This window comes from Streptomyces sp. NPDC058373 (assembly GCF_042723275.1).
GTDB lineage: Bacteria > Actinomycetota > Actinomycetes > Streptomycetales > Streptomycetaceae > Streptomyces.
Map to the genome: position 1 here is coordinate 55,657 of NZ_JBHXJE010000018.1, position 49,663 is coordinate 105,319.

General features: G+C 71.0%; 43 protein-coding genes and 1 pseudogene (1 of these 44 cut by a window edge). 24 read left to right on the plus strand and 20 right to left on the minus strand.

The annotated features are described in order from the left end of the window. The 3 genes from ACFWMZ_RS13640 to ACFWMZ_RS13650 all read left to right on the plus strand — a co-directional run. Nucleotides 1-2,085, plus strand: partial view of a glycoside hydrolase family 3 N-terminal domain-containing protein gene (locus ACFWMZ_RS13640; RefSeq protein WP_383201554.1) — the 3' portion only. Its footprint begins 279 nt before the window's first position; the window shows 2,085 of its 2,364 coding nt (coding positions 280-2,364); its start codon lies beyond the left edge, outside the window; the stop codon is at nt 2,083-2,085. A 243-nt stretch (nt 2,086-2,328) separates the two neighbouring features. Beyond that, nucleotides 2,329-5,073, plus strand: coding sequence for a family 78 glycoside hydrolase catalytic domain (locus ACFWMZ_RS13645; RefSeq protein WP_383201557.1), 2,745 nt, complete (start codon nt 2,329-2,331; stop codon nt 5,071-5,073). A 157-nt stretch (nt 5,074-5,230) separates the two neighbouring features. Next, nucleotides 5,231-6,721 carry a family 43 glycosylhydrolase gene (locus ACFWMZ_RS13650; RefSeq protein ID WP_383171353.1) on the plus strand — a complete coding sequence of 497 codons (1,491 nt, stop codon included), beginning with the start codon at nt 5,231-5,233 and terminating at the stop codon, nt 6,719-6,721. Nucleotides 6,722-6,796: 75 nt separating this feature from the next. On the opposite strand, the gene ACFWMZ_RS13655 is transcribed toward ACFWMZ_RS13650, so the two are convergent. From ACFWMZ_RS13655 to ACFWMZ_RS13665, 3 genes are all read right to left on the minus strand, one after another. Further along, nucleotides 6,797-8,359 (minus strand): FAD-binding protein, encoded by a 1,563-nt coding sequence (locus ACFWMZ_RS13655; RefSeq protein WP_383201560.1) that lies wholly within the window; start codon nt 8,357-8,359, stop codon nt 6,797-6,799. Between the two features lie 230 nt (nt 8,360-8,589). Continuing rightward, a complete protein-coding gene (locus ACFWMZ_RS13660) occupies nt 8,590-9,783 on the minus strand; it encodes a flavin reductase (RefSeq protein WP_383201563.1) in 1,194 nt (397 codons plus the stop codon). A gap of 60 nt (nt 9,784-9,843) precedes the next feature. Next, a complete protein-coding gene (locus ACFWMZ_RS13665) occupies nt 9,844-11,151 on the minus strand; it encodes an LLM class flavin-dependent oxidoreductase (RefSeq protein ID WP_383171344.1) in 1,308 nt (435 codons plus the stop codon). A 121-nt stretch (nt 11,152-11,272) separates the two neighbouring features. On the opposite strand from ACFWMZ_RS13665, the gene ACFWMZ_RS13670 reads away from it, so the two are divergent. Both ACFWMZ_RS13670 and ACFWMZ_RS13675 read left to right on the plus strand, forming a co-directional pair. Then, entirely contained in the window at nt 11,273-12,076 is an 804-nt protein-coding gene (locus tag ACFWMZ_RS13670) for an SDR family oxidoreductase (protein WP_383201566.1), read from the plus strand. A gap of 26 nt (nt 12,077-12,102) precedes the next feature. Then, nucleotides 12,103-13,323, plus strand: a complete 1,221-nt coding sequence (locus tag ACFWMZ_RS13675; RefSeq protein WP_383171339.1) for an acetyl-CoA C-acetyltransferase — start codon at nt 12,103-12,105, stop codon at nt 13,321-13,323. On the opposite strand, the gene ACFWMZ_RS13680 is transcribed toward ACFWMZ_RS13675, so the two are convergent. Beyond that, on the minus strand, nt 13,316-14,986 hold the full coding sequence (locus ACFWMZ_RS13680) for an AMP-binding protein (protein ID WP_383201569.1): 1,671 nt from the start codon (nt 14,984-14,986) through the stop codon (nt 13,316-13,318). The genes ACFWMZ_RS13675 and ACFWMZ_RS13680 overlap by 8 nt on opposite strands. A 186-nt stretch (nt 14,987-15,172) precedes the next feature. On the opposite strand from ACFWMZ_RS13680, the gene ACFWMZ_RS13685 reads away from it, so the two are divergent. Beyond that, nucleotides 15,173-15,823, plus strand: a complete 651-nt coding sequence (locus ACFWMZ_RS13685; RefSeq protein WP_383171334.1) for a TetR/AcrR family transcriptional regulator — start codon at nt 15,173-15,175, stop codon at nt 15,821-15,823. Here ACFWMZ_RS13685 and ACFWMZ_RS13690 read toward each other — a convergent pair. Further along, the gene (locus ACFWMZ_RS13690; protein ID WP_383171331.1) at nt 15,813-16,571 is read right to left on the minus strand and encodes a CoA-transferase subunit beta; all 759 of its coding nucleotides are present in this window, start codon (nt 16,569-16,571) and stop codon (nt 15,813-15,815) included. The two genes, ACFWMZ_RS13685 and ACFWMZ_RS13690, sit on opposite strands and share 11 nt — an antisense overlap. Next, on the minus strand, nt 16,568-17,446 hold the full coding sequence (locus ACFWMZ_RS13695; protein WP_383171328.1) for a CoA transferase subunit A: 879 nt from the start codon (nt 17,444-17,446) through the stop codon (nt 16,568-16,570). The genes ACFWMZ_RS13690 and ACFWMZ_RS13695 overlap by 4 nt, the downstream gene beginning before the upstream one ends. A 141-nt stretch (nt 17,447-17,587) precedes the next feature. On the opposite strand from ACFWMZ_RS13695, the gene ACFWMZ_RS13700 reads away from it, so the two are divergent. Both ACFWMZ_RS13700 and ACFWMZ_RS13705 read left to right on the plus strand, forming a co-directional pair. After that, the gene (locus tag ACFWMZ_RS13700) at nt 17,588-18,349 is read left to right on the plus strand and encodes an SDR family NAD(P)-dependent oxidoreductase (RefSeq protein WP_383201572.1); all 762 of its coding nucleotides are present in this window, start codon (nt 17,588-17,590) and stop codon (nt 18,347-18,349) included. A 65-nt stretch (nt 18,350-18,414) separates the two neighbouring features. Further along, nucleotides 18,415-19,248 (plus strand): aldo/keto reductase, encoded by an 834-nt coding sequence (locus tag ACFWMZ_RS13705; protein ID WP_383201607.1) that lies wholly within the window; start codon nt 18,415-18,417, stop codon nt 19,246-19,248. Here ACFWMZ_RS13705 and ACFWMZ_RS13710 read toward each other — a convergent pair. From ACFWMZ_RS13710 to ACFWMZ_RS13730, 5 genes and pseudogenes are all read right to left on the minus strand, one after another. After that, entirely contained in the window at nt 19,224-21,500 is a 2,277-nt protein-coding gene (locus ACFWMZ_RS13710) for a glycoside hydrolase family 3 C-terminal domain-containing protein (protein ID WP_383201575.1), read from the minus strand. The genes ACFWMZ_RS13705 and ACFWMZ_RS13710 overlap by 25 nt on opposite strands. A gap of 69 nt (nt 21,501-21,569) precedes the next feature. Continuing rightward, nucleotides 21,570-21,695, minus strand: a pseudogene (locus ACFWMZ_RS13715) (hypothetical protein); the annotation flags it as partial. 216 nt (nt 21,696-21,911) lie between these two features. Then, nucleotides 21,912-22,538 (minus strand): TetR/AcrR family transcriptional regulator, encoded by a 627-nt coding sequence (locus ACFWMZ_RS13720; RefSeq protein ID WP_383171321.1) that lies wholly within the window; start codon nt 22,536-22,538, stop codon nt 21,912-21,914. A 24-nt stretch (nt 22,539-22,562) separates the two neighbouring features. Further along, nucleotides 22,563-23,180 (minus strand): hypothetical protein, encoded by a 618-nt coding sequence (locus tag ACFWMZ_RS13725; RefSeq protein ID WP_383201578.1) that lies wholly within the window; start codon nt 23,178-23,180, stop codon nt 22,563-22,565. A gap of 149 nt (nt 23,181-23,329) precedes the next feature. Further along, nucleotides 23,330-23,782, minus strand: a complete 453-nt coding sequence (locus tag ACFWMZ_RS13730) for a VOC family protein (RefSeq protein ID WP_383201581.1) — start codon at nt 23,780-23,782, stop codon at nt 23,330-23,332. Between the two features lie 168 nt (nt 23,783-23,950). Here ACFWMZ_RS13730 and ACFWMZ_RS13735 point away from each other — a divergent pair, with 168 nt between their 5' ends. Next, complete coding sequence (locus ACFWMZ_RS13735; protein WP_383201584.1) at nt 23,951-24,691, plus strand: SDR family NAD(P)-dependent oxidoreductase; 741 nt, start codon at nt 23,951-23,953, stop codon at nt 24,689-24,691. Nucleotides 24,692-24,720: 29 nt separating this feature from the next. Continuing rightward, complete coding sequence (locus ACFWMZ_RS13740; protein WP_383171309.1) at nt 24,721-25,287, plus strand: PaaI family thioesterase; 567 nt, start codon at nt 24,721-24,723, stop codon at nt 25,285-25,287. Nucleotides 25,288-25,308: 21 nt separating this feature from the next. Here ACFWMZ_RS13740 and ACFWMZ_RS13745 read toward each other — a convergent pair whose 3' ends face one another. Beyond that, nucleotides 25,309-26,439, minus strand: coding sequence for an acyl-CoA dehydrogenase family protein (locus tag ACFWMZ_RS13745; protein ID WP_383171307.1), 1,131 nt, complete (start codon nt 26,437-26,439; stop codon nt 25,309-25,311). Between the two features lie 46 nt (nt 26,440-26,485). Next, nucleotides 26,486-27,373, minus strand: coding sequence for an enoyl-CoA hydratase (locus ACFWMZ_RS13750; protein ID WP_383171304.1), 888 nt, complete (start codon nt 27,371-27,373; stop codon nt 26,486-26,488). 118 nt (nt 27,374-27,491) lie between these two features. Between ACFWMZ_RS13750 and ACFWMZ_RS13755 the strand changes: the two genes are divergently transcribed. From ACFWMZ_RS13755 to ACFWMZ_RS13780, 6 genes are all read left to right on the plus strand, one after another. Next, a complete protein-coding gene (locus tag ACFWMZ_RS13755; RefSeq protein WP_383171301.1) occupies nt 27,492-28,688 on the plus strand; it encodes an acyl-CoA dehydrogenase family protein in 1,197 nt (398 codons plus the stop codon). Next, entirely contained in the window at nt 28,685-29,488 is an 804-nt protein-coding gene (locus tag ACFWMZ_RS13760) for an SDR family oxidoreductase (RefSeq protein WP_383171299.1), read from the plus strand. Before ACFWMZ_RS13755 ends, ACFWMZ_RS13760 begins: the two co-directional genes overlap by 4 nt. Before the next feature lie 48 nt (nt 29,489-29,536). Then, nucleotides 29,537-30,688, plus strand: coding sequence for an acetyl-CoA C-acetyltransferase (locus tag ACFWMZ_RS13765; RefSeq protein ID WP_383171297.1), 1,152 nt, complete (start codon nt 29,537-29,539; stop codon nt 30,686-30,688). Nucleotides 30,689-30,957: 269 nt separating this feature from the next. Next, nucleotides 30,958-31,911 carry an alpha/beta hydrolase gene (locus tag ACFWMZ_RS13770; RefSeq protein ID WP_383201587.1) on the plus strand — a complete coding sequence of 318 codons (954 nt, stop codon included), beginning with the start codon at nt 30,958-30,960 and terminating at the stop codon, nt 31,909-31,911. A gap of 83 nt (nt 31,912-31,994) precedes the next feature. Beyond that, nucleotides 31,995-33,974 (plus strand): flavin-containing monooxygenase, encoded by a 1,980-nt coding sequence (locus ACFWMZ_RS13775; protein WP_383171292.1) that lies wholly within the window; start codon nt 31,995-31,997, stop codon nt 33,972-33,974. 90 nt (nt 33,975-34,064) lie between these two features. Further along, complete coding sequence (locus tag ACFWMZ_RS13780) at nt 34,065-34,811, plus strand: SDR family NAD(P)-dependent oxidoreductase (protein ID WP_383201590.1); 747 nt, start codon at nt 34,065-34,067, stop codon at nt 34,809-34,811. Between the two features lie 87 nt (nt 34,812-34,898). On the opposite strand, the gene ACFWMZ_RS13785 is transcribed toward ACFWMZ_RS13780, so the two are convergent. From ACFWMZ_RS13785 to ACFWMZ_RS13795, 3 genes are read right to left on the minus strand one after another with little or no spacing between them, the layout of a single operon-like run. Further along, nucleotides 34,899-35,822, minus strand: coding sequence for an aldo/keto reductase (locus ACFWMZ_RS13785; protein WP_383171287.1), 924 nt, complete (start codon nt 35,820-35,822; stop codon nt 34,899-34,901). A 33-nt stretch (nt 35,823-35,855) separates the two neighbouring features. Beyond that, complete coding sequence (locus tag ACFWMZ_RS13790; protein WP_383171285.1) at nt 35,856-36,572, minus strand: hypothetical protein; 717 nt, start codon at nt 36,570-36,572, stop codon at nt 35,856-35,858. Between the two features lie 47 nt (nt 36,573-36,619). Then, on the minus strand, nt 36,620-37,483 hold the full coding sequence (locus tag ACFWMZ_RS13795) for an SDR family NAD(P)-dependent oxidoreductase (RefSeq protein ID WP_383171282.1): 864 nt from the start codon (nt 37,481-37,483) through the stop codon (nt 36,620-36,622). A 308-nt stretch (nt 37,484-37,791) separates the two neighbouring features. Here ACFWMZ_RS13795 and ACFWMZ_RS13800 point away from each other — a divergent pair, with 308 nt between their 5' ends. The 6 genes from ACFWMZ_RS13800 to ACFWMZ_RS13825 all read left to right on the plus strand — a co-directional run bounded on the left by ACFWMZ_RS13800 (nt 37,792) and on the right by ACFWMZ_RS13825 (nt 43,775). Next, a complete protein-coding gene (locus ACFWMZ_RS13800) occupies nt 37,792-38,613 on the plus strand; it encodes a MaoC/PaaZ C-terminal domain-containing protein (protein ID WP_383171279.1) in 822 nt (273 codons plus the stop codon). A gap of 200 nt (nt 38,614-38,813) precedes the next feature. Then, nucleotides 38,814-39,899: an NAD(P)H-dependent flavin oxidoreductase gene (locus ACFWMZ_RS13805; protein ID WP_383171276.1), complete on the plus strand. Its 1,086-nt coding sequence runs from the start codon at nt 38,814-38,816 to the stop codon at nt 39,897-39,899. A gap of 50 nt (nt 39,900-39,949) precedes the next feature. After that, nucleotides 39,950-40,714 (plus strand): enoyl-CoA hydratase family protein, encoded by a 765-nt coding sequence (locus ACFWMZ_RS13810; RefSeq protein ID WP_383201593.1) that lies wholly within the window; start codon nt 39,950-39,952, stop codon nt 40,712-40,714. A 3-nt stretch (nt 40,715-40,717) separates the two neighbouring features. Continuing rightward, on the plus strand, nt 40,718-41,854 hold the full coding sequence (locus ACFWMZ_RS13815) for an acyl-CoA dehydrogenase family protein (protein ID WP_383201596.1): 1,137 nt from the start codon (nt 40,718-40,720) through the stop codon (nt 41,852-41,854). A gap of 9 nt (nt 41,855-41,863) precedes the next feature. Further along, nucleotides 41,864-42,892, plus strand: a complete 1,029-nt coding sequence (locus ACFWMZ_RS13820; protein ID WP_383201599.1) for an acyl-CoA dehydrogenase family protein — start codon at nt 41,864-41,866, stop codon at nt 42,890-42,892. A 1-nt stretch (nt 42,893) separates the two neighbouring features. Next, nucleotides 42,894-43,775: an SDR family oxidoreductase gene (locus tag ACFWMZ_RS13825; protein ID WP_383171264.1), complete on the plus strand. Its 882-nt coding sequence runs from the start codon at nt 42,894-42,896 to the stop codon at nt 43,773-43,775. Nucleotides 43,776-43,937: 162 nt separating this feature from the next. Here the strand turns inward: ACFWMZ_RS13825 and ACFWMZ_RS13830 are convergent, their stop codons facing one another. From ACFWMZ_RS13830 to ACFWMZ_RS13845, 4 genes are read right to left on the minus strand one after another with little or no spacing between them, the layout of a single operon-like run. Continuing rightward, nucleotides 43,938-44,438, minus strand: coding sequence for a flavin reductase family protein (locus ACFWMZ_RS13830; protein WP_383171261.1), 501 nt, complete (start codon nt 44,436-44,438; stop codon nt 43,938-43,940). Nucleotides 44,439-44,472: 34 nt separating this feature from the next. Beyond that, on the minus strand, nt 44,473-45,516 hold the full coding sequence (locus tag ACFWMZ_RS13835; protein WP_383201600.1) for a 2Fe-2S iron-sulfur cluster-binding protein: 1,044 nt from the start codon (nt 45,514-45,516) through the stop codon (nt 44,473-44,475). Continuing rightward, nucleotides 45,513-45,743, minus strand: a complete 231-nt coding sequence (locus ACFWMZ_RS13840; protein ID WP_383171255.1) for a hypothetical protein — start codon at nt 45,741-45,743, stop codon at nt 45,513-45,515. Before ACFWMZ_RS13840 ends, ACFWMZ_RS13835 begins: the two co-directional genes overlap by 4 nt. A gap of 47 nt (nt 45,744-45,790) precedes the next feature. After that, on the minus strand, nt 45,791-46,957 hold the full coding sequence (locus ACFWMZ_RS13845; protein ID WP_383201603.1) for a Rieske 2Fe-2S domain-containing protein: 1,167 nt from the start codon (nt 46,955-46,957) through the stop codon (nt 45,791-45,793). 304 nt (nt 46,958-47,261) lie between these two features. Here ACFWMZ_RS13845 and ACFWMZ_RS13850 point away from each other — a divergent pair, with 304 nt between their 5' ends. Both ACFWMZ_RS13850 and ACFWMZ_RS13855 read left to right on the plus strand, forming a co-directional pair. Beyond that, nucleotides 47,262-48,446, plus strand: coding sequence for an acyl-CoA dehydrogenase family protein (locus ACFWMZ_RS13850; protein WP_383171249.1), 1,185 nt, complete (start codon nt 47,262-47,264; stop codon nt 48,444-48,446). Between the two features lie 59 nt (nt 48,447-48,505). Beyond that, the gene (locus ACFWMZ_RS13855; protein ID WP_383171247.1) at nt 48,506-49,393 is read left to right on the plus strand and encodes a VOC family protein; all 888 of its coding nucleotides are present in this window, start codon (nt 48,506-48,508) and stop codon (nt 49,391-49,393) included. Nucleotides 49,394-49,663: the final 270 nt, after the last annotated feature.

Genomic DNA, 49,663 nt, shown 5'->3' on the forward strand with positions numbered 1-49,663 from the left:
GCCCCGTTCGGTATCGGCACACTCGTGCATGCCGAGGGGGTCAGCGGGTTCGTCCACCCGCAGGGCCACCAGTTCACGACTCCGTGGGGGCAGGCGGCGAGCTGGGACCCGGCGGTCAGCAGCACCGTCGGGCGGACCGCTGCGCGGCAGGCGCGGGAAGTCGGTATCCACCTGCTCTTCTCTCCCGTGCTCGACCTCGCCCGCGACATCCGGTGGGGGCGGGTCCACGAGACGTACGGCGAGGACGCGGAACTCGTCACGCGCATGGGAATCGGATTCATCCGCGGGGTGCAGGGCGACGACGCGGACAGCGGCATCCTCGCCACCGGCAAGCACTTCCTCGGCTACGCGAACTCGCTCGGCGCCCTCAACCAGGCGGCCACCCAGCTCGGCCGCCGCGAACTGACCGACGTGCACGCGGAGCCGTTCCGCCGGGCGATCGCCGAGGCCGGCCTCTCGGTGATCATGAACTCGTACAACGACATCGACGGAATACCGGCCGCCGCGAACCGTTGGCTGCTCACCGACCTCCTCCGCGACCAGCTGGGTTTCGACGGACTCGTCGTCAGCGACTACGACTCGCTCACCATGCTGCACAACACCTACCGGACCGCTCCCACGCCCGGGCACGCGGCAGGGCAGGCGCTCGACGCCGGCATCGACGTCGAGCTGCCGGGCAACGCCACGACGAGCGGCCTGCGTGCGCTCATCGAGGACGGCACCTTCCCGGAGGAGGCTCTCGACCGGGCCGTCATCAACGTCCTCGAAGTGAAGGCGCGCCTCGGGCTGGTCCCCGACATCCGGCGCGCGCGCCCCGCCAGGGCGGCGGAGGGCTTCGACCGCACGTCCGCCGACCGGCAAGCACGCGAGGTCGCCGGCGCGAGCGTCACCCTCCTCGCCAACGACGGCATTCTCCCCCTCGCCCCCGGCACCGCCAAGGTCGCCGTCGTCGGGCCCGCCGCCGACGAGCTCCGCGTCCACTTCGGCGCCTATTCGACCGTCTCCGAAGCCGAGATGGTGAAGGCGATCTCCCTCCTCGCCACCGGCGCGCTCCCCGGCCAGAGCGCCTCGCCGGACGTGTTTCCCGACCTCTTCCAGGTCCGGCTCCCCGGCATCGAGCCCGCCTTCGAGGAGAACGCCCGAACGCTCCACCCCGAGTCGGTGACCGTGGCCGACGCGGTCCGCGCCCTCGACCCGACCGTGCGATATCACGCGCTCGGCAGCCTCGAACAAGACGCTCCCGCCCTGGACCCGGCGGCGGTCGCCGCGTCCGTCGCCGACGCCGACGTGGTGATCGCGGTCGTCGGCGAGCGCACGGGCTGGGCCGGGAACAACACCGCGGGCGAGGGCCGCACGGCGTCGAACCCGACGCTGCCCGGCAACCAGACCGAACTGGTCGAGGCCCTCCGTGACGCCGGCAAGCGGGTCGTCACCGTGGTCGTCTCGGGCCGACCGCTGCTGCTGGAACCGGTGCACGAAGCATCCGCCGCGGTCCTGCTCGCACCGCTGCTCGGCCCGGTCGCCGGAGCTGTCATCGCCGACGTACTGTACGGAGTGACCGAGCCCGGCGGACGCGTCCCCTCCACCTTCCCGCGCCGCGTCGGACAGATCCCCATGTACCACGGACATCCCATCGGCTCCGGCCACGACCACCCCACGCTGCCGCGCCACGGCTACATCGACCTCACCGACAGCAGCCCGCTCTACCCCTTCGGCCACGGGCTCTCCTACACCACGTTCGATCTCACGCTCGAGGGCGTCACGGTCGAGGACGGGACCCTGAAGGTGGCAGCGCAGGCCCGCAACCTCGGCGAGCGGGACGGCTCGGCCGTCGTGCAGCTGTACGTGCGCGACGAAGGCGCCACGGTGGTCCGCCCGGTCCGGCAGCTCGTCGACTTCGCACGCGTCCCGCTCACCGGGTCCGCCACCGAGAAGGTGGAGTTCACCGTTCCGTTGGAGCGCCTCGCCTACACCTGGCCCGACGGCCGACGGGGAGTGGAGTCGGGCGAGATGACCGTACTCCTCGGACTCTCCAGCGCCGACATCCGCGGGGAGGCCACGGTTGAGGTCCCGGGCCTCGTCTGACCAGAAGATCCCGGGATGGCCCGTGCTTTGACCGGCGACTTCTTGCCGAGCGTGGAAAGCCGTACACCGGACCGCGGGAACAGCCTCAACCGCGGCCGGTGGTGTGCGGAGCAGGTCACCGCCACGCGCTGGCCGTCCGGTTCGGGTCATCCCGCCCGGCCGGTGTCTTCGGGAGGCACTCCCCTCCCGAAGACACCGGCCGCAGTACGTCGAGCGACCGACATCACAGCTAGGAGTGCGACCATGACGGGCAGCCCTCATGCGCTCACCACCAACTCCCGGTCCGCGCCCTTCGGGATCGGGACAGCGATACCCCGTTTCGCTTGGAGGACACCTGAAGGCACGGAACAGGACGCCTACCAGATCGAGGTCACCAGCGGCGCGGCCTTCACCGTCGCGGAAGACCGGGCAGCCACAGAACTCGTGTGGCAGTCCGGGATCATCAGCGGGGCAAAGCCGTTCGGTATCGCCTACGGCGGAGCTCCGCTGCTGGCACGCACCCGTTACCTGTGGCGTGTACGCGTGTTCCAGGACGGGCTCGCCTCGGACTGGAGCGAACCGGCCGCCTTCGAGACCGGTGTCCTCGCCCCTGACCACCTCACAGCGCGGTGGATCTCGGCGCCGCCGAAGGGCCCCGACGACCGGCGTGCGCTCTACTTCAAGAAGGAGATCTCGCTCCCGGCACCGGTTGTCCGAGGCCGCGCCTACACGAGCGCCCTTGGCTGGTACCGGCTCTTCGTCAACCGTGAGGACATCACCGGCCAGGAGCTCGTCCCGCGGTGGACGCCGTTCGACGAGCAGGTGGAGTACCAGGTCTACGACGTGACGGACGCGTTCGGCGAAGGAGCGAACGTGATCGGCATGGTGGTCGGCGACGGCCGGTACCGCGGTACGTTGGGCTACGGCATGCTGGATGCCCGGTACGGCGACCGGATCGGCGTCCTCGGCGAGATCGTGCTCGACCTCGCCGACGGGACCCGGCGGACCGTCACGACCGACGGGACGTGGAACGTCGGCCGTGGCCGGATCCGTACCGCAGACCCCGTGTTCGGCGAGCACGTCGACCTGCGGATCGAGGCCGGTGCATGGCTGGAGCCCGGTGCCACCCTGGAGGAGCAGACACAGGCGGTTCCGCTCCCGCCGCACGACCGCGTCCTCGTCGCGGAGGACGTCGAACGGGTCCGCGAGACCGGCCGCCGCGGTGGCAGCGTCCGCACCGCTCCCTCGGGAGCGCAGATCATCGACTTCGGCCAGAACTTCACCGGTGTGGCCGCCCTGACCTTGCGCGGCACACCGGGGAGCACCGTCACCGTCCGCTACGGGGAAGTGCTCTCCCCCGGCGGCGCTCTCGACACAGCCCACCTGATTCCGAAGAAGATGGGAAAGCGGAAGGAGCAGGCGGTGAAGGAGGAACGCTTCCAGCGTGACGTGGTGATCCTCGGCGAGACCGCCACCGAGTACTGCCCCTCGCTCACGGTGCGCGGGTTCCGCTACGTCTCCGTCGAGGGCGCCGACCCGCTCGGCCCGGACGACGCCATCGGCATCGTCATGTCGACCGACATCGAGCGGATCGCCCGCTTCGAGTCGTCCGATCCACGCCTGGAACAGTTGTGGAGCAACGCGATGTGGTCACTGCGGTCGAACTTCCTGGACACCCCGACCGACTGCCCGACCCGTGAGCGCAGCGGCTGGACCGGCGACATCCAGGTCTTCGGACCCACCGCCGCCCAACTCGTCGACTGTGGCGCCTATGTGCGCAGGTACCTGGCCAACCTGGCGGTCGAACAGTACGACGACGGCCGGGTGCCCCCGTTCATCCCGTCGGAGAGGTCGGCCGCCCTCGGCCGACACCCCATGGAGTACGTGGCCACGTCGACCGGCTGGGGCGACGTGAGCGTCATGCTGCCGTGGACGATGTACACGTACCTCGGCGACGAGCAGGTACTGCGCGCCCAGTACGACAGCGCCAGGAGGTGGGTCGACCACCTCGCCGCGCGGGCAGCCGGGCGCAAGGGGCCGGCCCGGAGGTTCGGCCGGCGGTACGGACGCCACGAGCGGTACATCGTGGACAGCGGCTTCCACTTGGGAGAATGGCTGCGTCCAGGCGAGGGCAGCACCTGGGCCAAGTCCTTCCTGTTCCCGCCCGCCGTGGTCGCCACCGCCTACTTCGCCCACTCCGCGGCACTGCTCGCCCGCATCGCACGGGTCCTCGGCCGGGAGGCGGACGCCGGGCACTACGAGGACCTCCACCGCAGAGCGACCGAGGCGTGGCGTGCCGCGTTCGTCCGCAAGCGCGGCGCCCGGATCGGTGAGGACAAGCAGGACGACTACGTACGTGCACTTGCTTTCGGTCTCCTTCCCGGCCATCAGCGGCAGGCCGCCGCCGACCGGCTCGTCGAACTCGTCGAAGCCGCCGGCGACCACCTGGGCACCGGTTTCCTGAGCACCCCCATGCTGCTCCCGGCCCTGGTCGAGGCCGGCCGGGCGGACGTAGCCCTGCGCCTGCTGTTCCAGACCACCTCGCCCTCCTGGCTCGCGCAGATCGAACAGGGCGCGACGACGATCTGGGAGCAGTGGGAGGGATACGACAAGGACGGCAACGCGCGCGACTCCCACAACCACTACGCCTTCGGCAGCGTCGTCCGCTTCCTCCACGAGTACGTCGCCGGACTCGCCCCCGCCGCACCCGGCTACCGGGAAATCCTCTTCGCGCCGGTCGTGGGCCACGGTCCGGGCGGCAGTGGCCCGCAGTCCGCGGGCGTCGAGATCGACACCCCGTACGGCATCGCGTCGAGCCGCTGGCACGCCTCGGACGGAGAGGTCCGGCTCGACATCCGGGTGCCTGCCGGGGCGACCGGCGTCGTCCGCCTCGGGGGCGAGGAGCGCCGGGTCCCGGCCGGCGAGCACACCTTCACGGCGCTGGTCGGCGAACTGGCGCGCACCGCCGCGTGCCCCGCGCCGTCCGCGCCGGAGAAGCCCGCTGCCTGATGCTGTCGAACCACGAGAGGAAGCGATCTCAAGACAGCTTTCGGGTTCTGACCGGCTCGGACGTCCGGCTCCTCGCCGGATCCGGCCGGTCGGCCGGCGACCTGCAGCAAGACCCCCGCCTTTTCCCTGAGCCCTGAGCCCTGAGAAGGGATGACAGATGATGAGCATCAACCCGATTCTGCCGGGCTTCTACCCGGACCCGTCCATCTGCCGTGTGAAGGACACCTATTATCTTGCGACCTCCAGTTTCGAGTACTTCCCTGGAGTCCCGATATTCCGCAGTTCCGACCTGCTCGAATGGGAACAGTGCGGTAACGCGCTCGACCGGCCCGAACAGCTCAGGGTCACCCGTGGTCCCGAGGCCGGCAGCACCGGCATCTACGCGCCGACGCTCCGCCATCACGACGGGGTCTTCTGGCTGGTGACCACCAACATGGCGGACTACGCCAAGGGACACATCATCGTGCGGACCACCGACCCCGCCAAGGGCTGGAGCGACCCTGTGCACACCCTGGGCACGGTCGGCATCGACCCCGATCTGACGTGGGACGAAGCGGGCAACTGCTACCTGAGCTGGGCACAGGGCGCGTCCGGAATCCAACAGGCAGCCGTGGATCCACTGACTGGCCGCCTGCTCTCCGAGCCGCGGCTGCTGTGGGGCGGAACGGGAATGGCGCATCCTGAGGCCCCGCACCTCTACCGTCGAGGCGGCTGGTGGTACCTCGTCATCGCCGAGGGCGGAACCGAACGCGGCCACTGCGTTTCGGTGGCGCGCTCACGCTCGGTCACCGGACCGTTCGAACCGCATCCGGCCAACCCGGTTCTCTCGCACCGCAGCACCGGTCACGCCGTGCAGAACACCGGTCACGCCGATCTCGTCGAACTTCCCGACGGGCGATGGGCCATGACCCACCTCGGTGTCCGGCCCCGCGGCAGCACCCCGCAGTTCCACGTCAACGGACGGGAGACCTTCCTGGCCGGTGTCGAATGGGCTGATGACTGGCCGGTGGTCATCGAGGACGCCTTCGAGGTGCCGCCGCAGCCCACCACGTTCTCCGACGACTTCGTCGCTCCCGGACTGCATCCCCGGTGGGTGTCGCCCGGCATCGCTCCGAGCACGTTCGTCCGCCACGACGACACCGCCGGCATCGTGCTCACCGGCGGTCGAACCCCCGAGTCCCGTGAAGCCGTGCACCTGCTCGCGGTGCGCACACGTGACGCCGAGTGGCAGGCCGAAGCGACCGTCCCGAAGGGTGACGTGGCACTGGTGGTACGTATCGATGACGGACACTGGGTAGCGGTCGAACGGACCGGCAACACGGTGACCGCTCGGGCCGTCATCGGCCCGTGTGACCAGAAGCTGGCCTCTGCCACCGTGCGGGACTCCGAGGTCCCGCTGGCCATCCGCGCCTCGGACACATCGGACCGCCTCAGCCTGCACAATGGACCGGACCGTCTCGAACTCGGCTTCCAGGAGGACGGCCGCTTCCACTCCCTCACGCATGTCGACGGCCGTTACGTCTCCACCGAGGTCGCCGGCGGCTTCACCGGTCGCGTGGTCGGCGTCGAAGCACTTGGCGCCGACGCACTGCTCACCCGCTTCTCCTACACCGCGCCGCTGCCGAGCGACCCCCAGCCGGGTACCTGACCCTGTCGATGCGGCGGCCCCGCGCATACATCGACGGGGCCGCTGGCTGGGGACCGCCCCTCTGCCTCGGATTCGTCAGCCGGCGATGTGGCGGGCCGCGACGTAGCCGAAGACCATCGCGGAGCCGATCGGGGCGCCGGGGCCCGGATAGTGTGTGCCCGCCGGGGACGCGATGGTGTTGCCGGTCGCGTACAGGCCCGGTATCGCGGTGCCGTCCGCGCGCAGAACGCGGGCCGAGGTGTCGACACGGAGGCCGCCCTTGGTGCCGAGGTCACCCAGGACGATCCTGACCGCGTGGAAGGGCCCGCGTTCGATCGGCACCAGGGCGGGGTTCGGGCCCGTGCCGTCGGCGAAGAAGGCGTCGTAGGGGTCCTCGCCGCGGTGGAAGTCCGCGTCCGTCCCCTCGGCGGCGTAACCGTTGAAGACCCGGACCGTATCTGCCAGGCCCTCGGCGTCGGCACCGATGGCCTCGGCGAGGCCGCCCAGCGTGTCCGCCGTGTGCCACAGACCTGCCCGGGTGAAGGACGCGTGGTCGACGGGCACCACGACGCTGCCCGGCAGCCCCTTCGCCCATCGTCCGTCGAAGACCCACCACACCGGACGCTCGGGGGCGTCGCCGCGCCCGGCCGCCAGCATGGCCCGGCCCATCCGGTCGTACGGCAGGCATTCGTTGGCGAAGCGCCGTCCGTCGGCGCCGACGAAGACTCCGCCCCGGAAGCCGAGGGCGAAGTTGGCGGAGCCGTCCGGGAAGAGCACGGACGGACACCACCAGGATTCGGTCAGCAGCCCGGTGTCCGCGCCGATCGCCCGGCCGGCGAGGACGGCGTCGCCCGTGTTGCCGTTGGGCGCGCCCATCGTCCATTCCGCCCCCGGGAGCCCCTGCCACTCACGGCGCAGTCGGTGGCTGGCTTCGAAACCGCCTGCCGCGAGCAGGACACCGCGCCGGGCACGGATGCGCACCTCTCGTCCGTCACCCGTCGACACGCACGCTCCCTGGACCGCGCCGTCCGGCCCCGTCGCCAGTTTCCCGAGGGCGGTGTCACGGCGGATCCGGGCGTGTGCGGTGGCACGCAGGGCTGACAGCAGAGCCGCGATCAGCGCCCGCCCATCGGTGAAGGGCCCCGACGGAGCGGGGGCGCCCAGGCGTTCCTCCGCGACCGGCGGGCGGATCGCGCCCAGCAGTTCGTCTCCGGGCGCGGCGGCAGGGAACGCCGCGGGGAACACACCGCGGCCGGCAGGGAAGCGGCCGGGGGCGTCGTAGTAGTCGGGGAACGGACGGTACTCGAACCGGATCGTGGGGTTCTTTTCCAGGAACGCGACCATCGGGCCCGCGTTGTCGACGTAGGCGTCCTGGAGGCCCCCGGGGGCGCTGTCACCGACGACGGCCCGGAAGTAGGTGCGGCCGAGCTCCGCCGAGTCCTCGATGCCGGCCCGTTCCTGGGCGGGATTGCCGGGCAGCCAGAGACAGGCGCCGGCGTAGGCCGTGGTGCCGCCGTAGAAGCGGGTCTTCTCGATCACCAGGGTGTCGAGCCCCGAGGCCGCGGCCGTAAAGGCGCCTGTGAGGCCCCCGCCTCCGGAGCCCACCACGAGGACGTCGCACTCCTCGTCCCATTCGGTGGTCGCTCTCTCGTCGCTCATGTCCGGTCTCCTCGATCGCGCGGGCAGGTGGGTGGACTGGTCGTGGCGGAGTCGGCTGTGGGTATATCTCCCACCGGGGGCCGGCCAGATGCTCCGACCCGGTGGAGCAATCAGGTCGAACGGCCGCCCCGGTCTTCGGTATCCCCGGGCACCGTCGTGCGGTGCCCGGACTCTGCCCTCTCGGTCACCGCGCCGCGGCGGGCCCCGCGTCCCCCTCGGCGCGCACACACTCACGCGACGCGCGTGGGGCTCCGCCCGCCGATCGTCTCGGTGACCGCGTCCGCCGCCTCGATCAGCCGCTCGCGCCACCGGGTGATCTGTGCGACGCTCACCTGCGGCGGCATCCCGAAGAGGACCAGCACCTGCACCACGGTGCCGTCGCGGCCGTGGACCGGCGCGGCGATGACGCGGACGTCGTGGAGGACTTCGGGGTCCAGCTCCTCCGGCTCGTACCGGTCCAGGACCTCGTCCAGCACCTGGCTCATCCGCCGGTCGAGCTCCGGTGTGCGCGCGGCGGCGGTGAAACCGTCGACCTCGGTCCACACCTCCTCGTGGCGGTGCGAGACGAGCCCCAGGGACCACTGACGCCGCCGCACCTGGTCCAGCATGCGCCGGCACGTCGCGCGGTCCTCCTCGGAGACGGGCCGGGGCAGCCGGGCGACCCACTCCTCGGCCGCCCGCTCCCCTTCGCCGCCGACGAACAGCGCTCCGTAAGGCGGTACGAGCGGGAGTCTGCGGCCGACGTGCGTGCGTACGGCGGTCTCCGGCGGGCCCGCCGCCGCCACGACGACGATCTCGTCCCCCGCCACCGACTGGGCGTAGCATTCCAGGCCGAACTCGTCCGCCAGCGCCCGCATGTGCTCCCGTGCGAGGTCCGCGAGCCGGATCTGGGCGGACAGGTCGTTCTCGTAGGGCGCGACAAGGCTGCGGGCCGTGAACCCTCCGTATCCGCCCTGGAAGAACAGCAGGGGCGCGGTCGGGTTCTGCACTCCGAGGGCCGTCACCCGCCCGAGTGCGATGTAGTGGTCCCCGGCCTCGAAGACCTGGTCGGCGGCGCAGTCGATCCACGCCACGGCGCCGGACAGGACAGGCGCTCCGGACGGGCCCGGTCGCCAGGCGACGCCATCGAACTTCTGCGCCTTCTTCGAGGCGAACCGCCGGCACAGCTCCTCCTGGTCGGCCGCCAGGACGTTCACGCAGAAGGAACGGGCGGACGAGAGGCGGGCGTAGGAGTTGGACCTCTTGTCGGGCAGGAACGCCACCAGGGGCGGGTCCAGTGAGACGGAGGTGAAGGAACCGACCACCATGCCCACGGGCTCCCCGTCAGGGGCGAGACCGGTCACCACGGCCACGCCGGTGGGGTAGTGCGCGAGGACCGTGCGGAAACTCTGGGGGTCGAAGGGCTGGGAAACGGCGAGGCTCATGATCCACGCTTCTTTCGTCGATCGACGGTGCGGGTGCTGGACGTTCGGCCGTGCCCGGCCTCAGCCGCTCAGGTGTTCGCGCAGTGTGGTGCCCGTGTACTCCTTGCGGAACAGGCCGCGGTCCTGGAGCCGTGGCACGACCTCGGCCACGAAGTCCTGGAGGCCGCCGGGGAGATCGGCGGGTATGACGTTGAATCCGTCGGCCGCGTGCGTCTCGAACCAGAGGGCCATGTCGTCGGCGACCTGGTCGGGCGTGCCCACGAGGCAGCGGTGGCCGATGCTGAGCCCGACACGCTGGATCATCTGGCGGATCGTCAGCTTCTCCGCGAGGGCGGTGCCGATGAGCAGCGCGGGCCGTGAGACACCGGCATGCGCCGGCAGTTGCTGCCGTATGTCGGGCACCGGCCCGTCCAGGTCGTAGTCGCGGAGGTCGATCCCGCCGAACGCCTGCCCCAGGAAGGTCAGCGTCGCTTCCGGGCTGATCAGCGAGCCCAGTTCCTGGGCGAGGTCCCTCGCCTCGGCCTCGGTGCGGCCGAGGATGGGGGTCAGGCCCGGCAGGATCTTGACGTCGAGTGGTGAGCGCCCCTTGGCCGCGGCGAGCTCTCGGACGGTACGTACCACGGTGCGGGAGGCTTCCAGGTCGTACTGGGTGGTGAAGACCATGTCGGCGAAGCGGGCTGCGAGGTTCAGACCGGTCGGGGAGGAGCCCGCCTGGGCGAGCAGCGGCCTGTCCTGGGGCGGCCGGGGGACGGTGAGCGGCCCTCGCACCTGGAAGTGCTTGCCGCGGTGGCCGATCTCGTGGACGCGGTCGGGGTCGGCGTAGACGCCGGTGGCCCGGTCGGCGACGATCGCGCCGGGCTCCCAGCTGTCCCACAGCTTGAGGACGACCTCGACGAACTCCTCGCCTCGCTCGTAGCGGGCCTCGTGTTCGGGCAGTTCGGCCGAGCCGTAGTTGCCGGAGGCGCCGGCGATCGCGGTCGTGACGATGTTCCATCCGGCTCGGCCGCCGCTGAGGTGGTCGAGCGTGGCGAACTGGCGGGCGACGGTGAACGGGTCGTTGTAGGTGGTGGAGCTGGTGCCGATGAGCCCGATGCGCGAGGTGACGGCCGAGAGGGCCGAGAGCACGGACACCGGGTCGGGCCGTTCCCCGACGTCGGCGTCGATGGAGTCGGGGAGCACGAGGGCGTCGGCGATGAAGACGGCGTCGAGGCGGCCCTCCTCGGCGATACGCGCGGTCTCGGCCCAGTGCTCCAGCGTGTGAAGCCGTTCGGGCGCGGTGCGCGGCGACTTCCAGACGGAGTGGGCCACGCCCAGCCCCTGGGCGAACACCGCCAGATGCATGGCGCGCTGCTGATTTCCGGATTCCATGGGGCGACTCCTCCAGGCGACACGGGGCACGTGACCCCCGTCGAGTGTAGCCAAGCACTTGCTTGGTGGATACGTCGCTCCAACCTAGCGTTTGGTTGGTGACCGTGGATACTGTGTCGGCATGCCGATCCAGTTGGACATGTCAGGCAAGGTCGTTCTGGTCACCGGAGGTACCAGGGGCGTGGGCGACGGCATCGTGGAGATGTTTCTGAGAGCGGGCGCCCAGGTGGAGACCTGCGGGCGGAGCGGGCCGACGGCCTCCCCTCTCGCCGAGGGCGAGGGAGCGCACTTCAGCCAGGTCGATGTGCGCGAACCCGACCAGGTCGAGCGGTGGGTCGAGGACATCGTGGCGCGGAGGGGCCGGGTCGACGTGGTGGTGAACAACGCGGGCGGTGCGCCGTTCGCCGACTTCGCAGCCGCCTCCGCCCGCTTCCACCGCAGGGTCACCGACCTCAACTTCCTGGCACCTGTCTTCGTCAGCCGCGCCGTCTTCCCGGTCATGGACGCCCAGGAGGGCGGCGGCGTCGTGCTCAACATCACCTCCATCAGCGCCCGGCGGCCCAGCCCCGGGTCGGCCGTCTACGGCGCGGCGAAGGCCGCCCTGGAGAGCCTGACGACCACGCTCGCCGTGGAGTGGGCCCCCCGGGTGCGGGTCAACGCGATCAGCTGCGGGCTCGTGGCGACCCCCGGAGCCACGGACCACTACGGCGACGCCGAGCAGACCGCACGGGTGGCCGCGACGATCCCGCGCGGAGTCTTCGCCCGGCCCGAGGACATCGGGGCTGCCTGCCTCATGCTCGCCTCCCCTCTCTCCGCCCACATCACCGGCGCCGTACTGAGCGTGGACGGCGGCGGCGAGTGGCCCGCCTTCCTCCAGCACTCGCCCAACACCGACCTGCTGGCCGCGAGAACACCTCGACGCTGAAGCCCGACAACCCAAGGAGCCTCCTCATGCCCGAAGCAGTCATCGTGTCCGCCGTCCGTTCCCCGGTCGGGCGGGCGCACAAAGGCTCGCTCAAGGATCTGCGTCCCGACGACATCGGCGCGCAGATCGTGCGAGCCGCACTCGCCGAAGTACCCGCGCTCGACCCGTCGGAGATAGCGGACCTCATGCTGGGCTGCGCCCAGCCGGCCGGCGAACAGGGCTACAACCTGGCCCGGATGACCGCCCTGCGGCTCGGCCTCGACACCCTCCCCGGCACCACGGTCCAGCGCTACTGCTCCTCCTCGCTCCAGACCACCCGTATGGCCTTCCACGCGATCCGGGCCGGTGAGGGCGACGCCTTCGTGTCGGCCGGCGTGGAGATGATCTCCCGGTTCGGCAGGGGCAAGGCCGACGGAATGCCGGAGACGCGCAACCCGGTGTACGAGCAGGCCGCGGAGCGCACAGCACGCCGGGCCGCCGGTGACGACGCCGCCTGGGCGGATCCCCGCTCCACCGGCGACCTGCCCGATGTCTACATCGGCATGGGCGACACGGCGGAGAACGTGGCCCGGCTGTGCGGTGTCTCACGGCGCGAGCAGGACGAGTTCGCGGTCCGCAGCCAGCGGCTGGCCGAGGCGGCCGACGCGCGCGGGTTCTGGAAGCGGGACATCACCCCGGTCACCCTGCCGGACGGCACCGTGGTCGCCGCCGACGACGGGCCCCGCAAGGCGATGACTCTGGAGAAGGTCTCCGCGCTGCAACCGGTGTTCCGGCCGGACGGCACCGTGACCGCGGCGAACTGCTGCCCTCTCAACGACGGCGCCGCGGCCCTGGTCGTCATGAGCGACCGGCGCGCGGCCGAGCTGGGGCTGACCCCGCTGGCCCGGATCGTGTCCACCGGGGTGTCGGCGCTCAGCCCGGAGATCATGGGGCTCGGTCCGGTGGCCGCCTCCCGCGAGGCCTTGGACCGGGCCGGTCTCTCCGTGGGGGACATCGACCTGTTCGAGTTCAACGAGGCGTTCGCCGCCCAGGTGATCCCCTCCGTACGGCAGCTGAAGGCCGACCCGGAGCGGGTCAACGTGAACGGTGGCGCGATCGCGCTGGGCCACCCCTTCGGCATGACGGGGGCACGGATCACCACGACGCTGATCCATGCCCTCCAGGAGCGGGACGGGCGGTTCGGTCTGGAGGCCATGTGCGTGGCCGGCGGTCAGGGCATGGCCATGGTGATCGAGCGGCTCAGCTGAGCCGCTGACGCAGGCTGGTCTTGAGGATCTTGCCGCTGGCGTTCCTCGGCAGGTCGGGCAGCACGATCACCCGCCGGGGCACCTTGAAGTTGGCCAGCCGCTCCTTGCAGTACGCGATGACGTCCCCCGCCGTGGGGTCCGCCGCCCCCCGGCGCGGGACGACGTAGGCGCAGGGCACGGACCCCAGCCGGGCGTCCGGGACCCCGACCACCGCGGCCTCGGCGATCTGCGGATGGTCGGCCAGAGCGTTCTCCACCTCCGCGGGGTACACGTTGAAACCTCCGACGATGATCACGTCCTTGATCCGGTCGGTGATCTTCAGGCAGCCGTGCTCGTCGAGCCGGCCGACGTCGCCGGTACGCAGCCACCCCTCGGCGTCCACGGCCGCCCGGGTCGCCTCCTCGTCCTCGAAGTAGCCGAGCATCACGTTGTCGCCGCGCAGCAGGATCTCGCCGTCCCCGCCGGTGGCCACGTCCTTGCCGTCCGGGCCGACGACCCTGATCTCGATCCCGGGCACGGCGGGGCCGGTCGTCCGCTCCACGTGGGCCGGGTCCTCGCCGGGCCGCGACCGGGTCGCCACGACGCACTCGGTCAGGCCGTACGCCTGTGCCACGGTGTCGAAGCCCAGCTCCTCGCGCATCCGCCGGAACAGCGACTCGGGGACGGTGGCGGCGCCCGCGGTCGCGAAGCGGAGGGAGGAGAGGTCGAACTCCCGCAGCCGGGGGTGGTCGAGGAGGGAGACGAAGAGCGTGGGCGCGCCGGGCAGCACCGAGATACGGGCCTCCTGTATCAGTTCCAGGAGGCGGTCGGCGTCGAACGTGGCCACCGGATGAATGGTGGCGCCGGCGGTAAGCGCGGCGATCACCCCGGTCTTGTAGCCGAAACCGTGGAAGAAGGGGTTGACGACCGCGTAACGGTCGGCGGAGCTGAGTGCCGCACCCTCGGCCCACACCAGCGCCGTTCCGATGGTCTGCCGGTGCGCGCTCATCACGCCTTTGGGCTGGCCCGTGGTGCCGGAGGTGAACATGATGTCGCTGAGGTCGTCAGGGCTGACCTCCCGTGCGATACGGGCACCTTCCTCCTCCGGCACCTTCTCCGCGCGGGAGACGAAGTCGTCCCAGGACAGCAGGCCGTCCGCGGACCGGTCCGCGCCGAGGTCCACCACCGTCCGCAGCCAGGGCAACCCGGGGACGGGACCGGTCCCTCCCGGCCCGGACTGCTGCACCGCTCCGTCCCGGCCCCCCGGCCCGTGCTCCTCGCCGACGCCGGCCCGCTCGGTCGCCGCGGTCCGCAGCATCGCGGCGAAATCGACGCCGAGGAAGCCGTTGGCGAGAACGAGCGCCGAGGCCCGGGACCGACGGAGGATCACCGCGGCCTCGTGGCCGCGGTAGCGGGTGTTCATGGGCACCACGGAAGCACCCGCGCTCTGCGCGCCGAGCAGGGCGAGCACGAACTCCAGCCGGTTGGGCGCCCAGACGGCGACCCGGTCACCGGGACGGACCCCCACGGCCAGGTAGGCCCGCGCCGTCCGCCGGACAAGCTCCGCCAGCTGCCGGTAGCCGACCGAGGCCGCGCCTTCGACGACGGCCGGATGGTCCCCGTACCGCTCCGCCGCAAGGGCGAGCAGCCGGGGAATGGTCAGGGGATTCGGGACCTCGTTCACGTACACCCTCCTGGGCAACCAACTGCTTGGTCAACGACTGGGGATATGCTGGGCAGTGCAGGGAGCGGGCCGGACACCCGCAAGCCGCCGTCCCGCTCAGCGGGACGGCCGGGCCGCGGTGTGTGGCACGATGCGGTCAAACGCTTGGTGGTCGGAGGCAGCGCCCCGACGGAGAGGACGAACGACATGGCGGTACGTCGCCCCGCCCGGACAGCAGCCCCCAACCGGGCCGCGGCCAGGAACGGCGGCTCCAGAAGCGGCGGCTCCGTGCGCCGGGCGGAGCTGTTGCAGATCGCCGCGGGTCTGTTCGCCTCCCGCGGCTTCACCCAGACGACCGTCCGGGACATCGCCGACGAGGCGGGCATCCTCTCCGGCAGCCTCTACCACCACTTCAGCTCCAAGGAGGAGATGCTCGACGAGATCCTGCGGGAGTTCCTCGGGCACCTCCTGGAGCGTTTCACGGAGATCGAGAAGGAGGCGGAGGGCCCCAAGGACGTCCTCGACCGGCTGATCGCGCATTCCTTCACCACCATCCACCAGACCCCGGAAGCCGTCGCCCTGTACCAGAACGAGGCGGACGCGCTGAGCGGTCTGCCCGGATTCGAGTACGTCGACCAGATGGGCAAGAAGATCGAGAGGATCTGGCTGAGGGCGCTCACGGCCGGCCAGAAGTCCGGGATCTTTCGCCGCGACGTCGATGTGAACCTGACCTACCGGTTCATCCGGGACACCGTGTGGTCCACGGTGCGGTGGTACCGCCCGCGCGGCCGGTTCCGCGCCGAGGCGGTCGCCGAGCAGTACCTCCGCGTCCTGTACGGCGGTCTCGTCACCGAGTGACGGGCACCTCTCGCTCGCGGAGCCGCCCGGGGTCGATCACCTCACGGATGAGCCGGAGTTCGGCCTCGTCCGGCGTGCGGGTCTCGGTGGCTCCGCCCATGTCCATCTCGAAGCCGGTGTTGCGCCGGACCTGCTCCTCGGTCACGCCCGGGTGGAGCGAGCGCACGCGCAGCAGCCCGTCGCTCCCGTAGTCGAGGACGGCCAGGTCGGTGATCACCACGCCCAGGTGGTGAAACCTCAGCCCCTTGCCCGCGCGGGCCCGGTCGTTGCCCACGCCGCACACCACGTCGACCTTCTCGACGAAGACCTTCGGCGTGTGCCGGGCCACCCAGTAGTCGGTGCGGTGGTTGACCGTGTTGCCCGGTGCCCCGCGCACGCCGATGAGCTGCCGGGAGGGTTGCCGCCAGTCGCCGATGAGGGAGATGTTCTGGTTACCGTACCGGTCGATCTGGCTGGCGCCCATCATGCTCTGGCGACGGCCGCTGGCGACGATGTCGAAGACCCGGCGATAGGGCACCCAGCTCTCGACGACTCCCCCGTCCGCGGCAGTGCGGCCGAGCGGCGGCGGCTCGCTCATGAAGAACGCCTCGCCGTCACTCAGCACCAGATCCGGGCTGGTCGTCAGCCGCGCGAGCCGCGCCCCGACCGCGGGTAGCACGCCGACCGCGTGCGCGAGCACCTCCCCGGCGTCGCGCCACGCGTCGGCACACGCCGCGGCACACACCTCGGCTCGGGTGATGTCCGTCATCGACCGTCCTCCTCTTCGTTGCGTGCGGCGTGGAACTCCGCCACCGCCTCGTGATACTCCCGCTCGTCGCCGTCCAGGAACCTCTTACGGAACTCCTCCCACGAGCCCGCCTCCCGCGCGGCCGACGCGTAATGGGCCTGGAACGCCTCGTCCCGGGCGTAGTCCGGCTCGCACGAGGTGGAGTGCGCACCACCCGGCACCTCGATCACACCGTCGGTGAAGAGACGGCTGATCAGCAGTGACTGCGCGGGTCCGCCGGCCGCCAGCTCCTCAGGGGCGACGATCCGCTCGGTGCTGACGTAGCAGCGTTCGGCGGCCATCGCGTACAGGTCGTCGAAGTACGGATCCGGCCCGAGGTACTGGGCGTTGCCCGCGGCGTCGGCGCGGTTGACGTGCACCAGGGCGACGTCGAGGTTCAGCGCCTTCATCGCGACGTACTCCTCTCCGTCGTAGGGAGAGGCGATCGTCACCAGGTCGGGGTTGATCGTCAGTACGTCGGAGCCAAGACCCGCCCGGGTCGGCAGGAAGGACAGCCGGCCCGCGGCGGCGCGCAGACCGGTGACGAACATGCCCTCGTCGTACTCGGCGGTCTCGATCTCACCCCGCTCGCGCGCCGCCCGGAAGTGCGGGTCGAGCGCGATGCTGTCCAGCGAGACGAAGGCGTAGACGAGCTTGCGGACCCGTCCCGCCGCGCAGAGCAGCCCGACGTCCGGGCCACCGAGGGTGACGACGGTGAGATCCCGTGCGTCACCGCGCAGGATCTCACGGACCAGCGCCATCGGTTTGCGCCGCGCCCCCCATCCGCCGATGCCGATCGTCATGCCCGACTCGATGGTCCCGGCGAATTCCTCCAGGGACATCGATTTGTCGCCCATGGACAGTTCCTCTCAGATGCGGACATCGAACAACTCGACAGTAAACCTAGCGCTTGGTTGGCTCCTAAGACAGGTCTACCTAGCAAGCAATTGTTAGGTTAGGTTGAGTCGGCCGACAACTCCTCGGGAACGGGTGGCTCCATGGCCGACAGCACACGACACGCGGTGGTGACAGGTGGCAGCAGCGGGATCGGCCTGGCCGTGGTCGACCTACTACTCGGCAGAGGGGTCGAGGTCACCGTCCTGGACGCGCAGCCGATACCCGACCGGTCGGCGTCCCCGAGAGGCGCCGCGCTGCGCGCGTTCTCCGTGGACGTGACGGACGAGACGGCCGTCCGGGACGCACTCGACACCGCCACCGAGCAGGCCGGCCGGTCGCCGAGCCTGCTGGTCACGAGCCACGGCGTCCGGGGTGGTTTCGTTCCGGCTCTCGAACTGGATCTCGCCGCCTACCGGCGTGTGCTGGACGTCCACGTGACAGGCACACTCGTGGCGGCCAGGTCGCTGGTGCGGTGCATGGAACAGGCGCCCGGCGGCCCCCCGGCGGACGGATCGATCGTGACCGTCTCCTCCACCACCGCCTTCGGCGGCTGGGTGAACCAAGCCGATTACGGGGTCGCCAAGGCGGCGGTCCGCCAGCTCACCCAGAACCTCGCCGTCGAGTGGGCCTCCCGGGGGATACGGGTCAACAGCGTCGCCCCGGGCCATACTTTGACGCCCATGGTGCAGGAGATGATCGACCAGGGCTATGACGTGAGCGCCACCGAGGCCCGTACGCCGCTCGGCCGGCTCTGCACCCCCGAGGAGATGGCCTCCGCCATCGTTTTCCTGCTCATGGACGCCACGTTCTCGACCGGTGTGTGCATGCCCGTCGACGGCGGCTGGACGGCGGTGGGCAAGTGAGCGACGCCACCCGAAAGGACCGGCTGGTCCGGCCCCTGGGCGACCTGGCGGTCTTCCCGGTGGGGATGGGCGCGATGACCCTGACCCAGGTCCCCGGCTACGACGAGGCCCGCGCGATCCGCACCGTCCACGCGGCGGTGGACGCGGGGGTGACGCTCTTCGACACCGCCGACGTCTACGGACCCGGGGCCGGGGCGGGCGTGAACGAGTCGATGCTCGCCAAGGCACTCGCCCGCTACCCGGGCCCGACCGACCAGGTGATCGTCTCGACCAAGGGCGGGCACCTGCGACCCGGTGACCAGATCTGGGAGACCGACGGCCGGCCCGAACACCTGCGCCGTGCCTGCGAGGCCTCCCTGCGCCGCCTCGGACTGGACACCCTGCCGTTGTACCTGCACCACCGGCCCGACCCCAAGATCCCGTACGCCGAGACCATGGGCGCACTCCACGACCTCCACGCAGCGGGCTTGATCCGCCGCGCCGGGATCTCCAACGCCGATACGGGGCAGATCCGACTGGCCCGCACCATCCTCGGTGAGGCGCTCGTGGCGGTGGAGAACGAGTACTCCCCCGGCTTCCGGTCCAGCGAGCCCGAAATGGCGCTCTGCGAGGAACTGGGACTGGCCTTCCTGTCCTGGGGGCCGTTCGGCGGCATGCACCAGGCGAAGGAGCTCGGGGCGAAGTACGGCGCGTTCGAGGCTGTCGCGCGGGAACGCGGCGTCAGCCCTCATCAGGTAGTGCTGGCCTGGCAGTTGCGCAAGTCCCCGGCGACCATCCCGATCCCTGGGGCCGGCCGGCCTGAGTCGGTACGGGACTCGGCGGCGGCGGCCGGACTGAGCCTCGACGCCGAGGAACTGGGGCGGCTGGAGACGGGTCAGGAACCCGAGGGCGGGGTGTGACTCAGCTCCATCAACTGCTCCAGGACGCCCTCCGGGAGCGGCACCGGCAGGAAGCCGAGGAACTGACGCATCGGCATGGAGTCGACCATGCGCATCGCGTCGGCACTGTCGTCGGCCGCGGCGGCCTGCTCCTCGGTGAGCCCAACACGTACCGCCTCGGTCAGGGCGGGGCCGACGGCCGGGTGACCGAACCACTCTCCGACGGTGGAGTCAAGGGTGATCGGCTTGGTCAGCCGGTCCCCGGCGAGGCCGAGAGGGACGGAGACGAGGACGTCGTGGGCGTTCTCGCAGAGCTGCACATGATAGGTACCGGCGACTACGGTCCAGCTGTCGAGGGTGATGTCCCAGTAGGCGAAGGCTCGCCGGTCCAGATCGAAGGTGACCGTAGTGGACTCGCCGGGGCCGAGTGCCACCTTGGCGAAGGCGCGCAGCTCCCGGGCAGGGCTGCTGACCGGCCGCTTCGGCGCGGCGACGTACACCTGGACGACGTGCTTGCCCACGCGGTCCCCTGTGTTAGTGACGGTGACGGTCGCCTGCGCGGTGTCCGGGCCGGTCTGAGTGACCTGGTAACCGCTCGCCTCGAACGCGGTGTAGCTCAGCCCGTGACCGAAGGGGTGGCGAACGGCGACGTCGGCGGTCTCGTAGTAGCGGTAGCCCACCATGACGCCCTCGCCGTAGCGGACGTGGCCCTGCTCGCCGGGGAAGTTGAGATACGACGGGGTGTCGGCAAGGCGGTGCGGGATCGTCTCGGCCAGACGGCCGGAGGGATTGACCCGGCCGGTCAGCACGTCGGCAATCGCGCCGCCGCCCGCCTGGCCCGGGAGCCACGCTTCGAGGACCGCGTCCACCTCGCCGTACCAGCTGTCCGCCAGGCGGACGACGCCCCCGTTGAGGAGAACCACCACGGTGCGTCGCGCGCCCTGCGCCACGGCCCTGAGCAACTCAGTCTGGTCTACGTGGAGTTCGAGATGTTCGCGGTCGAATCCTTCGGACTCGTCGGCCTCCCGCAGACCGACGAAGAGTATGGCGGTGTCCGCCTTCGCAGCGAGCGCGACGGCCTCTTCGCGCAGCCGTACCGCGTCTTCCTGCCCGGTGGTGTCGTAGCCCCGGGCACTATCGAAACGGGCGTCGGGGAGCAGCTCGCGCAACTCGTCGGCCGGGCTGTCGACGCGGGTGGCGTTGACATGGGAGCTGCCACCACCCTGGTAGCGCGGAGCGGTGGCGAACTCCCCGATCAGAGCAAATCGTCCTGCCGGTGCGAGCGGCAGGGTGCGGTCCTGGTTCTTGAGCAAGACCAGACAGTCGGCGGCGATCTCGCGGGCGAGCCGGTGCTGCGCCTCGTGGTCCACCGGCGTGGGGGTGGTCTCGGCGCGGGCCCGGCGGGCCAGCGCGCGCAGCCGGTCGACCGCGGTGTCGACGACGGACTCGTCCAGGGTGCCCGCGCGGACCGCCGCCGCAACCTCGGCGTCGGTTCCGCCACCGTTGCCCGGCATCTCCAGGTCGGTCCCGGCGGCCAGCGCCGCGACCCGATCGGCTACCGCACCCCAGTCGGAGACCACCAGGCCGTCGAAGCCCCACTCCTCGCGGAGGACCTCGGTGAGCAGCCGACGGTGCTCGGCCGCGTACACTCCGTTGATCTTGTTGTACGAGCACATCACGGTCTCCGGCGCGGACTCGGTGACGATGCGCTCGAAGGCCGGCAGGTAGATCTCGCGCAAGGTGCGCTCGTCGACGTCGGCGCTGACGCGCATCCGATCGGTCTCCTGATTGTTGGCCGCGAAGTGCTTCACCGAGGCACCGACGCCCTGGCTCTGCACACCCTGCACGTGGGCAGCCCCGAGCACCCCGCTGAGCAGGGGGTCCTCCGAGAAGTACTCGAAGTTACGGCCGCAGAGCGGCGAGCGCTTGATGTTGACACCGGGGCCGAGCAGTACGTCCACGCCTAGCGAACGGGCTTCGCGGCCCAGCGCTTCACCAAGGCGGCCTACCAACTCCGGGTCCCAGCTGGAGGCGAGGGCGGTGGCCGGTGGGAAGCAGGTGGCGGGCATGCTGTTGTTGATGCCGAGGTGGTCGCCCTCGCCGGACTGAAAACGCACGCCGTGCGGGCCGTCACTGAGGGTGAGCGAGGGGATGCCCGCCTCTTCGGCGGACTCCGTGGACCACAGGCCGCGGCCGGAGAGCAGGGAAGTCTTCGTGTCGAGGCTCAGTGTGGTGTCCGCGCCGGAGGAGCTGTCTACGGGTGCATGCGGCATGGTGGCGGAATCCTCAGTTCGGTCGGGGCGGTGGGGCAGGAAGAGCAGCGCGCAGTGGTCACCAGGCTGTCAGTGGAAGGCGTGGTCTCCCGCCTCGGCCGTGAACGCGCGCCTGCCGGGGAGCCGCACTTCCGCCTCGGCGCCGGACGGGATGGTCAGATCGAGGAAGAAGGGGCCGTTCTCGTGGCGCCAGGCGGACTGGACGCGGACGCTCGGCCGGCGAGCGAGTGGGCAGGCCGAGCCGTGTCACGACTTCGACGGTAGAACCTAAACCCGAATAAAGCTAGGGTTTGGCGTGTGGTGCTCGCCATCGCCGGAGCAGCCATACGGCATGCAGACTTCGGAAGGCACTGCATCCCCGTTCGCTGCACTGAGGCTCGGGGTGGACTGGACCACCCGTGCGGCGAGCCGTCAGCCATGGGCGTCGGAGGCGGGCGCGGACGGTTCTTCGCCCGCCGGAGGCCGGCACATCCGATTGAACACCTCGACTAGTTCCGCCATGTCCATGTCCGGGTTGAGCAGCCACTGCAGCTGCAGGCCGTCCGCGACCGCGATGAGAAGCCGCGACAACTGCTCGGGGGTGACGTCCTCGCGGACGTTCCCGCGCCGCCGCGCCTGCTCCATTCCGTCCTCGATCTGAGCACTCAGGGCATCGTAGCGCTGAGTGAAGAAGGCATGGGCGGGATGCTCCACGTCCGATGCGGCGGCCGACAGGGTCACGAACAGGTCGACCAGGCCAGGCTGCCGTGCGTTGTGGACGACGGCCCTGGCAACCGCCTCGCCGGGGGAGGCGGCGTCCCTGGTCGCCTCGGTGCCCGCGAGGTCCCGTTCGGCCAGGACCGCGAGCAGCAGCTCTTCGCGGGATTCGAAGTAGTGCAGTACACCTGCCTGTGACAGGCCGACCCGGTCGGCGATCTCCTTGAGCGAGGAGCCGCGCTCACCGCCTTCGCTGTAGACCTCCAGGGCCGCCCGCAGGATCTGCCGACGGCGCTCAAGGCCCTTGCGGTAGGGGCCTCGGGGCTTGCGTGATGTGCTCACCTGTTGACCGTACTTCACCTGTGGTCACGCGCAGGGTCCCGGGGCGTTGTGAGGTTCGTCGGGCGAGTTGACTCCGACGGGCCGCCATCCGGATATGCGGCTGTCCCTGTTCGCACGACGGCTGGTGGCCGGGACCGCCGCAGCAGGGCGTCGCGGGGCGGCCCCGGAGTTCTGCGGGTCAGGTGTCGGCACCCAGGGGGCGGCCACCGCCTCCATCTCATGTACCTGCTTCCGCTCGGAGACCAGAATGACCGCGCGCAGCCCGAGAGCGGAGGAGCCCGCGTCGAGCAGCACGACGTTCTTGACCGCCGAGATCGAGGTGGGGACAGGGGCCTTCCACGACAGTGCTGCTCTTGTTGAGCGCGACGCGGACGGGCTGGGCGATGATCGCTGTCGACACACCCGGCCGCTGAGGAAGGGGCCGGCGAGTGAGGCGAAAGCGATGCCGCCCCCGCATATTCCGCCGACCGCACGCATGCGCTGGGGCTGGTGCAGGTCGCGGACGGAAACGTAGGCGAGCGCCGCGATCGGTCCGTGGAGAACCCTGAGGTTTTCCCGCCTCACCGGCACTATGCCGATGCTGGTGGCCAGAGCGGCCATGAGGTCGCCGACCAGATCCAGCGGAATGACGACGATCACCACGTGGCGACAAGGCCGTTGACGACGTTTGGGCCCGTCGCCAGCCCCACCAGCCACGCAGCGCGAACCGAAGCTTCGGCGGATTCCCCGCCGCACGGCACTCGACGGGCACCCGCCCATCGGTCGAGCCAACAACCTATGGGTCAACGCCCTCAGGCCGCCGCGTCCGGGGTCTCGACGAGTTCGACGCGGGCCCGGTCCGGGTCGAGCACGTAGACGACCCGACAGCCCTCCAATGGGCCTTCTCCGGCCACGATGGGCTCCGAGAGGACGGTCAGGCCCTCCCCACGCATCCGGTCCAGGGTTTCGTCGAGCCCCCGGACGTCCACCGCGATGTGCACGGACCCCGCTCGGCCGTGGTCCGGGTCGGTCACTTCCTTCGAACCACCGACGTACTGCAGCAGTTCGATGAGCGTCGCCCCTTCGGCGAGGCGGACGAACGCCTGCCGGACCACCACACCCGGGTAGCCGGTCACGGCGTCGATCCTGGGGCCGCTGCGCTCCCAGGAACCCAGCGACGAGCCGCCGAGCAGCCGCACGTAGAAGTCGAGCGAGCGGTCAAGGTCGCTGACGGTGATTCCCACATGGTTGACGGAGTAGGCCACGGCGGTCTTCCTGTTCCTCGGGGCAACGACATAAACATGGTACCGATCAAGCGCTTGGTCATGCTCCACTCCTACAGAATCGGGCCACAGCCGCTTAGAGTCGCCCTAACAAGCAGTCGCTTGGCGGCTGTGGCACCGGTGGCGGCCACCGGCGGGAGGGAGCAGAGCATGGCCGAGCACATCCCCCATCTGCGGGACAAGGTCGCCCTGGTGACCGGGGCCGGGCAGGGCCAGGGCGCCGAACACGCCCGGACTCTGGCCCGGTTCGGCGCACGGGTCGTTCTCACCGATCTGGACGAGAGCGCGGCGCGGGCCGTCGCTGACAGGATCGGTGGCGAAGTGCTGGTCTGCCCGCTCGATGTGGGAAGCGCCGATGCCTGGGCCGTGGCGATGCGCCGGGCCGACGAGGCGTTCGGACGGGTCGACGTCCTCGTCAACAACGCGGGCGTCGCCGTCAAGGAGCCACTCACCGACCTCACCGAGGAGAACCTGGCGGCCACGCTGCGGGTCAACCTCGTCGGGCCCGTCCTGGGCATGAAGGCGGTCGTCCCCCTGATGCGTGGGCGCGGCGGATCCATCGTCAACATCGCCTCCACCGCCGGCCTGGTCGGCTACCCGGGCGGCCTCGCGTACGCCGCGTCCAAGTGGGCGCTGCGCGGAGCCAGCAGGTCGGCCGCGCGGGAGCTGGGGCCGCTCGGCATCCGGGTCAACTGCGTCTGCCCCGGTGCCATCGATACCCCGATGATCACGGAGGAGACACGATCGGGCGGCGGGGCGGTGGCGGGGCAGCCCATCCCCCGGGTCGGCACGGTCTCCGAGGTGGCTTCCGTGGTGGCCTTCCTCGCCGGCGACGCCGCCGGCTACTGCACGGGGCAGGACTTCGTCGTCGACGGCGGACAGACGTCGTAGAACAGGTCGTTGCAGAGGAGGAGCAGCCGGTGAGTCACCAGGAGCGGCAACGTCTGGTGGAGGCCACCCGGTCACTGGCCCACGCCGTGGCCGTGACGGAGGTCTCCGCCGAGGAACTGGCCGGGGTCGCCGAGACCCTCGCCTCCCTCACCCGGAAGCTGGAAAGGCAGTCGGGGACGCGATGCGTGCCGCTGCCCGTGGCGGAGACCGTGGGTGTACCTCGCGTGCTGCTCGACCGGTACAACCCGGTGCAGGTCCCGTTGGAGGTGTTCTTCCCGCAGGGTGGAGGGGCCGAGGCAACCGTCGTGATGAACGCCCTGCACGAGGGCCCCACGGACTCGGTCCACGGCGGCGTGAGCGCGCTACTGATGGACAATCTGCTGGGCATCCTCGTCCAGTCGACGGGGCTGCTCTGCGTCACGGGTTCCATGACCGTGCGCTATCTCGCCCGCACTCCCCTGCGCCGGCCGCTGCGGATGCGCGCCGAGGTCGCCGCCCGCTCCGGGCGCAAGGTCACCGTCACCGGCTGGATCGCCTGCGACGGCGTGCGCACCGTCGAGGCCGAGGCGGTGTTCGTCGAGGTGCCGCACCGTTGACGTACGGCACACAGGCCGCGGCTACCGGGGCGCCTCGCCGACGATGTGCCGGAACAGCCGACCCCGGTGCTCATGGGGCTGACCGAACAGCTGGGAGGTCGCGTGAGCCCTTTTGAACACCATCTGGGCATCGTGTTCCCAGGTGATCGCGATCCCGCCGTGCAGTTGGACCGCCTCGGCGGCCACGTCGTTGAGCGCTTCCGAGCACCACGCCTTCGCCAGGGCCGCCCGGGCGGGCAGTTCGGGGTCCCGCCGGGCGGCGGACCAGGCCGCGGCCCAGGACGCCGACCGGGCCGTCTCCACCGCGACCAGCATGTCGGCCATGCGGTGCTTCAGCGCCTGGAACGACCCGATGGGGCGGCCGAACTGAACACGCTCCTTGGAGTAGGCCACCGTCATGTCCAGGGCGCGCTGGGCGGCGCCGACCTGGAGCGCGGAGATCGCCACGGCCGCGACATCGTGCAGCGTTTCGAGCAGGCCCGCCGCGTCGAGCGCGAGGGGGGCGCCCGGTGCGCCGTCGAACTTCACCCGGGCCAGGCTCACCGTGGAGTCCACCGCCGGGGTGGGTGTCGAGCGGGCCCGGTCGTCGGCCGCGTCCACCTCGAAGAGGCCCACCCTCCCCGGCCCGGTCCTGGCGACGACAAGGAAGGTGTGGGCCGCCCCGCCGTCGAGGACCAGGGAAGCAGTTCCGGTCAGCGACCAGGTGCCACCGGCGCCCCCGGCCTCCGCGCGCACGTCGCTGCGGTCGGTCCGCCAGTGGCTGTCCTCACCGGCCCAGCAGACTGCCGCCACCCGGGTGCCCTCGGCGATGCCGGGAAGCAGCCGCTCGCACGCCGCCGCGTCCCCGCAGAGCAGCAGCGCCTGGGCGGCGAGCACGCCCGAGCCGAGCAGCGGTGATGGCGTGAGCGCCGCGCCCAGCCGCTCCAGCACGACGTGCGTCTCCACCAGGGAGAAGCCGGCGCCGCCGTACTCCTCGGGAATGGCCAGGCTCGCCACGCCCACCTGCTCGCACAGTGTGCGCCACAGGCCCTCGTCGTATCCAGGGGCCTTCTCCACGGCCCTGCGCACCGCGCCGCTGTCGCTGCGGCGGGCCAACAGGTGGAAGAGGGTCGAGGACAGTTCGTTCTGTTCTGCGGTCAGTGCGAAGGTCATCGGGTCGCCCTTGGGTGAGGTTCCTCGCTGTGATGCCGGCCGTGGTTCACGCGCCGCCCGCCGTCCGCCCGGATTCCCGCATCGCCCGCGCGTCCATGCCCGCCAGGGAGTCGGCGCCGACCTCCGCGTTGTGGGAGTGCGCGGCGTGGTGGAGGCCGAAGACGGAGTCCATGCCCGAACGCATGCCCTGCAGGTCCTCGGCCTGGTTGACCGCCTTCTTCGCCAGCGCCAGGCCGAAGCGGGGCATCGCGCTGATCCGCTCGGCCAGCGCGAACACGGTGGGCTCCAGTTCCTCGCGGGAGACGACGTGGTTGACCATGCCGAGCTGGTGGGCGCGGCGGGCGTCGAAGCGGTCCCCGGTGAACAGGAACTCCTTGGCGGCCCTCGGGCTCATCACCCAGGGGTGCGCGAAGAACTCGACGCCGGGAATGCCCATCCGCACGACCGGGTCGCTGAAGAACGCGTCCTCGGAGGCGACGATGAAGTCGCAGGACCAGGCCAGCATGAGGCCGCCCGCGATGCACGCGCCCTGCACCATCGCGATCACCGGCTTGGGGATCTCACGCCAGCGGCGGCACATTCCCAGGTAGACCTCGGACTCGCGGGCGATGCGGGAGTCGACACCGCGCTTGTCGGTGTGGTCCCACCAGATGACGGCCCTGCGCTCGAAGGTCTCGTCGATGTCGCGGCCCGGCGTGCCGATGTCGTGTCCGCCGCTGAAGTGCTCACCGCTGCCCGCCAGGACGACCACCTTCACCGAGTCGTCGTCGACGGCCCGGGTGAAGGCGGCGTCCAGGGCGTACGTCACCTTCGAGTTCTGCGCGTTGCGGTACCGGGGGCGGTTCACCGTGACCACGGCGACGGCGCCGCGCACCTCGTAGGTGACGACCTGATCCTCGGCTTCCTCGGCGGTACGGCTCTGCGCAACGGACATGCCTGCTCCTTCGGTGGCGCCCTGGACGTTGACCAAACAAGTGCTTGGTGGGGTAGTGTAGGCGAAACCTCACGTGCCGACCAGCACCGAACACCGACTGCCTCTTGTAGGGGGATTCGTGGATCTGGCCCACTCACCGCAGGACGAAGCCTTCCGCCAGGAGGTACGGGACTGGCTCGAAACGCATCTCTCCGGTGACTTCGCCGGCCTTCGCGGACGCGGCGGTTCGGGCCGCGAGCACGAGGCGTACGAGGAACGGCTCGCCTGGGACCGGCACCTGGCCGCCCACGGCTGGACCTGCATCGGCTGGCCGCAGGAGTACGGGGGCAGAGCGCTCTCCCTGTCCCGCCAGGTCGTCTTCCACGAGGAGTACGCGAGGGCCGACGGGCCCGCCCGGGTCAACCACCTGGGCGAGGAACTGCTCGGCCCCACTCTCATCGCGTTCGGCACCCAGGAACAGAAGGACCGTTTCCTGCCGCGGATCCGTCTCGTCGAGGAGCTGTGGTGCCAGGGCTACTCCGAGCCCGACGCGGGTTCGGACCTGGCGTCCGTCTCCACCCGGGCCCGTCTGGAGACCGCGGCTGATCCGGGGCAGCCGGACCGATGGGTGATCGACGGCCAGAAGGTGTGGACCTCACTGGCGCACCTGGCCGACTGGTGCTTCGTGATCGCCCGGACGGAACCGGGCTCCGTACGGCATGCCGGTCTCTCCTACCTGCTGGTGCCCATGCGGCAGGAGGGTGTCGACGTACGGCCCATCAACCAGCTCACCGGCACATCGGAGTTCAACGAGGTCTTCTTCGACGGTGCCCGGACCGACGCCTCCCTCGTCGTGGGCGCCCCCGGCGACGGCTGGAAGGTGGCCATGGCCACGCTCGGATTCGAACGCGGCGTCTCCACCCTGGGACAGCAGATCGGCTTCGCCCGCGAGCTGGAAACGGTGGTGGCACTGGCCCGGCGCACCGGCGCGATCGACGAACCCGCGATCCGGGACCGGATCACCCGAGCCCACATGGGACTCGAACTGATCAGGCTCAACGCACTGCGGATGCTGGCCGGTTCGGGCTCGCCGGGCCCCGAGGCGTCGATCGCGAAGCTCCTGTGGGGGACCTGGCACCGGAATCTGGGAGAGCTGGCCATGGAGGTGGCGGGCGCGGCCTCGCTGACCGCCCAGTCCGCGCCGTACGAACTCGACGCGTTCCAGAGGTTGTTCCTCTTCAGCCGGGCCGACACCCTCTACGGCGGCTCGAACGAGATTCAGCGCAACATCATCGCCGAGCGCGTGCTCGGCCTGCCGAAGGAGCCGAAGGCGTGAACACACGAAAAGCCGAGCAGGCCCCGCCCGAGTACGTGCCCGGACACGGACTGCTCACCGACCGGACCGTGGTGGTCACCGCCGCGGCCGGGGCCGGCATCGGCTCCGCGGTGGTGCGCCGCTGCCTGGAGGAGGGGGCACGGGCCGTGGTGCTCGGCGACGTCCACGAGGCCCGCCTCGCCGGGGCCGTGAAGGAGCTGGCCGAGGAGTTCGGTGACGACCGTGTGGCCTCGGCCGTCTGCGACGTGACCCGCGAGGAGCAGGTGAACGCCCTGCTGGACGCGGCGGAACCGTTCGGCGGGGTCGACGTGATGGTCAACAACGCGGGGCTCGGCGGCACCCGTTCCCTGCTGGAGATGACCGACGAGGAGTGGTCCCGGGTCCTGGACATCACCCTCACCGGCACCTTCCGCTGCCTCCGCGCCGCCGGCGGCCGGATGGCCCGTGCCGGGCGCAAGGGCGTGATCGTCAACAACGCTTCGGTGATCGGCTGGCGGGCCCAGGAAGGGCAGGCGCACTACGCGGCTGCCAAGGCCGGGGTGATGGCCCTGACCCGCAGCGCCGCAGCGGATCTCGCCCCCTTCGGGATCCGGGTCAACGCCGTGTCGCCGAGCCTGGCGCTGCACCCGTTCCTGGCGAAGGTCACCACCGAGGAGTTCCTCGACGAGCTGAAGGGCCGGGAGGCGTTCGGCCGGGCCGCGGAGCCGTGGGAGGTCGCCAACGTCATGGTCTTCCTGGCCAGCGGCTACTCCTCGTACATGACCGGCGAGGTCGTCTCGGTCAGCAGCCAGCACGCCTGAGAGTTCCGGAGCACTGAGAAAGCCCGAGCAGCGAGAAGGAGGAGGACCGTGGCCGAGGCCTACATCATCGACGCCGTCCGCACCCCCGTGGGACGGCGCGGCGGTTCCCTGTCCGCCATGCACTCCGCGGACCTGGCGGCCCATGCCATCAGCGCGCTGATACGGCGGTCGGGCGTCGACCCCGGCGCCGTGGACGACGTCGTGCTGGGCTGCAACGACACCATCGGTTCGCAGGCTGGCGACGTCGCCCGCACCGCGTGGCTGGTGGCCGGGCTGCCCGACCACGTCCCCGGCGTGACGATCGACCGGCAGTGCGGTTCCAGCCAGCAGGCGGTGCACTTCGCGGCGCAGGGCGTGATGTCCGGCACGGCCGACCTGATCGTCGCCGGCGGTGTGCAGAACATGTCCGTCATTCCGATCTCCGCCTCGATGGCGGTGGGCGAGCAGTACGGCTTCAGCACACCCTTCGCCGAGTCTCCGGGATGGGTGAAGCGTTACGGAACCCAGGAGATCTCGCAGTTCCGAGCGGCCGAGATGATCGCCCGGAAATGGCGGCTCTCCCGGCAGGAGATGGAAGCCTTCGCCCTGCGCAGCCACCGACGGGCACTGGCCGCCATCGAAGAGGGGCGGTTCAAGGACGAGATCGAACCGGTCGGGGAGTTCGGCACGGACGAATGCCCTCGCCGGGACACCTCACCGGAGAAGATGGCTTCTCTCACGCCCCTGCGGGAGGGCAGTCTGATCACCGCCGCGCTGGCCTCCCAGATCAGCGACGCCTCCTCGGCTGTTCTGGTCGCCTCGGAGCGGGCGGTACGCCAGCACGGCCTCTCTCCCCGCGCCCGCGTCCACCACCTGTCGGTCTACGCCGACGATCCGGTGTGGATGCTGACCGGACCCATCGCGGCCACCCGACGAGCCCTGGACCGGGCGGGGATGACGGTCGGCGACATCGACCTGTTCGAGGTGAACGAGGCTTTCGCCTCCGTCGTCCTGGCCTGGGCCGCCGAGATCGGCGCCGACCTGGACCGGGTCAACGTCAACGGCGGTGCCATCGCCCTGGGCCACCCCATCGGCGCGACCGGCACCCGGCTGATGACCACCCTCCTGAACGAACTGGAGCGCACCGGCGGGCGGTACGGGTTGCAGACCATGTGTGAGGGCGGCGGCCAGTCCAACGTCACCATCCTCGAACGGCTCTGAACACCACGCCTGCACCCTGGTGAACGCTTGCTCGGTTCACCGCCGACCGGCGGAGGCCCGCCCCGGGCGCGCGCACCGGCCGCCGTTCCGGTCAGTGGGAACCGCCGCCCGAAGCCGGCCGCGGCGGACCAGACTACGAAGCGGGCCCACTGGGCCGCCCGCTCCGAAGGGTGCGGCGTCGGAGTGGTGCCCACCGCGAGCCATGAGCGGGCCGGGCACGGAATGCCGCCGCGGTCCGCGTGCCCTGCCTTCCACCGAGGGGTTCGACGATGTCGCAGCACGTTCCCACGCCCGACCCCGACGCCGCCGCGCTGTACGAACTGCGGCGGGCGCAGCGCGGGGGAGGCATGCGCGAGACGGGGCTGCGGGCCGTCCGCGCCGCGTTGGAGGCGCTGCCGCATCCGGCCGCGGTGCCGGAGATGGCCAGGGTGGAGGACCGTGACATCGGCTGTGCGCACGGCGTGCTTCCGATCCGGGTCTACAGCCCGACCGTGGCGACCGAGTTGCCGGCGATCGTGTACTTCCACGGCGGCGGCATGGTGATGGGCAGCAATCACTCCTTCGAGCCGCTCGCGCGGGCAATCGCCGCGTACACCGGTCATCGCGTGTTCGCCGTCGACTACCACCTCGCCCCTGAGCACCCTCCGCCCGGGCAGATCGACGACGCCTACGCGGCCACCGAGTGGGTGGTCTCGCACGCCGCGGAGCTGGGCGTGCTGCCCGACCGGGTCACGGTCGCGGGCGACAGCGCGGGCGGCACGCTGGCGGCGCTGGTCGCGCTGCGCGCCCGTGACCTGGGCGGCCCCCGGCTGTTCTGTCAGATTCTGATGTACGGCGGTCTCGACCGCGACATGGCCGCCGACTCCGTCCGGGCGTTCGCCGACGCACCCGGACTGAGCCGCGACGACCTCTCCTATCTGCACGACCTCGCGCGCACAGGCGCACCGGAACCCGGCCCGGACGAGATCCCGGCCTACGCCGGAGATCTCGCCGGGCTCCCGCCCGCCATCATCGCGGTGGGCGAGATGGACCCGGTGCGCGACTGGTCCGAGCGCTACGCTGCCCGGCTGCGCGACGCCGGGGTGCAGACCACATTGACCCGGTACCCGGGAGTGGGCCACGGCTTTCTCATGCAGCTGTACCACCTGGCCCGCGGCCGGCAGGCCCTGGCCGAGATCTCGGGCCTGCTGCGGGCGAAGGTGGCACACCCCCTTCCCTGGTGAGGCCTGCGCGGGAGCCCGTGCGGTACGAGCGCAGCGCCCCGCCCTCCCCGAGCCCTCCAGCCACTTCACCGATGCGAGGATTCATGACGACGTCCGTGATCTCCGACGACCGCTCGACCCGGGTGGTGAACCCGGTGCCCGACGCCGACGCCGCACAACTGCGCGCCGCGATCGACGCCGCGGAGCCGGGCCCCCTGCTGATGACACTGGTGCACGCCACAGGAGACCGTGCGCTGCTGACCGAGTTCCGGGAACGGCTCGCCGCCGCCAAGGAGGCGGAACCCGACCACGACCTCGCGCCCGGCCAGTACCCGCGGGAGGTCGCCGACGAGGTGCGACGGCGCGCTCACGAGATCCTGCCACGCGGGTTGGATCCCGCCCTGCGGGACCCGGACGAGTCCCTGTTCCTGGAGATGGCCCGGGTGGCCACCGACGACGATGTCACCCCCGAGTACGAGCCCTACCTGCGTGAGCAGTCCGGGTTCGAGTACCTCCCCGGCTCCAGCGGGGACCACCGGCCGGTGCCCCCCGGCTTCCGGGTCGCGGTGATCGGCGCCGGGATGATCGGCATCAACGCGGCGGTGAAGCTCGCCGAGGCCGGATTCTCGTACCGGGTGTTCGAGGCGGGCGACGACATCGGGGGGACCTGGGCGCGCAACACCTACCCGGGCGCTGCCGTGGACACCCCGAGCCACTTCTACTCGTACTCCTTCGAACTCAACCCCGACTGGTCGAAGTTCTATCCGACCGGCCCGGAGTATCTGCGCTATCTGCACCACGTCGCGGACAAGTACGCGATCCGGGACAACATCGCCCTGTCCCACCGGGTACGCGGCTGCACCTGGGTGGAGGAGCGTCAGGTCTGGCGGGTCGAGGTGGCGGGACCCGGCGGCGCGGAGGTGTACGAGGCGAACGCGGTGATCACCGCGACCGGTGTCCTGAACAGTCCGTCCGTCCCCGAGGTGCCCGGACGGGAATCGTTCGCCGGCACCACGATGCACACCGCCGAATGGGACGATTCCGTCGAGCTGGACGGCAAACGCGTCGTCGTGCTGGGCACAGGATGCACGTCGGTGCAGGTGGTGGCGAGCCTCGCGGAGCGGGTCGCGCATCTGGACGTCGTCTTCCGCCAGCCGCACTGGATCGCCCCCGAGCGCGACGTGGTGAGCGAGGTCGTCGACGCCGCCCGGTGGGCCATGCGCCACCTGCCCTACTACCAGCAGTGGCACCGGCTGGTCACGCACTGGTTCACGGCGGACAAGAGCTACGCGATCCCCCGGATCGACGAGGAGTGGTACGCGAACCATGTCTCCTCCTCACCGGCGAACGATGCGCTGATGCAGGTCTGTCTCCGGTACCTGCACGAGCAGCTCGCCGATCGGCCCGACCTCGTGGAGATGCTCACCCCCGACTTCCCGCCGTTCGCCAAGCGCATCGTGAAAGACCCGGGGTTCCTGGCCGCGGCCCGGCGGGACGACGTCGCCCTGCACCGAGCGACCTTCGAGCGGATCGAACCGGACGGGGTGCGCCTGAGCAACGGCGAGTTCCTGCCGGCCGACGTGATCATCTGGGCCACCGGGTTCCGGCTGGAGTACCTGAGCTTCCTCGATGTCGTGGGACGCGATGGTGTCACCCTCTCGGAGTGCTGGGACGGCGGCCGGGATCCGCGCGCGCACCTGGGCGTCATGGTCCCCGGCTTCCCGAACTTCTTCGTCAGTGCCGGGCCCAACGCCGCCCCCAACCACGGCGGCGGGCACAACGTGACGAGCGAGGAGCACGTCCACTACGCCGTCGAGTGCCTGCGCCATCTGGTGGATCACGACTACACGGCGATGGAGCCGACGCCGGAAGCCACCCGGAAGTACAACGAGCGGGTCGACGCCGAGCTGGACCGGACCGTGTGGCAGCACCCAGGCACCGCCAACGGCTACTACCGCAACGCCGCCGGACGTGCCTGGGTGAGCTGTCCGTGGCGACTCGTCGACTACTGGTCGATGCTGCGCGAGCCGGACCCCGACGCTCTACTGCTGCACCGCGGCCCTTCGGCCCCGGGAGCGGACTGAGCCGGGACCGGTGGGGCCGGCGAGCTCCGGCCCCGCAGATGACATCGCTCGCCGGGGACGCCCTGCAGAAAGGAACGTAACGAGATGAGCATGTTCGACCTCACCGGCCATGTGGCCCTGGTGACCGGAGCCGGCCAGAACGCCGGGGCCGGGATTGCCCTCGCGCTGGCCGGACAAGGCGCCGCTGTAGCGGTCAACGACCTGCGCGCCGAGCGGGCGGAGGCCACGTGCGCCGAGATCGAGAAGGCGGGAGGGACGGCCGTACCGGTGCCGTTCGACGTCACCGACCTCGACGCCGTGCGGGCGGGCGTCGCGCGAGTCGGAGAGGCCCTGGACGGGCACGTCGACATCCTGGTGAACAACGCCGGGATCCCGGCCGACATGGGCTACGGCCCGTTCCGGGACATCGCGCCCGAGCGATGGCGAGGGCCGGTGGAGATCAACCTGTTCGGGGCGATGAACTGTGTGCACGGGGTCCTGCCCGGTATGCGTGAGGCGGGCTGGGGGCGCATCGTGCAGATCTCCTCGGGCGCCGGCCGGACCGGCCTCGCGATCGGGGTGTCGCTGTACGGGTCCGGCAAGAGCGGTGTCGAGAGCTTCATCCGGCACATTTCCCAGGAGGAGGCGGGCGCCGGCATCACAGCGAACTCGTTGGCGCTCGGTCTGATGCAGAGCGCGGGAGGACCGGGGATCGCCGACATCTCGGCGGGCATTCCGGTCGGGCGCCTCGGCCGGCCCGAGGACGTCGGGGCGGCCGTCGCCTACCTCGCCTCGCCCGAGGCGTCGTGGCTCACCGGCCAGACCATCGATCTGAACGGGGGAAGCGTCACCCGCTGAGGCCGACGGCCCCGGCGAGGGAGCCGGACAGCAGGGAGGGCGGGCGGTGGATTGGCCACCGCCCGCCCTCCCCCGCTGTACCGCCTGTCAGGGCATCGCGGCCAGGTCCTCCTCGGTCAGCCGCCACGCGCCGGCCGCGGCGTTCGCCGCCACCTGCTCCGGTGTGGTGGCGCCGGCGATCACCGAGGCGACACCGTCCTGTGCGGCGAGCCAGGCGATGGCCAGCTCCAGAAGGGTATGGCCGCGCTCCGCGGCGAACCGGGTCAGAAGCTCGATCCGGTCGAAGTTGGCGTCGTTCACGACCTTGTCCGCGAAGAAGGCCATGGTGTCGAAGCGCGAGCCGGGCGGGTACGCCTGTGCCCTTTGGTACTTACCGGTGAGCAGGCCCGAAGCCAGCGGGAAGTAGGGCACGAGCCCGGTCCTGCGGCCCCGGGCGGCAGGCACCAGTTCCTGCTCCGCCTCTCGCGAGAGCAGGTTCCACTCGAACTGGGTGCCGCAGAAGCGGGTGAGCGACGCCGCCGCGGCGGTGTCCGCCGCGCCCTCCAGCTGTGCGCCGGTCACGTTCGACGAGGCGATGTGCAGGATCTTGCCCTGCCGTACCAGCTCGTCGAGCGTCTCCAGTGCCTCCTCCACGGGCGCCTCGGGGTCCGGGTAGTGCTGGTAGTACAGGTCGATGCGGTCGGTCCGCAGCCGACGCAGGCTGCCCTCGCAGGCGTCGATGATCCGGCGGCGCAGCGCTCCAGGAGTGTAGGACTCCTCCTTGGGGCGCGGCAGGAACTTGGTCGCGAGCACGGCCTCGTCCCGGCGTCGGCCGAGTGCGGCGCCGATGTACTCCTCCGACTTGCCCTCGCCGTACATCTCGGCGGTGTCGAAGTGGGTGATGCCGGCGTCCAGTGCCGCACCGACCACGGCCGCGGTCGCTTCGGGGTCGAGTTTCATCCCGAAGTTGTTGCAGCCGAGGCCCACCACCGACAGTGCCGGTCCGTCCCCGCCGAGCGGACGCTTGTCCATAGTGCATGCTCCCTGTTGACGCTGGTGAAAGAGTTAGGAAATGGGTGAGTTGAAAGCGTTGCGTTCCCGGCCCGGTCCGGTGAAGACGAAGTCCAGCTCGACCACCGAGCCGAACAGGCTGAGTCCGGTGGCGAACAGGTCGGTGCGGATGTGCACCTGGGCCCCGTGCCGCCCGTAGGCGTACTCCTCGGTCCGTGAGAACACCTCGGAGGCCGCCATGCGCTCCTCGATCTCCCGGTCGCCCTCCTCGCCGCGGGCCTTGAGTACCTGAAGGCCCTGGACGCGGGGACCGAATTCCGGGTTGTTCGCGATCTCCGCGCGCAGTCCGGTCACCGCCGCTTCGAGGTCCTCCAGCCTGCTGTAGTGCAGGCCGAGGTGCAGGTACGACTCCGGCCACTTCTCCCGCTGGCCGAGAAAGGTCACCAGCGCCGGATGGGCGTCGTCGGTGCCGAGGCCGAGCCGCTCGGCGATGACGGCCTCCAGTTCGAGCTGCGCGGGCTTCAGCGCGAACAGGTAGACGATGTTGTCGGCACGGGCCGGGGTGTCCCGGTCCATCGCGATGACGTACAGCGGTTCGTCGGAGAACTGGTTGGGGAACTCCTGGACGCGGGCGCCGAGCAGTTCGAAGAACCGGGTCGCCAGGGCGCGCTCGCCCGGCCGGAAATGGAGGGCGAGATGGCCCAGGCTCGTACGCGGTACGGGCACGGTCCCCGCCGGGGTGCCCTCACGGACGGTGTTCGTCGACACCATGTCTCACTCATCTCCTCGTGGTGATGATATGCGGTGAGTTGTGCTCATCAGGGCCCCGGCGCGGCGAAGCGGCTGCGCGGGGCGGCCGGTGCGCGGCGCGCGGTCAGCTGGTCCGCGCGGTCCCGCATGGCGCCGAGCACGGATTCGGGCTGGGTGACGATGTAGAACTCGCCGTCCGCCGCCTGTTGCAGGATGGTCGCGGCGGCCTCCTCCGGGCTGATGGACCGCTCGCGCACCCGGAACATCGCCTCGCGCTCCTTGTCGGCGGCGGTGAGGTCGCCGCTGTCGACTCCACCCGCCTCGTCGAAGATGCGGGAGGACACGGCCCCGGGGAGGACGGCGCTGACCTGGATGTGGCCGGCGCCGACCAGCTCGACCTCCTGGCGCAGGCACTCGGTCATGGCGAGCACGGCGTGTTTGCTCATGATGTACGGCGTCTGCAACGGCCACGCCGTCACGGAGCCGATGGAGGCCAGGTTCAGCACCCACGCGCGTTCGGTCTGGGCGATGAGGCGGGGCATGAAGGCCCGCACACCGTGGAACACACCGTTGACGTTGATGGACACGAGCCGTTCCCAGTTGGCCACCGGGGTGTCCCACAAGTAGCCGAACTGCTGCACTCCCGCGTTGTTGACGAGCAGGCGCAGGGGCCCCGACTCCTGGGCCACGCGGTCCGCCAGGCCCTGCACCGCGTCGGCGTCCCGTACGTCCACGACGGCGGGGACGACGCGTCCTCCGTCGTCGGTGATGTCGGCGCAGGTGCGCTCCAGCCCGGCCGCGTCGACGTCGACGAGCACGACGCTCATCCCCAACGCGAGCGCGGCGTGCCGGGCGAGTCCCGCTCCGACGCCTGCGGCCGCGCCGGTGATCACCGCGGTGCCCCCGCCGAACACCTCCGCTGAGCCGGCCATCGCCTCTCCCCTCCGTAGATCTGACACATGTTCCGTCCGGCGGACGGGAGTCCGTCCGGCATCGACCAGGGCGGTCCACCGGTGTACCCGTCCGCCGCGACGGCGGTGGGAGCGCGGCTGTCGCCTTCGGCGTCCGCGAGCCTCTCTCCTACCGGACTCCCTACCGCGACCGCCGCAAGGAGGCTCCGGCGGATCTCACTGAGCGGGATTCTGTCAGCCGCGCCCGAACCCGCGGCGGCGTCCGTTGACTGCCGCACGCTCCGTTCCCTACCCTGCCAGACCAAGCGAGCGCTTGATTGGATGGTGCGATGGACCAGCAGAAACGTGAGCCCGCCGGACACTGGCGAGGCCTTGATCTCGGCAGCAGGACGGTCGGCTACGACGAACGCGACGCGATCCTCTACGCCCTCGCCGTGGGCGCCCGCCCCGTCGAGGACCTGGACCTGGTGTTCGAGCGCGACCTGCGTGTCCTGCCCACCTTCGCCCTGACACTCGCCCAGTGGGCGCCGGACGTGCTGGCGGACCGGGGCGCTTTCGGCGACACCCCCGCGCTCCACGGGGCACAACGGCTGACGATCCACCGGCCGCTGCCGCCGTCGGGGGAGGTGACCTGCGCGGCGACCGTCGCCGACGTGTGGGACAAGGGCGGAGCCGCCGTGTTCGACGTGGCGGTGGAAAGCGCCTACTTCCACGCCGTCTGGTCGATCTTCGCGCCCGATCGCGGCGGGTTCGGCGGCGAGCGGGGACCCGGCCGCCCGCCCGCGCCCGAGGGAGAACCCACCCACCGAGCGGAGTACGAGACGTTCCCCGCCCAGGCGGCCCTGTACCGGCTCGCCGGCGACCGCCATCTCATCCATATCGACCCCGCCGCCGCGGCGGCCATCGGGCAGCCACGGCCGATCCTGCACGGACTGTGCACCCTCGCGGGCACCGTACTGCGGGTCGCCGACGCCCTCGGCGCCCATCCCGCCGACCTGACAGAGCTGTACGGCCGGTTCGCCGCGCCGGTCCTGCCCGGCGAGGCGCTCGACGTCACGGCTTGGCGGGGCGGAGGCGGGGCCGACTTCGAAGTCACCCGGCAGGGAGACTCCGTACTGTCCGGCGGCCGCGTCCGCTTCGGCCGCACGTGAGGTGCACCCGGACTACGAAACCAATCAAGCGCTTGGTAGAGTTTCACCTTGCGGGCCCCGCGAAGGGGCTCGCCCGAGCGCATCGGCCGGACCGCGAACGCGCCGCGCGCCCGAAGGGCGCCGGGACTCTCGCCCGACACCCCGCCCCCCTGCCCGCCGGGACGCCGTCCCGCGCCGGCCGCGCGAGAAGGAGATCCGGCATGACCGCCCCCAACTCCTCTGTCCATCCCTCCCTGCGCACACCGCTGTGCGACCTGGTCGGCGTCCGGTATCCGATCGTCCAGACCGGGATGGGCTACGTCTCGGGTCCCGAACTCACCGCGGCCACCGCTGCGGCCGGCGGCCTGGGCATCCTGGCCAGCGCGACGCTCACTCTGGAGCAGACCCGCGACGCGATCCGCGTCATCCGCGAGCGCACCGATGCGCCGTTCGGCGTGAACATGCGCGGCGACGCGCCCGACCTCCTGGAGCGCGGCGATCTCCTGGTGCGCGAGGGTGTGCGCATCGCGTCCTTCGCCCTCGCGCCGAACGAACGCGTCATCCGCAAGCTGAAGGACTCCGGCCTGGTGGTCATCCCGTCCATCGGCGCCCGCCGCCACGCGGAGAAGGTCCAGGCGTGGGGAGTGGACGCGGTCGTGGTACAGGGCGGCGAAGGAGGCGGCCACACCGGTGGTGTACCCACCTCGATCCTGCTCCCGCAGGTCGTGGACGCGGTCGACATCCCGGTGATCGCCGCCGGCGGTTTCCGGGACGGCCGGGGCCTGGTGGCCGCGCTGGCCCAGGGCGCCGTGGGCATCGCGATGGGCACCCGTTTCCTGCTGACCAGCGACAGCACCGTACGGGAATCGGTCAAAGCCGAGTACCTCGAACGCTCCGTCACCGACACCGTCGTCACCCCGGTCCTGGACGGCATCCCCCAACGGGTGCTGCGCACTCCGCCGGTGGAGCGGCTGCTGAGGGAGCGGGCGCTGCCGCGCCTCGTACGCTCGCTGCGCCACGCGGTCGCCTTCCGGAAGGTCTCCGGCACGTCGTGGCCCGACATGGTCCGCGAGGGCGTCGCCATGCGCCGCAGCCACGACCTGGGCTGGTCCCAGGTCCTGATGGCGGCGAACACGCCGATGATGCTGCGCGCCAGCATGGTCGACGGCCGGACCGATCTGGGCACCCTCGCCTCGGGACAGGTCGCGGGCGTCATCGAGGACCTGCCCAGCTGCCAGGAGCTCATCGACCGCATCATCGCGGAGGCCCATGCGACCCTCACGCGCTTGACCGACAGCGGGCGATGACCGCGACCGACCGGCCCTCGCCACCACCCCCGTCACATCCAGGAGAACGTATGGGCACCGAAATCATCCGGACCACCGTCGACGAACTCGGTATCGCCGAGGTCGTCGTCGACTGCCCACCGGTCAACGCCCTGCCGGCCGCGGGCTGGTTCCGCCTGGCGGAGACGGTCGGGGAACTCGGCCGCGACCCGGCCGTGCGGGTGGTGGTACTGCGCGCCCTCGGCCGCGGCTTCAACGCCGGCGTGGACATCAAGGAGCTCCAGGCCGACAACGGCCACAGCGCCATCATCAACGTCAACCGCGGCTGCTTCGCCGCGTTCGCCGCGATCTACGACTGCGCGGTTCCGGTCGTCTCCGCGGTGCACGGGTTCTGCCTGGGGGGCGGCATCGGCGTCGTCGGCAACTCGGACATCGTCATCGCGGCCGAGGACGCGTACTTCGGGCTGCCCGAGGTGGACCGCGGCGCGCTGGGGGCCGCGACCCACCTCTCGCGACTGGTCCCCCAGCACAAGGCCCGCGCCATGATGTACACCTGCGCCACCGCGAGCGCGGCCGAACTGCACGCTTTCGGCTCCGTCCTGGACGTCGTGCCGGGCGACCGGCTGCGCGAGCGGGCCCGGGAGGTCGCGGGCGAGATCGCCGGAAAGAACACGGCGGTGATCCGTGCCGCCAAGGAGGCGTTCAGCGGCATCGACCTGTGGGACGTGAAGCGCAGCTACCGCTACGAGCAGGGGTTCACCTTCGAGGTCAACCTCTCCGGGGTCGCGCACGAGGTCCGGGACGCCTTCGGGCGGTCCGCCGACGGGGAGCGGTGAGCCATGGACCTCACCTGGAACCGCGCGGAAGAGGACTTCCGGCAGGAGGCACGACAGTGGCTCGCCCGCCATGTCCCGAGATTCCCGCTCCCGTCGGGTGACACCCGCGAGGGGTTCGCCGCCCATCTGGAGTGGGAGCGGACCCTGTTCGAGGCCCGCTGGTCGGTGGTGTCCTGGCCCGAGGAGTACGGCGGGCGGGACGCGTCGCTGTGGCAGTGGCTGGTCTTCGAGGACGAGTACCACCGGTCCGGGGCGCCCGCCAGGGTCACCCAGAACGGCATCTTTCTGCTGGCCCCCACCGTCTTCGCGTTCGGCACCGAGGAGCAGCGAAGGCGCGTGCTGCCCCGGATGGCCGCGGCCGAGGACCTGTGGGCGCAGGGCTGGTCGGAGCCCGGCGCGGGCAGTGACCTGGCCGCGACCCGGAGCCGGGCGGTCCGCGACGAGGAGGCCGGCGGCTGGCGGCTGACCGGCCAGAAGACCTGGACGACCCGTGGCGCGTTCTGCACACACCTGTTCGGCCTGTTCCGCACCGATCCGGACACCGAGCGCCACCGCGGCCTCACCTACTTCCTCGTCCCCCTGGACGCTCCCGGAGTCACGGTGCGCGGCTTCGAACGCCTCGACGGGGACGAGGGTTTCGCCGAGGTCTTCCTCGACGACGTGATGGTCCCCGACGCCGACGTGCTCGGCGAGGTCGGGGAGGGATGGCGGGTGGCCATGGCGACGACCGGCTCCGAGCGCGGGCTGACCCTGCGCTCTCCCGGCCGCTTCCTGCACGCCGCCGACCGGCTGCTGGACCTGGCGCGCACGCGCCCGGGCGGCCCCGGCGCCCACCGGGACCGGGTAGTTCAATCGTGGATCGAGGCCCAGGCGTACGACCTGTTCACCCTGGAGCAGGTCACCTCGATCGTGGAGGGGCGGCAGATCGGCGCGGAGTCCAGCCTGAACAAGCTGTTCTGGTCCCAGCTGGACATCGCCCTGAACGAGACGGCCGTCGATCTGCTGGGACCCGAGGCCGAGACCGACGGTCCGTGGAGCCGAAGCTTCCTCTTCTCCTTGGCGGGCCCCATCTACGCCGGGACCAACGAGATCCAGCGCAACATCGTCGCCGAGCGGCTGCTCGGCCTGCCGAGGAGGTGACCGCGGACCATGCGCTTCTCCATAGCCGAGGAGAACACAGCCCTCGCCGAAGCGGCCGGTGACGTACTGGCCAAGCAGGCCGGCGCCGAGCGGATCCGGGCCGGCTGGCCCGGCGGCCCGGCCGAAAGCGTCGACGCCGTGTGGCGCACGCTCGCCGGGGTCGGCGTCACCGCCACCCTCGTCCCCGAGAGCGGCGGCGGTCTCGGACTCGACGAGAACGCCCTGCCCCCGCTGATGGAGACGCTCGGCCGCAGCGGCCTCCCGGTCCCCGCCACGGAGACCGTGGCCGTCGGAGCCCCGCTGCTCGCCGCTGCCGGCGCACCCCACCTTCCCGCGGTACTGGACGGATCAGCGTTGCTCACGGTCTCGCTCTGCCCCGGCGCACCGGTCCCCTTCGCGGCCCGTGCGGAATTGATCGCCCTGTCCGGCGACGACGAGCTACGGCTGTACACGCGGGACGAGGTGGGTATCGAGCCGGTCGGCTCGGTGGACGGCTCACGCCGACTGGCCCGGGTCACCCCGCGGACCGGGGCCGGGCTGGTGCTGGCCGAAGGTCCCGTGGCGGCGGCAGAGGCACGTCGACGGGGTGTGCTGGCGACGTCCGCGCTGCTGGTCGGGCTCAGTGAGCGGATGCTCGAACTGACCGTGGACTACGTGCGGGAGCGACGCCAGTTCGGCGTCCCGGTGGGGTCGTTCCAGGCGGTCAAGCACGCTCTGGCCGACGTGACGCTGGCGGTGCGGTTCGCCCGGCCGGCGGTTCTCGCGGCGGGCTGGACGCAGGCCGTCGGGGACCCGCAGGCCGCCGTACGCACAGCGATGGCCAAGGTGCTCGCCTCGGACGCCGCCCGCATGGCGGCCCGGACGGCGATCCAGTGCCACGGCGCCATGGGCTACACCACCGAGTACGACCTCCACCTGTATGCCAAGCGGGCCTGGGCACTGGCCTCGGACTGGGGCGGCCCGTCGGAGCACCGGGAGTTCATCGCGCGGCGGCTCGGACTCACCGGAGTGGCCGACGACGTAAGCGAAGGAGCGTGACATGAGCGGAATCTGTCAGGACCGGGTCGTCATCGTGACCGGTGCGGCCCAGGGGTTGGGCCGTGAGCACGCCCTCGCTCTGGCCGCCGAGGGCGCCCGGGTCGTGGTCAACGATCTCGGCGGGACGGCGAAGGCCGTGGCCGCCGAGATCGACGCGGCCGGCGGCACCGCGGTCGCCGATCTCGGCGACGTCAGCGACTGGGGATACGCGGAGGAACTGATCGGCCGGACCGTCGCCGAGTTCGGCACCTTGGACGCCCTGGTGAACAACGCCGGACTCAACCGCGACCGCATGCTGGTCTCCATGACCGAAGCGGAGTGGGATCTGGTCCTCAAGGTCGACCTCAAAGGCCATGCGGCGCCGCTGCGGCATGCAGCGGCGTACTGGCGTGAGTGCGCGAAGCAGGGCCGCCCGGTGGACGCCCGGATCATCAACACCACTTCGGGCGCGGGGCTGATGGGCAGCGTCGGCCAGGGCAACTACGGTGCGGCGAAAGCGGGCATCGCCGCACTCACGGTCATCGCGGCAGCCGAGCTGGCCCGGTACGGCGTCACCGTGAACGCCATCGCCCCCTCCGCTCGTACGCCGATGACGGAGGCCGTCGGGGCATTCGCGGAGAAGATGCGCGTGCCCGAATCAGGCTTCGACGCCATGCACCCGGGCAATGTCTCACCGCTCGTGGTGTGGCTGGCCTCCACTGGGTCGGGTGAGGTCACCGGGCGGGTCTTCGAGAGCGAGGGCGGGGCGATCGGCCTCGCCGACGGCTGGCGGCACGGCCCGCAGCGCGTCCTCGAACGCCGCTGGTCCCCCGCCGAGATAGGGCCGGCGGTGAGCGAACTGCTCGCCGAGAGCCCGGAACCGGCCGAGGTCTACGGCGCCTGACCACGACGCACGGATGCGCGGCCCGGCAGAGCATGCCGGGCCGCGCTTTCAGGTACGCGGGTGCGGGGCCGAAGGGCGGTCAGGCCCCGGCCCCCGCGGCGTCCTCGCCGCGGGGGCGTGATCGGCGTCGGGCGGGGGCGTCGCCGACGCCGCGGGGCGTGCTCAGCGAGCGCTCGGCGTGAGCGCCGCAGGGGTGTCGTGTCCGCCCCGGAAGTAGAGCAGCGGACCGTCCGGCCGTTCGACGCGCAGTTCCTGCACCCGGCCCACGACGATGTCGTGGTCGCCGCCGCGATGCACTGCTTCGATCGTGCAGCCGAGCCACGCCAGAACTCCGTCCAGGACGATGGTCCCAGCCGGGGTGCGCCGCGAACCGACCGCGTCGAACTTGCGGCCGGACGGGCTGCCGAACGCCTCGCAGACCTCACGCTGGTCCTCGGCCAGGACGTTGACCCCGAAGCTGCCGGATCGGCGGATGCGCGGCCAGCTCGTGGAGGTGTGTCCCGGGCAGAACAGCACCAGGGGCGGATCGAGGGAGAGCGACGAGAACGCCTGGCAGGCCAGGCCGAGCCGCTCTTCACCGTCGAGGCCGGTGATCACCGTCACGCCGGTGGCGAACTGCCCCAGGACGGTGCGGAACATCCGTGCGTTCACACTGGGCAGCATCGGAACTCCTTCGGTGGGTGGTGAGCCGGGCGGCTCAGTCGTAGACGACCTCGACGTGGTCGGTGAGCGGTACCGCCTGGCAGGCCAGCGTGTATCCCTCAGCCAGGTCCTCCTCCTCCAGCACGGTGTTGCGCAGCAGCTTCACCTCGCCGTCGACGACCCGGCAGGCACAGGCGCTGCACGAGCCCTCGCGGCACGAGAAGGGGGCGTCGAGGTCCTGGGCGCGCAACAGGTCCAGCAGGGTGGTACGCGCCGGCCAGGGGAATGTCTTCCGTTCACCGTCGAGTTCGACGGTGACGGTGCCGGTGCCGGTGCCGGCGCCCGCTTCGTCGGCGGGCTCCGGCCCGGGGGCGGCGGACAGAACGGCGAACGGGTCGGATGCGAGCGACCGGTACTCCTCGGTCAGCACCCGCGCACGGTCCAGCCCCAGTGCGGTGAGGGCCGCGGCCGCCGCCGCCATGAAGGGCGCCGGTCCGCAGAGCAGAGCCGCGTCGGCGCCGGCGGCCCAGGGCCGGACCAGCGCGGCCAGCCTGGCCGCGTCGGGCAGGCCGTGGAGCGTCTCCAGCCAGTGGACCACCTGGATCCGGTCCGGGTGCTCCTCGACCAGGCGCCGCAGCTCGGCCGCGAAGATCACCGACCGCTCGTCGCGATTGGCGTACACCAGAAGGGCACTGCCTCCCTCACGGGCCCGCGCCCGCAGGATCGACATCGCCGGAGTGATCCCGCTGCCCGCGGCGAGGAGCAGCAGGTCGCGGTGGTCGGGCGCGGGGGTGAACCGGCCGGCCGGGAGGAGCGCCTCGACCGTGTCTCCGGGGCGCAGCCGGTCGCAGATCCAGTTCGAGGCGATGCCGCCGGGCACCCGCTTGACCGTCACGGTCGGGCGGGGGTCCCCCGGGGCGCTGGAGAGCGAGTAGCAGCGGGCCACCCAGCCCTCCTGCGCCGGGACACGGAGCGTCAGGAACTGGCCCGGCCGGTAGTCGAGTCGGCCGGCCTTTCCGGCGTCGAAGGAGACGGACACCGCGTCGTCCGTCTCCGGTGTCACCTCGGCCACGCGCAGCGTGAGGATCGGGTCGCTCACTGGTCGACCACCGCCAGTTCCCCTGATCGCACGGCCTGTTCGATCGTCGCGCGCAGCCGGGCGCAGGTGGGGATCACCGCGGTCCGGGGCCTGCCGTCGGCGGCGAGCACTTCGGCGAACTCCTCACATCCCTCGGCGCCGTCGGGCCACTGCACGGAGGTCTGCGCCAGGCTGCTCTTGCGTACCAGCACCGGCGTCGCGCAGCGTTCGCACGACAGGTGCTGCACCTGGGTCGCCCTTTCCGGGTCCGCGAGCGGTACCCGTCCGTTCGCGCTCATGCCGGGCGGAGCGGCACGCCGCCCTGGCGCTCCAGGTTGTCCTCGACCTCGCGGGACCAGAACTCCACGGCGCGTTCGGTGTCCAGCTCGAACTCGAACCGGTTGGTCATCTCGGAGGTGACGTCATCAGCGTCCACGTAGAACTGCTCGTACCAGCGCCTGAGCTGGTAGACCGGACCGTCCTCCTCGCAGAGCAGCGGATTGTCGATCCTGGTCTTGTTCCGCCAGATCTCGACATCCTGTACGAAGCCGGCCTCGACCCCCTTGGCGGTCGCCGCGGCGATGGCCTGGGCCGCCTCGTCCGTGTGGCCCGGCGCCTTCTTGACGATGCAGCCCCACTGGAGGAGGAAGCTCGTCGGGCTCACCGGGTAGTGGCAGTTGATGAGGATGGTCTCGGTGTCGATGAGGCCGTTGGAACCGTGCAGCCAGTCGATCATGTACGAGGGACCGAAGTACGTGGCCTCGGATCGGCTGACCCGTTTCTCCTCGCCCTCCGCCTTGGAGTAGGCCGTGCCGAAGCTGACGTCGTCGCGGCCGGTGGAGTGCATGTACTGGGTGGCGAGGTGCCCCTCGAACACGTTCTTGAAGTACACGGGGAACGAGTAGTGCACGTAGAAGAAGTGGGCCATGTCGACCACGTTGTCCACGATCTCGCGGCAGTTGGCGCCCTCGATGAGGACCGAGTTCCACGTCCAGTCCGACCACTCGTCGGAGAAGACGGCGTCGATCCGCGGGATCTCCAGCTCGGGGGGCGGGGGTTTCCCCTGGGGGTCGTGGTAGACGAACAGCTGACGGTTCTGTTCGAGGACGGGCCAGGACTTGGTGCGGGCACGCGGAGGGACCCGCCGTGAGTACGGGATGCTCGCACAGCGGCCGTTTCCGGCCCACCGCCAGTCGTGGAAGGGGCAGGCCACCTCGTCGCCCTTGACGGTGCCCTGGGTCAGGTCTCCGCCCATGTGCGGGCAGTACCCGTTGAGGACCTGGAGTTCTCCCGCCGTGTCGGCGAAGACGACGAGTTTGGTGCCGAACGCCTGGATGGCGTGCGGCTTACCGTCCCGGAACGTGTCGGCGAGGCCCAGGCAGTGCCAGCCCCGGGCGTACCGGACGGGGGGTGTCCCGGCTTCGATGACGCGGGCGCCATCGTCCGTCTCGACTGTTGCCATCGCTCCTCCATATGTGCGCGACAGGGGGCTGTCCGCCCAGGAGCGGCGTGTCGGCCCGGCGGCTCCGGAGGGCCGCTCCCGATCGTCATCGTGCGAAGCGGACGGCCGAGCCGGAAGGCCCGCTCCCGCTGACCGGGACGGACGGGCGGCTCTGCCTTCGTCGGAGGACCCGCCGCGCCGGCGCCCGGGCCGTCCCGGTCAGCGGGAGGGCCGGGCGCACACCGTGCCCCGAGCGGCCTAGCGTCGGGCCGACCGGCCGGCGAACGGCGAGGGCCGGGTTCGGGGCGAGCATTCGGAGGTTGTGATGGCGCACGAGGTGGTCCGCCGGGTCGAGGAGGCTTCGGCACTCCTGGCAGCAACGGCCCAGGAGACGGAGGGCCTGGGCAGGCTCTCCGACGAGAGTGTCAAGCTCGTCCGCGAGGCAGGAGTGATGCGGATGCTGCAACCGCGGGACTTCGGCGGGTACGCGGCCCATCCGCGGGACTTCGCGGAGGCGGTCATGGCCGTCGCCCGAAGCTGCGGGTCCACCGGCTGGGTGTGCGGCGTCGGCGGGGTGCACCCGTGGGAGATGGCGCTGATGGACCGCGAGCTCCAGTCCGAGGTGTGGGGGGACGACCCCGACACCTGGATCGCCTCCCCGTACGCGGCCCAGGGCGTCGCCACGCCGGTCGACGGCGGCTACACCCTGAAGGGGCACTGGAACTTCTCCTCCGGGACCGACCACTGCGACTGGGTCTTCCTCGGCGCGCTGGTCGGTGGCCCCGACGGCAAGCCGCTGCAACCGGTCAAGATGCTCCACGTGGTGCTGCCCCGCGCCGATTACACGATCGTGCCGGACTCCTGGGACGTGATCGGCCTGTGCGGTACCGGCAGCAAGGACGTCATCGTCGACGGCGCCTTCGTCCCCGCCTACCGCACCATCGACGCCGGAGGAGTCGCTGAGGGCGAGAAGGCGGCGGAACGCGTCGGCCGCTCGGACACCTTGTACAAGCTGCCGTTCTGGGCGATGTTCCCGCTGGGCATCACCTCTGCCGTGGTGGGGATCGCCGAGGGGGCGCTCGCCGCCCATCTCGACTACCAGCGCGAGCGGGTCACGGCCATGGGCACCCGGATCAAGGACGACCCGTACGTCATGTCGGCCGTCGCGGAGGCGTCCGCCGAGATCAGCGCCTCCCGCACCCAGCTTCTCGACGGCATCTGCCGGCTGTACGACAAGGCCGAGGCCGGGAAGCACATCACTTTCGAGGACCGGGCGGTCGTTCGGCGCAACCAGACCCGTTGCGCCTGGCGTGCGGTCGCCGCGGTCGATCAGATCTTCGCCCGCTCCGGCGGGAACGCCGTGCGTCGGCACAACGTCATGCAGCGCTTCTGGCGCGACGCCCACGTCGGCCTCCAGCACGCCATCCACACTCCTGGTTCGACCTACCACGCCGCCACGCTCACCTCGATGGGCATCGAGCCCGAGGGTTCACTGCGCGGCCTGATCTGAGCCTGCCCGCCGGACACCACGTACTGATCACCGCAACTGACCGGAAAGAGAGAAAGACGATGGGCGACATCAGCTCGCTGGGCTACGTCAGGATCCGGGCCACCGACATGGCGGCCTGGCGCACCTTCGCCTTCGAGACGGCCGGATTCGCCGAGGGGAGCGGTCCGGAGACGGAGGCGCTCTACCTGCGCATGGACGAGCGCGCCGGGCGGATCGTGATCCTGCCCGGCGAGGAGGACCGGGTCGAGGCGGTCGGCTGGGAGGTCCGCGACCACCTGGCGCTCGACCGGGTACGGCGAGCGGTCGAGGCGGCGGGCGTCCCGGCCAAATCCCTCTCCCAGGCGGAGTGCGACCTGCGCCGGGTGGAAACGGCGTTCGCCTTCGAGGCTCCCGGCGGCACACCCGTCGAGATCTTCCACGGGCCCGCCCTGGACCACAGCCCGCTCGCCACCCCGTACGGCAACCGCTTCGTCACCGGCGAGCTGGGCGCGGGCCACGTGGTCGTCCCGGTGGGTGACCTCGACGGCGCCTTCCGCTTCTACTCCGAAACGCTCGGCTTCCTCCCGCGCGGCGCGTTCCGGATGCCGACCCCGCCCGAGGCCAGGCCGGTCCGACTGCGCTTCCTCGGTGTCAACGCCCGCCACCACAGCCTGGCGCTGTTGCCCTCACCGGAACTCAAAGCCCCGGCTCTGGTGCACATCATGGTCGAATACGAGACCCTCGACGAGGTCGGTCAGGCGCTCGACCGGGTCCTGAAGGCCGGTTACCACCTGTCGTCCACGCTGGGGCGCCACACCAACGACAAGATGGTGTCCTTCTACGTGCGCACACCCGGCGGCTGGGACCTGGAGATCGGGTGGGCGGGCGCGCTGGTCCAGGAGGACTCCTACACCGCCGAGGAGATCACGGCCGACAGCTATTGGGGGCACAGCTGGGACTTCAGCTGACGTCGGCGCCCCGCCCCCGGCCCCTGGACAGGCGCGGTCTCCGTCCCGGGGGAAACCCACGGAATCCGGCGCTGAGGCAACCGTCCAGGCGCCGGCGGCCTCCGCTGCCCGGTAGCCGCAGCCCCTCAGGCGCACCCGTACGAGAAGGGGGAGCGGGGCGGGGCCCCCGCCCGCCCCCCCCCCCCCCAGGACGCCCCCCCCACCCCGGGGCCCCCCCCCCCGGCAACGGTAAAAAAAAAAAACAGGACCCACACGAAGAAGAGGGGATAT

Bases quoted from the DNA above. Each gene is read 5' to 3' on its own strand.
- ACFWMZ_RS13650 (WP_383171353.1), top strand. From the start codon at position 5,231: ATGATGAGCATCAACCCGATTCTGCCGGGCTTCTACCCGGACCCGTCC.
- ACFWMZ_RS13685 (WP_383171334.1), top strand. From the start codon at position 15,173: ATGGCGGTACGTCGCCCCGCCCGGACAGCAGCCCCCAACCGGGCCGCG.
- ACFWMZ_RS13705 (WP_383201607.1), top strand. From the start codon at position 18,415: ATGGGCGCGATGACCCTGACCCAGGTCCCCGGCTACGACGAGGCCCGC.
- ACFWMZ_RS13820 (WP_383201599.1), top strand. From the start codon at position 41,864: ATGCGCTTCTCCATAGCCGAGGAGAACACAGCCCTCGCCGAAGCGGCC.
- ACFWMZ_RS13660 (WP_383201563.1), bottom strand. From the start codon at position 9,783: ATGAGCCTCGCCGTTTCCCAGCCCTTCGACCCCCAGAGTTTCCGCACG.
- ACFWMZ_RS13735 (WP_383201584.1), top strand. From the start codon at position 23,951: ATGGCCGAGCACATCCCCCATCTGCGGGACAAGGTCGCCCTGGTGACC.
- ACFWMZ_RS13690 (WP_383171331.1), bottom strand. From the start codon at position 16,571: ATGACGGACATCACCCGAGCCGAGGTGTGTGCCGCGGCGTGTGCCGAC.
- ACFWMZ_RS13645 (WP_383201557.1), top strand. From the start codon at position 2,329: ATGACGGGCAGCCCTCATGCGCTCACCACCAACTCCCGGTCCGCGCCC.
- ACFWMZ_RS13775 (WP_383171292.1), top strand. From the start codon at position 31,995: ATGACGACGTCCGTGATCTCCGACGACCGCTCGACCCGGGTGGTGAAC.
- ACFWMZ_RS13800 (WP_383171279.1), top strand. From the start codon at position 37,792: ATGGACCAGCAGAAACGTGAGCCCGCCGGACACTGGCGAGGCCTTGAT.
- ACFWMZ_RS13825 (WP_383171264.1), top strand. From the start codon at position 42,894: ATGAGCGGAATCTGTCAGGACCGGGTCGTCATCGTGACCGGTGCGGCC.
- ACFWMZ_RS13655 (WP_383201560.1), bottom strand. From the start codon at position 8,359: ATGAGCGACGAGAGAGCGACCACCGAATGGGACGAGGAGTGCGACGTC.
- ACFWMZ_RS13795 (WP_383171282.1), bottom strand. From the start codon at position 37,483: ATGGCCGGCTCAGCGGAGGTGTTCGGCGGGGGCACCGCGGTGATCACC.
- ACFWMZ_RS13790 (WP_383171285.1), bottom strand. From the start codon at position 36,572: ATGGTGTCGACGAACACCGTCCGTGAGGGCACCCCGGCGGGGACCGTG.
- ACFWMZ_RS13850 (WP_383171249.1), top strand. From the start codon at position 47,262: ATGGCGCACGAGGTGGTCCGCCGGGTCGAGGAGGCTTCGGCACTCCTG.
- ACFWMZ_RS13780 (WP_383201590.1), top strand. From the start codon at position 34,065: ATGTTCGACCTCACCGGCCATGTGGCCCTGGTGACCGGAGCCGGCCAG.
- ACFWMZ_RS13845 (WP_383201603.1), bottom strand. From the start codon at position 46,957: ATGGCAACAGTCGAGACGGACGATGGCGCCCGCGTCATCGAAGCCGGG.
- ACFWMZ_RS13810 (WP_383201593.1), top strand. From the start codon at position 39,950: ATGGGCACCGAAATCATCCGGACCACCGTCGACGAACTCGGTATCGCC.
- ACFWMZ_RS13745 (WP_383171307.1), bottom strand. From the start codon at position 26,439: ATGACCTTCGCACTGACCGCAGAACAGAACGAACTGTCCTCGACCCTC.
- ACFWMZ_RS13710 (WP_383201575.1), bottom strand. From the start codon at position 21,500: ATGCCGCATGCACCCGTAGACAGCTCCTCCGGCGCGGACACCACACTG.
- ACFWMZ_RS13670 (WP_383201566.1), top strand. From the start codon at position 11,273: ATGCCGATCCAGTTGGACATGTCAGGCAAGGTCGTTCTGGTCACCGGA.
- ACFWMZ_RS13665 (WP_383171344.1), bottom strand. From the start codon at position 11,151: ATGGAATCCGGAAATCAGCAGCGCGCCATGCATCTGGCGGTGTTCGCC.
- ACFWMZ_RS13695 (WP_383171328.1), bottom strand. From the start codon at position 17,446: ATGGGCGACAAATCGATGTCCCTGGAGGAATTCGCCGGGACCATCGAG.
- ACFWMZ_RS13700 (WP_383201572.1), top strand. From the start codon at position 17,588: ATGGCCGACAGCACACGACACGCGGTGGTGACAGGTGGCAGCAGCGGG.
- ACFWMZ_RS13785 (WP_383171287.1), bottom strand. From the start codon at position 35,822: ATGGACAAGCGTCCGCTCGGCGGGGACGGACCGGCACTGTCGGTGGTG.
- ACFWMZ_RS13750 (WP_383171304.1), bottom strand. From the start codon at position 27,373: ATGTCCGTTGCGCAGAGCCGTACCGCCGAGGAAGCCGAGGATCAGGTC.
- ACFWMZ_RS13855 (WP_383171247.1), top strand. From the start codon at position 48,506: ATGGGCGACATCAGCTCGCTGGGCTACGTCAGGATCCGGGCCACCGAC.
- ACFWMZ_RS13805 (WP_383171276.1), top strand. From the start codon at position 38,814: ATGACCGCCCCCAACTCCTCTGTCCATCCCTCCCTGCGCACACCGCTG.
- ACFWMZ_RS13830 (WP_383171261.1), bottom strand. From the start codon at position 44,438: ATGCTGCCCAGTGTGAACGCACGGATGTTCCGCACCGTCCTGGGGCAG.
- ACFWMZ_RS13675 (WP_383171339.1), top strand. From the start codon at position 12,103: ATGCCCGAAGCAGTCATCGTGTCCGCCGTCCGTTCCCCGGTCGGGCGG.
- ACFWMZ_RS13815 (WP_383201596.1), top strand. From the start codon at position 40,718: ATGGACCTCACCTGGAACCGCGCGGAAGAGGACTTCCGGCAGGAGGCA.
- ACFWMZ_RS13770 (WP_383201587.1), top strand. From the start codon at position 30,958: ATGTCGCAGCACGTTCCCACGCCCGACCCCGACGCCGCCGCGCTGTAC.